This is a genomic window from Nocardioides sp. Z50_6 (genome assembly GCF_058215755.1).
This window is the reverse complement of sequence record NZ_JBZAJB010000007.1, coordinates 57,672-114,329: the sequence shown is the minus strand read 5'-3', so window position 1 is coordinate 114,329 and position 56,658 is coordinate 57,672. Positions and strand designations below refer to the sequence as shown.

51 protein-coding genes (2 of these 51 running past the window's edge) are annotated in these 56,658 nt (G+C 72.8%); 35 read left to right on the top strand and 16 right to left on the bottom strand.

Annotation, left to right across the window (positions count from 1 at the left end; genetic code table 11):
• The 3 genes from AC4BGE_RS16165 to AC4BGE_RS16155 all read left to right on the top strand — a co-directional run.
• A protein-coding gene (locus AC4BGE_RS16165) for a PhzF family phenazine biosynthesis protein (protein WP_490575928.1) crosses the window boundary here: on the top strand, window positions 1-52 show its 3' end. The gene continues 788 nt to the left of window position 1, outside the view; 52 of the gene's 840 nt are visible here — the last part of the coding sequence; the start codon falls outside the window, past its left edge; its stop codon occupies window positions 50-52.
• A 10-nt stretch (window positions 53-62) separates the two neighbouring features.
• On the top strand, window positions 63-875 hold the full coding sequence (locus AC4BGE_RS16160; protein WP_490571610.1) for a thymidylate synthase: 813 nt from the start codon (window positions 63-65) through the stop codon (window positions 873-875).
• Between the two features lie 314 nt (window positions 876-1,189).
• A complete protein-coding gene (locus tag AC4BGE_RS16155) occupies window positions 1,190-1,765 on the top strand; it encodes an esterase/lipase family protein (protein ID WP_490575927.1) in 576 nt (191 codons plus the stop codon).
• Window positions 1,766-1,814: 49 nt separating this feature from the next.
• Here the strand turns inward: AC4BGE_RS16155 and AC4BGE_RS16150 are convergent, their stop codons facing one another.
• On the bottom strand, window positions 1,815-2,522 hold the full coding sequence (locus AC4BGE_RS16150) for an aspartate/glutamate racemase family protein (RefSeq protein ID WP_490575926.1): 708 nt from the start codon (window positions 2,520-2,522) through the stop codon (window positions 1,815-1,817).
• A gap of 76 nt (window positions 2,523-2,598) precedes the next feature.
• Here AC4BGE_RS16150 and AC4BGE_RS16145 point away from each other — a divergent pair, with 76 nt between their 5' ends.
• The 7 genes from AC4BGE_RS16145 to AC4BGE_RS16115 all read left to right on the top strand — a co-directional run bounded on the left by AC4BGE_RS16145 (window position 2,599) and on the right by AC4BGE_RS16115 (window position 9,943).
• Window positions 2,599-3,474 carry a LysR family transcriptional regulator gene (locus AC4BGE_RS16145; protein ID WP_490571607.1) on the top strand — a complete coding sequence of 292 codons (876 nt, stop codon included), beginning with the start codon at window positions 2,599-2,601 and terminating at the stop codon, window positions 3,472-3,474.
• A 10-nt stretch (window positions 3,475-3,484) separates the two neighbouring features.
• Window positions 3,485-4,027, top strand: a complete 543-nt coding sequence (locus tag AC4BGE_RS16140) for a dihydrofolate reductase (RefSeq protein ID WP_490575925.1) — start codon at window positions 3,485-3,487, stop codon at window positions 4,025-4,027.
• Window positions 4,024-4,434: an NUDIX hydrolase gene (locus tag AC4BGE_RS16135; RefSeq protein WP_490575924.1), complete on the top strand. Its 411-nt coding sequence runs from the start codon at window positions 4,024-4,026 to the stop codon at window positions 4,432-4,434. The genes AC4BGE_RS16140 and AC4BGE_RS16135 overlap by 4 nt, the downstream gene beginning before the upstream one ends.
• 12 nt (window positions 4,435-4,446) lie before the next feature.
• Window positions 4,447-5,373, top strand: a complete 927-nt coding sequence (locus tag AC4BGE_RS16130) for an LLM class F420-dependent oxidoreductase (protein WP_490571604.1) — start codon at window positions 4,447-4,449, stop codon at window positions 5,371-5,373.
• 54 nt (window positions 5,374-5,427) lie between these two features.
• Complete coding sequence (gene dapA, locus AC4BGE_RS16125; RefSeq protein ID WP_490575923.1) at window positions 5,428-6,324, top strand: 4-hydroxy-tetrahydrodipicolinate synthase; 897 nt, start codon at window positions 5,428-5,430, stop codon at window positions 6,322-6,324.
• Between the two features lie 10 nt (window positions 6,325-6,334).
• The gene (locus tag AC4BGE_RS16120) at window positions 6,335-8,026 is read left to right on the top strand and encodes a ribonuclease J (RefSeq protein ID WP_490575922.1); all 1,692 of its coding nucleotides are present in this window, start codon (window positions 6,335-6,337) and stop codon (window positions 8,024-8,026) included.
• Between the two features lie 63 nt (window positions 8,027-8,089).
• Window positions 8,090-9,943, top strand: a complete 1,854-nt coding sequence (locus AC4BGE_RS16115) for an ATP-binding protein (RefSeq protein WP_490575921.1) — start codon at window positions 8,090-8,092, stop codon at window positions 9,941-9,943.
• Here the strand turns inward: AC4BGE_RS16115 and cydD are convergent.
• From cydD to AC4BGE_RS16100, 3 genes are read right to left on the bottom strand one after another with little or no spacing between them, the layout of a single operon-like run.
• On the bottom strand, window positions 9,873-13,307 hold the full coding sequence (cydD, locus tag AC4BGE_RS16110; protein ID WP_490575920.1) for a thiol reductant ABC exporter subunit CydD: 3,435 nt from the start codon (window positions 13,305-13,307) through the stop codon (window positions 9,873-9,875). The genes AC4BGE_RS16115 and cydD overlap by 71 nt on opposite strands.
• 2 nt (window positions 13,308-13,309) lie before the next feature.
• Window positions 13,310-14,323: a cytochrome d ubiquinol oxidase subunit II gene (cydB, locus tag AC4BGE_RS16105; protein WP_490571599.1), complete on the bottom strand. Its 1,014-nt coding sequence runs from the start codon at window positions 14,321-14,323 to the stop codon at window positions 13,310-13,312.
• 14 nt (window positions 14,324-14,337) lie between these two features.
• Window positions 14,338-15,780, bottom strand: a complete 1,443-nt coding sequence (locus AC4BGE_RS16100) for a cytochrome ubiquinol oxidase subunit I (protein ID WP_490571598.1) — start codon at window positions 15,778-15,780, stop codon at window positions 14,338-14,340.
• A 142-nt stretch (window positions 15,781-15,922) separates the two neighbouring features.
• Between AC4BGE_RS16100 and AC4BGE_RS16095 the strand changes: the two genes are divergently transcribed.
• Together AC4BGE_RS16095 and AC4BGE_RS16090 are read left to right on the top strand one after the other, a co-directional pair.
• The gene (locus AC4BGE_RS16095) at window positions 15,923-16,324 is read left to right on the top strand and encodes a BlaI/MecI/CopY family transcriptional regulator (protein ID WP_490575919.1); all 402 of its coding nucleotides are present in this window, start codon (window positions 15,923-15,925) and stop codon (window positions 16,322-16,324) included.
• 5 nt (window positions 16,325-16,329) lie between these two features.
• A complete protein-coding gene (locus AC4BGE_RS16090; RefSeq protein ID WP_490571596.1) occupies window positions 16,330-17,202 on the top strand; it encodes a M56 family metallopeptidase in 873 nt (290 codons plus the stop codon).
• Between the two features lie 129 nt (window positions 17,203-17,331).
• On the opposite strand, the gene AC4BGE_RS16085 is transcribed toward AC4BGE_RS16090, so the two are convergent.
• A complete protein-coding gene (locus tag AC4BGE_RS16085; RefSeq protein WP_490575918.1) occupies window positions 17,332-20,835 on the bottom strand; it encodes a M4 family metallopeptidase in 3,504 nt (1,167 codons plus the stop codon).
• Between the two features lie 203 nt (window positions 20,836-21,038).
• Between AC4BGE_RS16085 and AC4BGE_RS16080 the strand changes: the two genes are divergently transcribed.
• From AC4BGE_RS16080 to AC4BGE_RS16050, 7 genes are all read left to right on the top strand, one after another.
• Complete coding sequence (locus AC4BGE_RS16080; RefSeq protein WP_490575917.1) at window positions 21,039-23,615, top strand: DNA translocase FtsK; 2,577 nt, start codon at window positions 21,039-21,041, stop codon at window positions 23,613-23,615.
• Window positions 23,612-25,435, top strand: coding sequence for a helix-turn-helix domain-containing protein (locus tag AC4BGE_RS16075; RefSeq protein WP_490575916.1), 1,824 nt, complete (start codon window positions 23,612-23,614; stop codon window positions 25,433-25,435). The genes AC4BGE_RS16080 and AC4BGE_RS16075 overlap by 4 nt, the downstream gene beginning before the upstream one ends.
• A 117-nt stretch (window positions 25,436-25,552) precedes the next feature.
• Complete coding sequence (gene rimO, locus AC4BGE_RS16070) at window positions 25,553-26,989, top strand: 30S ribosomal protein S12 methylthiotransferase RimO (RefSeq protein ID WP_490571636.1); 1,437 nt, start codon at window positions 25,553-25,555, stop codon at window positions 26,987-26,989.
• Window positions 26,986-27,624: a CDP-diacylglycerol--glycerol-3-phosphate 3-phosphatidyltransferase gene (gene pgsA, locus AC4BGE_RS16065; RefSeq protein WP_490571592.1), complete on the top strand. Its 639-nt coding sequence runs from the start codon at window positions 26,986-26,988 to the stop codon at window positions 27,622-27,624. Before rimO ends, pgsA begins: the two co-directional genes overlap by 4 nt.
• Before the next feature lie 151 nt (window positions 27,625-27,775).
• Window positions 27,776-29,974, top strand: coding sequence for a bifunctional metallophosphatase/5'-nucleotidase (locus AC4BGE_RS16060; protein WP_490575915.1), 2,199 nt, complete (start codon window positions 27,776-27,778; stop codon window positions 29,972-29,974).
• A 103-nt stretch (window positions 29,975-30,077) separates the two neighbouring features.
• Entirely contained in the window at window positions 30,078-30,557 is a 480-nt protein-coding gene (locus tag AC4BGE_RS16055) for a CinA family protein (RefSeq protein WP_490571590.1), read from the top strand.
• Between the two features lie 64 nt (window positions 30,558-30,621).
• Window positions 30,622-30,930 carry a helix-turn-helix domain-containing protein gene (locus AC4BGE_RS16050; protein WP_490571589.1) on the top strand — a complete coding sequence of 103 codons (309 nt, stop codon included), beginning with the start codon at window positions 30,622-30,624 and terminating at the stop codon, window positions 30,928-30,930.
• A 66-nt stretch (window positions 30,931-30,996) separates the two neighbouring features.
• Here the strand turns inward: AC4BGE_RS16050 and AC4BGE_RS16045 are convergent, their stop codons facing one another.
• Both AC4BGE_RS16045 and AC4BGE_RS16040 read right to left on the bottom strand, forming a co-directional pair.
• Window positions 30,997-31,782, bottom strand: coding sequence for a DNA-formamidopyrimidine glycosylase family protein (locus AC4BGE_RS16045; protein WP_490571588.1), 786 nt, complete (start codon window positions 31,780-31,782; stop codon window positions 30,997-30,999).
• Window positions 31,775-36,313 carry an ATP-dependent helicase gene (locus AC4BGE_RS16040; RefSeq protein ID WP_490575914.1) on the bottom strand — a complete coding sequence of 1,513 codons (4,539 nt, stop codon included), beginning with the start codon at window positions 36,311-36,313 and terminating at the stop codon, window positions 31,775-31,777. The genes AC4BGE_RS16045 and AC4BGE_RS16040 overlap by 8 nt, the downstream gene beginning before the upstream one ends.
• A 132-nt stretch (window positions 36,314-36,445) precedes the next feature.
• Here AC4BGE_RS16040 and AC4BGE_RS16035 point away from each other — a divergent pair, with 132 nt between their 5' ends.
• From AC4BGE_RS16035 to AC4BGE_RS16025, 3 genes are read left to right on the top strand one after another with little or no spacing between them, the layout of a single operon-like run.
• On the top strand, window positions 36,446-37,372 hold the full coding sequence (locus AC4BGE_RS16035; protein WP_490575913.1) for an ABC transporter ATP-binding protein: 927 nt from the start codon (window positions 36,446-36,448) through the stop codon (window positions 37,370-37,372).
• Complete coding sequence (locus AC4BGE_RS16030; protein ID WP_490571585.1) at window positions 37,372-38,169, top strand: ABC transporter permease; 798 nt, start codon at window positions 37,372-37,374, stop codon at window positions 38,167-38,169. The genes AC4BGE_RS16035 and AC4BGE_RS16030 overlap by 1 nt, the downstream gene beginning before the upstream one ends.
• Window position 38,170: 1 nt before the next feature.
• Window positions 38,171-38,986 carry an ABC transporter permease gene (locus AC4BGE_RS16025; protein ID WP_490575912.1) on the top strand — a complete coding sequence of 272 codons (816 nt, stop codon included), beginning with the start codon at window positions 38,171-38,173 and terminating at the stop codon, window positions 38,984-38,986.
• Between the two features lie 10 nt (window positions 38,987-38,996).
• On the opposite strand, the gene AC4BGE_RS16020 is transcribed toward AC4BGE_RS16025, so the two are convergent.
• Complete coding sequence (locus AC4BGE_RS16020) at window positions 38,997-39,506, bottom strand: GNAT family N-acetyltransferase (protein WP_490575911.1); 510 nt, start codon at window positions 39,504-39,506, stop codon at window positions 38,997-38,999.
• Window positions 39,507-39,545: 39 nt separating this feature from the next.
• Here AC4BGE_RS16020 and AC4BGE_RS16015 point away from each other — a divergent pair, with 39 nt between their 5' ends.
• From AC4BGE_RS16015 to AC4BGE_RS15980, 8 genes are all read left to right on the top strand, one after another.
• Complete coding sequence (locus AC4BGE_RS16015; RefSeq protein WP_490571582.1) at window positions 39,546-39,947, top strand: DinB family protein; 402 nt, start codon at window positions 39,546-39,548, stop codon at window positions 39,945-39,947.
• Window positions 39,944-40,135, top strand: a complete 192-nt coding sequence (locus tag AC4BGE_RS16010; protein WP_490571581.1) for a DUF3046 domain-containing protein — start codon at window positions 39,944-39,946, stop codon at window positions 40,133-40,135. The genes AC4BGE_RS16015 and AC4BGE_RS16010 overlap by 4 nt, the downstream gene beginning before the upstream one ends.
• Window positions 40,136-40,155: 20 nt before the next feature.
• On the top strand, window positions 40,156-41,430 hold the full coding sequence (locus AC4BGE_RS16005; RefSeq protein WP_490575910.1) for an MFS transporter: 1,275 nt from the start codon (window positions 40,156-40,158) through the stop codon (window positions 41,428-41,430).
• 154 nt (window positions 41,431-41,584) lie between these two features.
• A complete protein-coding gene (gene recA, locus AC4BGE_RS16000) occupies window positions 41,585-42,637 on the top strand; it encodes a recombinase RecA (protein ID WP_490571579.1) in 1,053 nt (350 codons plus the stop codon).
• A gap of 1 nt (window position 42,638) precedes the next feature.
• Window positions 42,639-43,217 carry a regulatory protein RecX gene (locus AC4BGE_RS15995; RefSeq protein WP_490571578.1) on the top strand — a complete coding sequence of 193 codons (579 nt, stop codon included), beginning with the start codon at window positions 42,639-42,641 and terminating at the stop codon, window positions 43,215-43,217.
• Window positions 43,218-43,226: 9 nt separating this feature from the next.
• On the top strand, window positions 43,227-44,090 hold the full coding sequence (locus tag AC4BGE_RS15990; protein ID WP_490575909.1) for a PPK2 family polyphosphate kinase: 864 nt from the start codon (window positions 43,227-43,229) through the stop codon (window positions 44,088-44,090).
• Window positions 44,087-44,845, top strand: coding sequence for a HipA family kinase (locus AC4BGE_RS15985; RefSeq protein WP_490575908.1), 759 nt, complete (start codon window positions 44,087-44,089; stop codon window positions 44,843-44,845). Before AC4BGE_RS15990 ends, AC4BGE_RS15985 begins: the two co-directional genes overlap by 4 nt.
• Window positions 44,845-45,225 carry a DUF3037 domain-containing protein gene (locus AC4BGE_RS15980; protein ID WP_490575907.1) on the top strand — a complete coding sequence of 127 codons (381 nt, stop codon included), beginning with the start codon at window positions 44,845-44,847 and terminating at the stop codon, window positions 45,223-45,225. Before AC4BGE_RS15985 ends, AC4BGE_RS15980 begins: the two co-directional genes overlap by 1 nt.
• Window positions 45,226-45,272: 47 nt before the next feature.
• On the opposite strand, the gene AC4BGE_RS15975 is transcribed toward AC4BGE_RS15980, so the two are convergent.
• The 4 genes from AC4BGE_RS15975 to AC4BGE_RS15960 all read right to left on the bottom strand — a co-directional run bounded on the left by AC4BGE_RS15975 (window position 45,273) and on the right by AC4BGE_RS15960 (window position 48,702).
• A complete protein-coding gene (locus AC4BGE_RS15975) occupies window positions 45,273-46,016 on the bottom strand; it encodes a sirohydrochlorin chelatase (protein ID WP_490571574.1) in 744 nt (247 codons plus the stop codon).
• 82 nt (window positions 46,017-46,098) lie between these two features.
• Entirely contained in the window at window positions 46,099-46,842 is a 744-nt protein-coding gene (locus tag AC4BGE_RS15970) for a phosphoadenylyl-sulfate reductase (protein ID WP_490571573.1), read from the bottom strand.
• The gene (locus AC4BGE_RS15965; RefSeq protein WP_490571572.1) at window positions 46,839-46,994 is read right to left on the bottom strand and encodes a hypothetical protein; all 156 of its coding nucleotides are present in this window, start codon (window positions 46,992-46,994) and stop codon (window positions 46,839-46,841) included. The genes AC4BGE_RS15970 and AC4BGE_RS15965 overlap by 4 nt, the downstream gene beginning before the upstream one ends.
• 1 nt (window position 46,995) lies before the next feature.
• On the bottom strand, window positions 46,996-48,702 hold the full coding sequence (locus AC4BGE_RS15960) for a nitrite/sulfite reductase (protein ID WP_490575906.1): 1,707 nt from the start codon (window positions 48,700-48,702) through the stop codon (window positions 46,996-46,998).
• A 358-nt stretch (window positions 48,703-49,060) separates the two neighbouring features.
• Here AC4BGE_RS15960 and AC4BGE_RS15955 point away from each other — a divergent pair, with 358 nt between their 5' ends.
• Window positions 49,061-50,506: a glycine hydroxymethyltransferase gene (locus tag AC4BGE_RS15955; RefSeq protein WP_490575905.1), complete on the top strand. Its 1,446-nt coding sequence runs from the start codon at window positions 49,061-49,063 to the stop codon at window positions 50,504-50,506.
• Window positions 50,507-50,508: 2 nt separating this feature from the next.
• Here the strand turns inward: AC4BGE_RS15955 and AC4BGE_RS15950 are convergent, their stop codons facing one another.
• Window positions 50,509-50,871 (bottom strand): hypothetical protein, encoded by a 363-nt coding sequence (locus AC4BGE_RS15950; RefSeq protein ID WP_490575904.1) that lies wholly within the window; start codon window positions 50,869-50,871, stop codon window positions 50,509-50,511.
• 133 nt (window positions 50,872-51,004) lie between these two features.
• Here AC4BGE_RS15950 and AC4BGE_RS15945 point away from each other — a divergent pair, with 133 nt between their 5' ends.
• Genes AC4BGE_RS15945 through AC4BGE_RS15935 form a run of 3 tightly spaced genes read left to right on the top strand, consistent with a single transcriptional unit; the run spans window position 51,005 to window position 53,623 of the window.
• A complete protein-coding gene (locus AC4BGE_RS15945; protein WP_490575903.1) occupies window positions 51,005-51,961 on the top strand; it encodes a YihY/virulence factor BrkB family protein in 957 nt (318 codons plus the stop codon).
• Window positions 51,962-51,965: 4 nt separating this feature from the next.
• On the top strand, window positions 51,966-53,072 hold the full coding sequence (locus tag AC4BGE_RS15940; RefSeq protein ID WP_490571567.1) for a potassium channel family protein: 1,107 nt from the start codon (window positions 51,966-51,968) through the stop codon (window positions 53,070-53,072).
• Window positions 53,069-53,623, top strand: a complete 555-nt coding sequence (locus AC4BGE_RS15935; protein WP_490575902.1) for a bifunctional adenosylcobinamide kinase/adenosylcobinamide-phosphate guanylyltransferase — start codon at window positions 53,069-53,071, stop codon at window positions 53,621-53,623. Before AC4BGE_RS15940 ends, AC4BGE_RS15935 begins: the two co-directional genes overlap by 4 nt.
• Before the next feature lie 63 nt (window positions 53,624-53,686).
• Here AC4BGE_RS15935 and AC4BGE_RS15930 read toward each other — a convergent pair whose 3' ends face one another.
• The 3 genes from AC4BGE_RS15930 to AC4BGE_RS15920 are packed head-to-tail and all read right to left on the bottom strand — an operon-like array spanning window position 53,687 to window position 56,089.
• Window positions 53,687-54,442 (bottom strand): adenosylcobinamide-GDP ribazoletransferase, encoded by a 756-nt coding sequence (locus AC4BGE_RS15930; protein ID WP_490575901.1) that lies wholly within the window; start codon window positions 54,440-54,442, stop codon window positions 53,687-53,689.
• The gene (gene cobT / locus AC4BGE_RS15925; RefSeq protein ID WP_490575900.1) at window positions 54,435-55,469 is read right to left on the bottom strand and encodes a nicotinate-nucleotide--dimethylbenzimidazole phosphoribosyltransferase; all 1,035 of its coding nucleotides are present in this window, start codon (window positions 55,467-55,469) and stop codon (window positions 54,435-54,437) included. The genes AC4BGE_RS15930 and cobT overlap by 8 nt, the downstream gene beginning before the upstream one ends.
• A gap of 35 nt (window positions 55,470-55,504) precedes the next feature.
• Window positions 55,505-56,089 (bottom strand): type 1 glutamine amidotransferase domain-containing protein, encoded by a 585-nt coding sequence (locus AC4BGE_RS15920; RefSeq protein WP_490571563.1) that lies wholly within the window; start codon window positions 56,087-56,089, stop codon window positions 55,505-55,507.
• 313 nt (window positions 56,090-56,402) lie between these two features.
• Between AC4BGE_RS15920 and AC4BGE_RS15915 the strand changes: the two genes are divergently transcribed.
• Window positions 56,403-56,658, top strand: partial view of a DoxX family protein gene (locus AC4BGE_RS15915; protein WP_490571562.1) — the start only. 338 nt of this gene lie beyond the right edge of the window; only the first 256 of its 594 coding nucleotides appear in the window; its start codon is at window positions 56,403-56,405; its stop codon lies beyond the right edge, outside the window.

The following is a 56,658-nucleotide window of genomic DNA, read 5'->3' as shown; positions in this document are numbered from 1 at the left end:
TGGGGAGACGGCCACGGTCATCGAGGGCCGCGTGGCGCTCGGGCCGCGCTAGTCTGACGCGCATGCGGGCCTACCTCGATCTCCTCCAGCGGATCCTCGACGAGGGGGTCGAGAAGGGCGACCGGACCGGGACCGGCACCCTGAGCGTCTTCGGCCACCAGATGCGCTTCGACCTCGCCGAGGGCTTCCCGCTGGTGACCACCAAGAAGGTGCACACGCGCAGCGTCTTCGGCGAGCTGCTCTGGTTCCTGCGCGGCGACACCAACGTGAAGTGGCTCCAGGACCGCGCCATCACCATCTGGGACGAGTGGGCCGACGAGAACGGCGACCTCGGCCCGGTCTACGGCTACCAGTGGCGCTCCTGGCCCACGCCCGACGGCCGCCACGTCGACCAGCTCGCCCAGGTGGTCGAGCAGATCCGGCGGGACCCGGACAGCCGGCGGCACGTGGTCAGCGCCTGGAACGTCGCCGACATCCCCGAGATGGCGCTGGCCCCGTGCCACACCATGTTCCAGTTCTACGTCGCCCCCGCCGCCGACGGCGGCCCCGGCCTGCTCTCGTGCCAGCTCTACCAGCGCAGCGGCGACGTCTTCCTCGGCGTCCCGTTCAACATCGCCTCCTACGCGCTGCTGACCCACATGGTCGCCCAGGTGACCGGCCTGCGGGTGGGGCACTTCGTGCACACGCTCGGCGACGCGCACCTCTACCTCAACCACCTCGACCAGGCGCGGCTGCAGCTGACCCGCGAGCCCCGTCCGCTGCCGAGCCTGTGGCTCGACCCCGAGGTGAGGGAGCTGGACGCGTTCGACCTCGAGCACGTCCGGGTCGAGGGCTACGACCCGCACCCGGCGATCAAGGCGCCGATCGCGGTCTGATCGGGTGTGTCCGTGTCGGCGACTGCCATGACGAGCTGACGGGTTCGGAGAAGTCGGGCATCGCGCGCGGCTGCCCAGGAACGTAGGTTCGTGCCATGTTGCGACGGCTCCAGCACTCGGGTGACATCTTCATGGCCACTGCCGGAGTGCGCTCCCGTGCCCGACGGTGCGCGGACGCCGAGTCACTGGCTCGGCCGGCCGGGCCACCCTCGACGTGGACGACCCTGGGTGAGCTCGGGTCCGCCCTCGGCGCCGTCCGCCTGGTGGGAGCGTTGCCGCGCCTCTCGCAGGCTGCGCGGGGCGATGGTCATCTCGTGGTGGACATCCCGGGGTGGCGGGCTCCGGAGCTGTCCGGAGCGCCGTTGCGGCGCTACCTGAACCGGCTGGGGTACGACGCTCGCGGCTGGGGCTTCGGAACCAACACCGGCGACCCGCGCCGCGACGTCACACGCTTGGTACGGCGAGTTCAAGACCTGACGCAGGAGAAGGGCTCACCGGCCTCGCTGGTCGGGTGGAGCCTCGGCGGCGTGATCGCCCGCGAGGTGGCACGCCGCCATCCCGAGGCTGTGCGCAGGGTGATCACGTTCGGTACGCCGGTGACCGGCGGAGCGGCGCACACCTCGATCGGTCGCGCCTACGGCCACCGCGCCGACGCGGGTGCCGAGAGGGTTGCTCGACGAATCCACGCAGAGAGACCGATCCAGGTGCCGCTGACGGTGATGTTCTCCAAGCGTGACGGGATCGTGGCTTGGCAGGCCTGTCTCGACGACTCGTCGCCGTACGTGGAGCACATCGAGGTCTCCTCGACCCACCTCGGCATGGGGGTCGACCCGGACGTCTGGGCGATCATCGCCGATCGTCTCGGGACTGCTGCGCCCGGGCCCCGCTGAGCCGAAGGGGACCTCAACGAGGACACACACCGGTGAGTCCCCGGCCGGCTCAGCGGGTGACGGCGGCGCCGAGCGCGACGTCGGCGGCGTACGCCGCGTGCGCGGCCATCGAGTCGATCAGCGGGACCGGGCTGTCCTCCGGGCCGACCAGGAGCTGGATCTCGGTGCAGGCCAGCACGATCGCCTCTGCCCCCTGCTCGGCCAGCTCGGCGAAGACGTCGGCGTAGGCGGCGCGGGACTCCTCGCGCACCACGCCCAGGGTCAGCTCGGAGAAGATCACCTCGTCGATCCGGGCCCGGGCCTCGGCGGGCGGCACCACGCAGCTCAGCCCGTGCCGGGCGAGCCGGTCGGCGTAGAAGCTCTCCTCCATCACCCAGCGGGTGCCGACCACGCCCAGGGTGCCGAGACCGTCCCGGGTGGCGACCCGGGCGACGGCGTCCCCGATGTGCAGCAGCGGCACGTCCACCGCCGCCTCGACCGCGGGCGCGACCTTGTGCATCAGGTTGGTGGCGATCAGCACGGCCTCCGCGCCCGCGCCCTCGAGCCGGCGCGCCGCGTCTGCGAGCAGCCGGCCGGCGCCCTCCCAGTCCCCGGCCACCTGCATCGCCCGGACCGTGCCGAAGTCGACCGAGGCCAGCAGCAGGTCGGCGCTGTGGTGCCCGCCGAGCTGGCGGGCGACCGCCTCGTTGAGGTGGGTGTAGTAGTCCACGGTCGAGTGCCAGCTCATGCCGCCGAGGATGCCGAGAGGGATCGTCATACGGCCATCGTGCGCCGGGTCGGGGCCATCGGGAACACCCGTTCTTCTTCGGGCACCCATAAGCCATGCTTGGGGGGTGGATCCGCGTCGTGTGCTCATCTTCCGCACGGTCGCCCGGGCGGGGTCGATCAGTGCCGGCGCCCGGGAGCTCGGCTGGACCCAGCCCGCGGTGAGCCAGCACCTGCGCACGCTCGAGCGCGAGGTCGGGGGAGCGCTGCTGGTGCGCGGCTCCGCGGGGGTCGACCTGACCGAGGCGGGCCGCCGGCTGCTGGCCCACGCGGACGCGGTCGCGGCGCACCTCCAAGCCGCCGGCGCCGAGCTCGAGGACCTGGCCCAGCTGCGCACCGGCTCGGCCAGGCTGGCCTCGTTCCCCTCGGGGTCGGCGGTGATCGTGCCGCGTGCCCTGGCCGCGCTGGCCGCCCGCGCCCCGGAGGTCGAGGTCGGGCTGGTGGAGGCCGAGCCGCCGGAGGCCACCGAGCTGGTGCGCAGCGGCGCCGTGGACCTCGCCCTGGTGTTCGGCTACCAGGAGGACCCGACCGAGGAGGCGCTGGTCGCGGTGCCGCTCACCGAGGACCCGATCCGCCTGGTGCTGCCCGCCGGGCACGACCCGGCGCCCGAGGGCCTGCGCGACCTGGCCGACCGGGCCTGGGTCGCCGGCTGCGAGCGCTGCCGCGGGCACCTGGTCGCCTGCGCCGCTCGAGCAGGCTTCGAGCCGCGGATCCGGCACGTGAGCGACGACTACGTGGTGGTCCAGTCGCTGGTGGCGCGGAGCCTGGCGGTGGCCGTGCTCCCGGAGACCGCGCTCGAGGCCTTCCGGCACCCGCGGGTCCGGGTGCTCGACCTGCCCGAGCTGGGCTCGCGCAGCATCCACGTGGTGCACCGCAGCGGCATCGAGCGGGTGCCCGCCGTCGCGGCGCTGCTGGCCGCCCTGCTGACCGAGGGCGCCGGGTAGGGTCGCGGCCGTGGCTGAGCAGCGGGTCGAGCAGCGGGTCGAGCAGCGGGTCGAGCCGAGTGGGCGCGTGGTGGTGGTGGCCGCGTACGGCCGCAACCGGGTGATCGGGGACCGCGGCCGCATCCCCTGGCACCTCCCCGACGACTTCCGGCACTTCAAGGCCGAGACCCTTGGGCACACCCTGGTGATGGGCCGGGCGACCTGGGACTCCATCGGCCGGCCGCTGCCCGGACGGACCACCGTGGTGCTCACCCGCGACCCCGCCTGGACTCCGGGCGAGCTGCCGGAGGAGCAGCGCGACGCGGTGCACGTGGCGCACAGCGTCGAGCAGGCCCTCGAGGTCGCCCGCGGCCTGCCCGGCGACACGGTGGTCGCCGGCGGCGGCGAGCTCTACGCGCAGACCATCCCGCTGGCCACGCACCTGGTGCTCACCGAGGTGCACGACGAGCCGGCGGGCGACGCGTTCTTCCCCGAGATCGACCTCTCCGCCTGGCGGGAGGTCCGCCGGGTGTCCCGCGACGACCTCGACTGGGTGTGGTGGGAGCGGCGATGAGCACGATCGTCGTCTCGGCGGTCGCGTTCGTGCGCGACGGCGCCGTGCTGACGGTGCGCAAGGCAGGCACGTCCCGGTTCATGCTGGTCGGCGGCAAGCCGGAGCCCGGCGAGAGCGCGGAGCAGTGTGCCGTCCGCGAGACCGCGGAGGAGGTGGGCCTGGCGATCAGCGACCTGCGACTGCTGGGCGAGTTCGTCTCGGAGGCGGCCAACGAGCCGGGGCACACCCTGCACTCCTCCGTCTTCCGCGCCGCCCTGCCCGGGGAGCCGGTGGTCGGCGGCGAGATCGCCGAGCTGCGCTGGACCCGCCTCGACGGCGACTACGACGACCTCGCCCCGATGCTCGAGCAGCACGTCATCCCCGCGCTCCGGGCCGGAGGCGACAGCGAGGGCCCCTCCGCCGTCTGAGATGGTGGTGGCATGGAGCTTCGCATCTTCACCGAGCCCCAGCAGGGGGCGACCTACGACGACCTGCTCGCGGTGGCGCTCGAGGCCGAGCGCCTCGGCTACGGAGCGTTCTTCCGCTCCGACCACTACCTCGGCATGGGCACCGAGGGGCTGCCCGGTCCCACCGACGCGTGGACGACCCTGGCCGGCCTGGCCCGCGACACCAGCACCATCCGGCTCGGCACCCTGATGACCTCGGCCACCTTCCGCCACCCGGGCGTGCTGGCGATCCAGGTCGCCGGTGTCGACCAGATGAGCGGCGGTCGGGTCGAGCTCGGCCTGGGGGCCGGCTGGTTCGAGGCCGAGCACACCGCCTACGGCATCCCCTTCCCCGACACCCGCGAGCGGTTCGACCGCTACGAGGAGCAGCTGGCGATCGTCACCGGGCTCTGGCGCACCCCGGAGGGGGAGAGGTTCACCCACGAGGGTGCCCACTACACGCTGACCGACAGCCCGGCGCTGCCCAAGCCGACGCAGCAGCCCGGCCCGCCGATCCTGATCGGCGGCCTCGGCAAGCGGCGTACCCCCGCCCTGGCCGCCCGCTACGCCGACGAGTTCAACCTCCCCTTCGTGGGCCTGGAGCAGACCCAGGAGCAGTTCGCCCGGGTCCGCGCGGCCTGCGAGGCGATCGAGCGCGATCCCGCCACCCTGACGTGGTCCAACGCGCTGGTGCTCTGCGTCGGCGCCGACGAGGCCGAGGTGGAGCGGCGCGCCGCGGCCATCGGCCGCGAGCCCGCGGAGCTGCGGGAGAACGGCCTGGCCGGCACGCCCGAGGAGGTGGTGGCCAAGATCGGGCAGTACGCGGAGCTCGGCGCGCAGCGTCTCTACCTGCAGGTGCTCGACCTCGCCGACCTCGACCACCTCGGGCTGGTGGCCGAGCAGGTGGCCCCGCACGTCTGAGCCCGGCGGGATCCTTCGCACGGCCGTCGGCGGCGGGGCAGTAGCCTTTCCGTCATGACGACCGCCCCCGCCGCACCCTTCGGCCGCATGCTCACCGCGATGGCGACCGCGTTCCAGGCCGACGGCCAGGTCGACCTGGAGGCGACCGCCCGGATCGCCACCCACCTGGTGGAGAACGGCAGCGACGGAGTGGTCGTCTCCGGCACCACGGGCGAGTCGCCGACCACCACGGTCGAGGAGGACGCCGACATCCTGCGGGCGGTCAAGGACGCGGTCGGCGACCGCGCCACCGTGATCGCCGGGGTCGGCACCAACGCCACCGCCCACTCGGTCGAGCTGACCCGCAACGCGGCCAAGATCGGCGTCGACGGCGTCCTGGTCGTCACCCCTTACTACAACAAGCCGTCGCCGGCGGGGGTGCTCCACCACTTCCGCACCGTCGCCGAGGCCAGCGACCTTCCGGTGATGCTCTACGACGTGCCGGGGCGGGTCGGCATCGGCATCGCGACCGAGGTCCTGGCCGAGGCGATCAGCTGGCCCACCGTGGTGGCGATCAAGGACGCGATGGGCGACCTGGTGCGCGCCAGCCAGCTCGTGCAGATGGGCTACGCGGTCTACTCCGGCGACGACGTGGCGACCCTGGGCTTCCTGGCCCACGGGGCCTGCGGGCTCGTCTCGGTGGTCGGGCACGCCGCCGGCCGCGAGCTGGCGGAGATGATCGACACCTTCCTGGCCGGCGACCACGCCGCTGCCCTGGAGACCTTCAACCGGCTCATCCCGGCGTTCCAGGCGGTCATGGGCGTGCCCAACTACGGGGCCACCACGGCCAAGGCCGCGCTGCAGCTGCTGGGGGTGCTGGACAACCGTCACGTGCGCGGCCCGCTGGTGCCGCTCGACGACGCCGAGTACGCCGCCCTGCGCGACGGGCTCGTCGCCGCCGGCCTGATCTGAGGGGAGCTTCATGTCCCACCCCCATCCTGAGCTCACCGCTCCGGCCCCCCTCGCCGAGGGCGGGCTCCGGGTCATCCCCCTGGGGGGCCTGGGCGAGGTCGGGCGCAACATGACGGTCTTCGAGTACGCCGACCGCCTGCTGATCGTCGACTGCGGGGTGCTCTTCCCCGAGGAGCACCACCCGGGCGTCGACCTGATCCTGCCCGACTTCGAGCCCATCCGGGACCGGCTCGACCGGGTGGAGGCCCTGGTCCTCACCCACGGCCACGAGGACCACATCGGCGCCACGCCCTACCTGCTGCGCGAGCGCGGTGACATCCCGCTCGTCGGCTCCGAGCTGACGCTGGCGCTGCTGGGCTCCAAGCTGCGCGAGCACCGGCTCAAGGAGACCGTGCACCACCAGGTCCGCGAGGGCGACCGCATCTCCTTCGGCCCCTTCGACCTCGAGTTCGTCGCGGTCAACCACTCCATCCCCGACGCGCTCGCCGTGGCCATCCGCACGGGCGCCGGCATGGTCCTGCACACCGGTGACTTCAAGATGGACCAGCTCCCGCTCGACGGCCGGATCACCGACCTGCGGGCCTTCTCCCGGCTGGGGGAGGAGGGGGTCGACCTCTTCCTCACCGACTCCACCAACGCGGAGGTGCCCGGGTTCACCACCCAGGAGCGCGAGATCGGCCCCGTCCTGGACCGGGTCTTCCACCAGAGCAGCAAGCGGATCATCGTGGCCTGCTTCGCCTCGCACGTGCACCGCGTCCAGCAGGCGCTCGACGCGGCGGTCGCGCACGACCGCAAGGTCGCCTACGTGGGGCGGTCGATGGTGCGCAACATGCAGATCGCCAAGGACCTGGGCTACCTCACCGTCCCGCCGGGGGTGCTGGTCGACGCCAAGGAGCTCGCGGAGCTGCCACCGGAGCGGCAGGTGCTCATCTCCACCGGCTCCCAGGGCGAGCCGCTCTCGGCGCTGAGCCGGATCGCCCAGCGCAACCACAGCTTCGTGCACATCGAGGAGGGCGACACGGTGGTCCTGGCCAGCTCGCTCATCCCCGGCAACGAGAACGCCGTCTTCCGGGTGATCAACGGACTGGCCCGCTGGGGCGCGCACGTGGTGCACAAGGGCAACGCGCTCGTCCACGTCTCCGGTCACGCCAGCGCCGGGGAGCTCCTCTACTGCTACAACATCGTCAAGCCTCGCAACGTGATGCCGGTGCACGGCGAGATCCGCCACATGCACGCCAACGCGGCCCTGGCCCGGGCCACGGGCGTCCCCCCCGAGCACGTGGTCGTGGTCGAGGACGGGGTCGTGGTGGACCTGGTCGACGGCGAGGTCGCCGTCGCGGGCAAGGTCGAGTGCGGCTACGTCTTCGTCGACGGGACCTCGGTCGGCGACGTCACCGAGACCTCGCTCAAGGACCGGCGCATCCTCGGCGAGGAGGGGTTCATCTCGGTCATCGTGGTCGTCGACTCCGTCACCGGGAAGGTCTCCGGCGGGCCGGAGATCCAGGCCCGCGGGTTCGCCGAGGACGAGGCCACCTTCGACGAGGTCAAGCCGGCGATCGTCGACGCGCTCGACCGGGCGGTGGCCGACGGGGTCACCGACTCCTACCAGCTCCAGCAGACCGTGCGCCGCGTTGTGGGTCGCTGGGTGAGCAAGACCCACCGCCGGCGCCCGATGATCATCCCGGTGGTCCTGGAAGCCTGAGCCGCACCGGGTGCGTCGATGCGCCCTCCGGGGGCGCTCGTCCCCCTAGACTCCCGGCGGGACGTGCGAGGGACGCTGCCCAGGAGGTGCTTCGACGTGCTCGACGGTGGCAGCCGCACCCAGGGCATGGCGCGCCTCTACGACCTGATGCGTCGCGTCCACTCCTCCGCCGACACCGCGCAGGTGCTCGACGAGATCGCCCGGGGAGTGACCGAGGGCCTGGGGTTCGGCATCGCGGCCATCTCCCGCCTGGACGGCGACGAGCTGGTCACCACCACCTTCGCCGGGCCCGAGGAGCAGCGGCCCTTCATCATCGGCCGACGCCGTCCGGTCCGGCTGATCCTCGAGGAGTTCGTGGTCGGGGACGAGTGGGGGATCCTGCGCTACGTGCCTCGGGGCCGCGTCTCCCAGGAGGCCCTGGAGGGGATGTGGATCCCGGACTACGAGCCGGTGGACGCCCCCGACGCCTGGCACCCCGAGGACGCCCTCTACGCGCCCTTCTACGCCGCGACCGGCGAGATGCTCGGCATCATGGCGGTCGACCTGCCCCCCGGTGGCCGGATCCCCGACCGGGAGCAGCGCGAGCTGCTGGAGATGTTCGTGATCCAGGCCGGTATCGCCCTCGCCAACGCCCAGCACCGCGGGCGGATGGCGGAGCGGGTGGCGGTGGGGGAGATGCTCAAGCAGGTGGCCCTGGCCGGCAACCTCGGCGACCTGGACATGGTGATCCAGCAGGCGGCCAGGGCGATCACGCACGGCCTCGGCGTGGCCCAGACGTTCCTGCGCTGCTTCCCCGAGAGCCCCGGCGGGGTGGGGGAGCACGCGGCCGGGCACCCGCTCCCGAACCCGCGCTCCGCGGCCGTCCACGGGCTGCGCGGCGACATGGCCAAGCTGCTGGAGTCCGGCGACGAGGTGACGGTCGACGTGCACGTCGACGACGGGGCGAGCGAGTCGCTGCCGAACAGCTTCGCGGTGCTCCAGGACAGGCTGAGCCTGGTCCGGGCCACCCGGGCGGTCGTCACCCCGATGCACGTGGGCGCCGACCTGCTCGGCTACGTGGTGGTGATGCAGGGCTCCGACCAGCCGCGCCTCACCACCGTCCAGCGCGACGCGCTGGCGGAGGTCGGGCGCGCCCTGGGGCAGCTGGTGCTCAACGCGAGGCTGCGCAGCACCGAGCAGATGCTGGTCGCCGAGCTCCAGGAGCTCGACCGCTACAAGGGTGAGCTGATCGCCACGATCTCCCACGAGCTCAAGACCCCGCTGACCTCGATCATCGGCCACACCGAGCTCCTCGAGGACGGCGGCGCCCCCGCCCGGTCCCTGTCGGCCATCACCCGCAACGCCCAGCGCCTGCAAGGGCTCATCGACAACCTGCTCAGCTACTCCCGGGTGCAGGAGCAGCGCGAGGCCGCCCGTCGCGTCGTCGACCTGACCGAGGTGGTCGAGGCGGTCGTCGAGCCGCTCGGGCTGCAGATCGAGCGTGGCGGCCTCTCCTGGGAGCTGTACCGGCCCGAGCACCCCGTCACCGTGCTGGGAGACCCGGAGGAGCTGAGGCGGGTGCTGGAGAACCTCTGCACCAACGCCGTGAAGTACTCCCGACCCGGGGGACGGGTCAGCGTCCGGGTCGACCGCGACGGCCGGTTCGCCCGGGTGGCGGTCACCGACCGTGGGCTGGGGATCTCCCGGCAGGACCAGGCGCACCTCTTCTCGCCCTTCCACCGCTCCTCCAACCCCGAGGCGCTGTCGGTGCCCGGCACCGGGCTGGGGCTGGCGATCTCACGCCGCATCGCGGAGCTCCACAACGGCAGGATCGAGGTCGTCTCCGCGCTCGGCGAGGGGAGCACCTTCACCCTGCGACTGCCGCTGCACCCTCCCGCGGACGCACGCTCCGGTGCCGTGCCTGTCCCCCCAGGCTGACGACCTCGTCCATCGACTCCAGCCCGATCCGGCCGTGGGTGATCCACAGCACCGAGCGCCCGGTGCGGTCCAGCAGCGACTCGGTGACCGCGCGGGCGGTCGCGGAGTCCAGGTGGGCGGTGGGCTCGTCCAGGACCAGCACCGGCTGGTCGGCCAGCACCGCCCGGGCCAGGGCCAGCCTGGCGCGCTCGCCGCCGGAGACGTGGGCGTGCCCCTCGCCGAGCATGGTGGCCAGGCCGTGCGGCAGGGAGTCGACCCAGTCGCCCAGGCGGGCCTCCGCCAGCGCCCGTCGCACCGCCTCGTCGTCCGCGTCGGGGCGGGCGAGCCGCACGTTCTCGGCCAGGGTGGTGGTGAAGACGTAGGGGTCGTCGTCGACGAGCCCCACGCGGGCGCGCAGCTGCCCCGGGTCGAGCCGTCGTGCGGCGACGCCGTCCCAGCGCACCTCGCCCCGGTGCGGGTCGAGGAAGCGCATCAGCAGGGCGGCGACGGTGGACTTGCCCGACCCGCTGGGGCCGACCAGGCCCACGCGGGCGCCGGCGGGCAGGTCGAGGGAGAGGTCCGAGAGGACCGGGTGGTCGCCCCAGCCGGCGCTGACCTCGTGCAGGGAGCCGGCCGGGTGGGCGCTCAGCACGTCCTTCAGCGGGTCCGGGTCGACCAGCACGGCGGGGGGCTGTGCGGTCAGGTGGTCGAGGCGCTCGGCCGCGGCGCGGGTGCGCACCGCGACGGCCCCCGCGTCCGCCAGCGGGAGGAAGACGTCCTGGAGGGCCAGCGGCAGCATCACCAGCAGGGCGGTCATCGCGGCGGAGAGCTCGCCGGCGGACAGCGGACCGGTCAGGCTCCACGCCATCACCAGCACCCCGGCGCCGCAGGCGACGCCGGCCAGGGTGCGGGCCCCGGCGGTGGTCCGCACCGAGCTCACGGCCGCCGCACCGACCTCGTCGCCGGCCGCGTCGAGGTCGTCGAGTGCGCGGCCGGTCGCCTGCCACAGCTCCAGCTGGCGCAGGCTGTGGAGCACCGACTCCACCCGGGCCGAGAGGTCCGCGCGGGCCCGGACGAAGGCGGGCTCGGCCCGCCGCACCCCGACCAGCGCGACCAGGTGGCCCGCCGCGGCCAGCAGGCACGTCCCGGCGACGACCAGACCGGCCACCGGGTGGGCGAGCGCGGCCAGGAGCGTGGCGCCCACGCCCACCGCCAGGGCGGTCAGCCGGGGCTGACGGACCCGGAGCTGCTCGTCGACCAGGGCGTCCACGTCGTCGACGACCTGGGTGAGCAGGTCGCCGCGGCGGGTGCCGAGGCGTCCCGGCACCAGGGGCAGGAGCGCGTCGTAGACCTGGGCGCGGCGCTCGGCCAGCAGCCGCAGCGCGGCGTCGTGGCTGACCAGACGCTCGGCGTAGCGCAGCACGGGGCGGGCGATGCCGAAGGTCCGGACCGCCACGATGGCCATCATCAGCATCAGGACCGGCGGGTGCTCCGCGGCCCGGGTGATCAGCCAGGCGGCGGTGGCCGTCAGGGCCACTCCGGAGGCCACGGAGAGCGCGCCCAGCGCGGTCCCGGTGCGCAGCCCGAACCGGCCGGGCGCGTCGGGGGCCGTGGCCGTCTCGGGGAGCCGGCCCGCGGGACCGGCGGGGAGGGGCAGGGGGCCGGCACCGCTCGGGGCGGAGTCCGGGCCCGGCTCGACGTCGTGCTGCCGGCTGCCCTCGAGGGGGAGGGTCTCGGGCGGGGTCAGCTCGACGACCTGGTCGGCGACCTCCAGGACGGCCGGCCGGTGGGCCACCACCACCACCAGGGCGTCGCGGGCGAGCTGGCGGAGGGTGCGCAGCAGGACCGCCTCGGTGAGGTCGTCGAGGTGGGCGCTGGGCTCGTCGAGCAGCACCACCTTGCGGTCGGCCAGCACCACCCGGGCCAGGCCCAGGCGGGCACGCTGGCCGGCCGAGAGCCCGGCGCCGTCGTCGCCCAAGCGGGTCTGGAGACCGAGGGGGAGGGCACGCACCGTGTCCTCGAGGTCGAGCGCGGCCAGGGCCCGCCACAGCGACGCCTCGTCGGCCCCGGGACGGCCCACGCGCAGGTTCTCGGCGATGCTGGCCGCGGTCAGCCACGGCCGCTGGGGCGCGGTGGCGACGGTGGCGCGCCACGCGGCGAGGCGGTCCCGCCGCAGCGGAGCCCCCTGCACCAGCACCGCACCGGTGGAGGTCTCGAGCTCGCCGGCCAGCAGTGCCAGCAGGGTGGACTTGCCGGCCCCGGACGGGCCGGCGATCGCGACCAGCCCGGTGTCGGGGAAGTGGACGGTGTGCGGGGCGAGCGCCGGGTGGGCGCGCCCGGGATAGGTGAGGCTCACGCCGGAGGCGGCGAGCGAGACCGGGCCGGTCAGGGGGGCCGCGTCACTCTCGTCCTCGGTGGGCGCCTGGTCGAGCAGCCGGGTGGCCGCCTCGAAGGTGGCGGTGCCCTCGGCGGCGGAGTGGAACTCCGCCCCGACCCGACGCCACGGCCAGTAGGCCTCGGGGGCGAGGAGCAGGACGATCAGGGCGGTCTGGAAGTCGATCCCGGAGGCGGCCAGGCGCAGGCCCACGCAGACCGCGACCAGGGCGACCGAGAGCGTGGCGATCAGCTCGAGCGCCGCGGAGGAGACGAAGGCGATCCGCAGCGTGTCCATGGTGGCGCGGCGGTAGCGGCCGGTGATGGCCCTGATCGACTCGGCCTGCGCGTCCGCCCGGCGGTGGGCCACCAGGGTGGGGAGACCACGGACGACGTCGAGGAAGTGGCCCGACAGGGTGGCGAGCTGGCGCCACTGCCGGTCGGCGCGGTCCTGGGTGTTGAGCCCGATCAGGATGGCGAAGGCCGGCACCAGCGGCAGGGTGGCCAGCACGATGAGCCCGGAGATCCAGTCGAGCCAGAAGATGGCGGCCACGGTGGCGGCCGGCAGCACCGCGGCCAGGACCAGCGAGGGGAGGTAGCGGGTGAGGTAGGGCTCCACCGCGCTCATCCCGCGGGTGGCCAGGGTGGCCAGCTCGCCGGTGCGGTGGCGCGAGAGGGTGATCGGCTCCATCCGGGCCGCCGCCTCGAGCAGCCGGCGGCGCAGCGTGGTGGAGACCGCCGCCGCGGCCCGGGCGCCGCTGACGTCGACGACGTAGGAGCACAGTGCCCGGCCCAGGACGACCAGCGCCACGGCCAGGGCGGGGTCCCGGAGCCCGGCCGCCCACCCGGCGCCGCCGGGGTCGTCGACGAGCCGCACGATGAGGTACCCGACGGCGAACGCCTGGGCGACCGCGAGCAGGCCGCCGAGCACCCCCGCCACCAGGCCCGACGCCAGGTGGCGCCGGGCCGGCAGCAGGTGTGGCAGCAGGGCCGGGTCGAGCGGCTTGGCCACGGTCAGCGACCCACGGAGGCGGCCTCGGGGATGCTGGCGGTGCTGATCCGCTTGCGGAACACCCAGTAGGTCCAGGCCTGGTAGCCCAGGACGATCGGGGTGAAGATGACGGCCACCCAGGTCATCACCGTCAGCGTGTAGCTCGTCGCGGCCGCGTTGGTGGTGGTGAGCGAGAAGGCCGCGTCGGTGGTGGAGGGCATGACGTCGGGGAAGAGCGCCAGGAAGAGCCCGGCCACCGCCAGGGCGATGGTGACGAAGGTGCCGATGAAGGCCCATCCCTCGCGGGCGGCCCGGTTCATCACCAGCGCGCCGATCAGGGCGAGCGCGGCCAGGGCGAAGGCCACCGCCGAGAACGCGTCGCCGGTGCGCAGCTGGATCCAGAGCATGAAGACGACCGCCAGGCCCGCGGCGAGCAGGCCGAGACGCTCGGCCAGGTCCCGGGCACGGTGCCGGATCTCGCCGTCGGTCTTGAGGGCGATGAAGAGGGCGCCGTGGGTGGCGAAGAGGGCGGCGGTGACCGCCCCGCCGAGCAGGCCCAGCGGGTTGAGCAGGGTGAAGAGCGTGCCGGTGAACTCCTTCTCGGCGTCGATCGGCACCCCCGCCACGATGTTGGCGAACGCCACGCCCCAGAGCACGGCCGGCAGCCAGGAGCCGACGATGGCGGCGAGGTCCCAGCGTGCGCGCCACCGGTCGTCGTCCCGCTTGCCGCGGTACTCGAAGGCCAGGTTGCGGATGATCAGGGCGACCAGGATGAGGAGCAGCGGGAGGTAGAACCCGCTGAAGAGCGTCGCGTACCACTCGGGGAAGGCGGCGAACGTGGCGCCGCCGGCCACCAGGACCCAGACCTCGTTGCCGTCCCACACGGGCCCGATGCTGTTGTACATGACGCGGCGCTCGCGCTCGTCGCGCGCCAGGACCGGCAGGAGCATGCCGACCCCGAAGTCGAAGCCCTCGAGGGTGAAGTAGCCGATCCACAGGATCGCGATGAGGGCGAACCAGACGGTGGTGAGTTCCATGCTGTGTCTCTCCCTCAGTAGGCGAATGCCATGGGACGGTCGTCGTCGGAGCCCCCGATGGGCACCTCCGGGGGCTCGGAGAAGGGGTCCGCGCCGCGCTTGGTGTACTTCACGAGCAGCCCGAGCTCGACGACGGCGAGCAGGGCGTAGAGCAGGGTCAGGACGATCAGCGAGGTCGCCGCCTCGAAGACGCTGACGCCGGGGGAGACGCCGGACTCAGTGGTCATCAGGCCGAAGACGACCCACGGCTGGCGGCCCATCTCGGTGAAGATCCAGCCGAACGAGTTGGCCGCGACGGCACCGATCGGCAGGGCGAGCCCGAGCAGCCCGAGCCACCGGCCCGTGGGGGTGCGGCCCCGGCGGGTCGCCCACAGCAGGACCGCCGCGCCCGCGGCCACCGCGAAGCCCAGACCCATCATGAACCGGAAGGACCAGTAGGTCACCGGGATCACCGGCACGTAGTCACCCGCGTGGTAGTACGCCGCGCCCGGGTCCTGGCCGAACTCCTCGGCGTACTGCTCGCGCAGCTGGTTGATCCCCTGGACCTCGCCGTCGAAGGTGCCGGTGCCCAGGAACGAGAGCAGCCCGGGGACCTCGATGATGTGCTTGGGGTCCGAGCCGTCGAGCCTGCCGAGGGTGAGCACCGAGAAGGGGGCCTTGCTGGTGGTGTCGTAGAGGGCCTCGGCCGCCGCCATCTTCATGGGCTGGACCTCGGTCATGATCTTGCCCTGGATGTCGCCGGAGACGGTGACGCCCAGACCGGCCACCAGGGCGGTGACCGCGCCGATCCGGATCGCCTTGCGGTAGAGCGGCTGGTCGTCGCGGTGACGCCTGCTGACGTAGAGGTAGGCGCCGACGCCGGCCATGAACGCACCTGCGGTCATGTAGGCGGCCAGCACCACGTGCGGGAAGGTGACGAGCTGGACCTTGTTGAACATCACGGCCCAGAAGTCGACGAGCTCGGCTCGTCCGTTCTCGGCGTTGTAGGTGTAGCCCACCGGGTTCTGCATCCAGCTGTTGGCGGCCAGGATGAAGTAGGCCGAGGCGAGGGTGCCCAGGTGGACCAGCCACATGCACGCGGCGTGCAGGGCGCGCGGCAGCTTGTCCCAGCCGAAGATCCACAGGCCCAGGAAGGTCGACTCCAGGAAGAAGGCGAGGAGGCCCTCGATGGCCAGGGGCGCCCCGAAGACGTCGCCGACGAACCGCGAGTAGTCCGACCAGTTCATCCCGAACTGGAACTCCTGCACGATCCCGGTCACCACGCCGAGGGCGAAGTTGATCAGGAAGAGCTTCCCGAAGAACTTCGTCAGCCGCAGGTACTCCTCCTTGCGGGTCCGCACCCAGGCGGTCTCCAAGCCGGCGATCAGCGCCGTGAGGCCGATCGTGAGCGGTACGAAGAGGAAGTGATACACGGTGATGATGCCGAACTGCCACCGTGCGATCTCGAGGACGTCCACCTTGCCTCCAGGCTGTGGGAGCTGGTGCCGTCGTGGATTGCGACGGCGAACGAATGCTACGACACGTAGTACTGCATGCGTAGTACGTCTCGTGTAGTACGTAAACAGTAGTACTACTTGTGTGCGTAGGTATGCTGGGGGGGTGCGGAAGACAAAGAGAGCCTCGACAGGGGGCAAGACCGGACTCGGCGACCTCGAGCGGGCCGTCATGGACGTCCTGTGGGACCTCGATGCCGGGGAGGACACCACGGTGCGCGAGGTGCACGCCCGGATCTCCGAGGGCCGCGACGTCGCCTACACCACCGTGATGACGGTGATGGACCGGCTGGCGCGCAAGGAGCTGGTGGTGCAGCAGAAGGACGGGCGCGCCTACCGCTACCGGGCCCGCGCGACCCGCGCGGAGATGACCGCCGACCTGATGCGCGACACCCTGGCCGACCTCGGCAGCAGTGAGCGGGCTCCCGCGCTGGTGGCATTCGTGGAGGATGCTTCCGCCGAAGACCTGGCCGCGTTGCGGAAGGCATTGGACGCCCTGGGAGACTGACCTCCATGGAGTTCACGCCCCTGGTGCTGGGGCTGCTTTCGGTCGCCCTGGCGGGGCCCGTCCCTGCCCTGATGGCCCGGTCCTCCCGACTGCACCTGACCCCCTTCGCAGCCATGGTGCTCTGGCAGGCCGTCGCCCTCGCCTCCGTGCTGGCCGCCCTGGGCGCCGGCCTCTCGCTGGCCACCGGGCAGACCCTGCGGGACGAGCCCGGGCCCGTCCGTCTCGGTGTCGCCGTCGTGGCGTTGAGCGTGACCCTGGTGGTGACCGCGCGACTGCTCCTCTCCGGTCACCGGGTCGGCACCACGCTGCGGTCGTTGCGCCGCGACCACCGTGAGCAGGTCGACCTGGTCGCGGGCCGCCACGAGGACCTGCACGTGCTCGAGCACGACGTCCCGGTCGCCTACTGCCTGCCGGGGGTGGCACGCTCCCGCGTGGTCATCTCGGCCGCCGCCATGAAGAGCCTGGAGACGGCCCAGCTGGCCACCGTCCTCGCTCACGAGCGGGCGCACCTGGCCGCTCGCCACGACCTCGTCCTCGAGGCGTTCACCGTCCTGCACCGGGCGTTCCCCCGCTGGGTCTCCAGCGACGCGGCGCTGCGTGAGGTGCAGCTGCTCGTCGAGCTGCTCGCCGACCGGGCGGCCCTCAAGGTGGGCCGCCCCCACGACCTGGGCGCCGCTCTGCTGTCGATGGCCCACGGCCGGGTCCCCGCCGGCTCCATGGGCGCGGCGGGCTCGGACCTGGTCGAGCGGGTCCGGGTGCTCGCGGACCCCAGGCGCCGCCCGGTGCAGGGCGCCTCCCTGGTCCTCGCCTCCTGGGCGGTCCTGGTGCTGCCGACCGCGCTCGTCGTGGCTCCGTGGCTGCTGGGCCTGCACGGCTGAGGAGGCCAGGGGTCAGGTTCCCAGGGCTGAGGCCCGGGGGTCAGCTCCCCTCGGGTGAAGGTCCCGACGCAGGACGGGCCCCGTCGGAGACCTGCTCCGACGGGGCCCGCCCTGGTGTCGCTGTTCCGGTCAGCGCCTGACCCGGAAGGTCAGCCTGTCCCGACTGCCATCGACCTCGTCGGAGCCGACGTACCTGGCCACCAGGCGGTGCTTGCCCGGTCGCAGGCGGGTGGAGACCTTGAGGACGAGCCTGCCCTTCCTCAGCTTGGCGGTGCCCACCTTCTTGCCGTCGATCTTGACGACGACCCGTCCGGTGGCCGTGCCGGTCTCGGCCTTGACCCGGACGACGACCCGGAACCCCTGGCGGGCCCGCGGGGCCTTCGGGCGGACCTTGGCCGTGGTCTCGGAGTCGCTCCGGCCCTGCTCCGGCGGGACGCCCGGGCCCGGGGTCGGGCCCGGGGTCGGGGCCGGGGGCGTGGTCGGCCCGGGCGAGGGAGTCGGCACCGGCTCGCCGGGCGCGACGACGGTGACGACGACGTCCGCCGAGCCCTTGGCCTGGGCCGCGTCGCCCGAGTAGGTCACCCGCATCGTGCGGGTGCCCACCGGCAGGTCGGCCGGCAGAGCGATCGTGGCAGCACCGCGGTCCAGCTCGGCCTCGCCGACGGTCCGGCCGCCCTCGTCGGTCAGCACGACGTCACCGGTGGGGGCGGAGCCGACGCTGCCGTTGCGCTCCACCGTGACGGCCACCGCGGAGGGCTGGCCGAAGACGGTGGGCTGGTGGGTCGCGACGACCGAGACCGGCAGCTTGCAGTCGAGGATCTCGATGTCGTCGACGTACCAGCCGTCGATGCCACCGCACCCGTCACGACCGATGTCGAACCGGAGCTGGACCGTGTCGCCCGGCTCCACACCGGCGGCTGCGAGGTCGACCTGGGACTGTGCCCAGGAGCCCTTCACCTCGCCACCGTCCGTGCCGGAGAAGCCCTCCTCGCCGGCCAGCGGGTTGGTGTTGCCCTGCCCGACGGTGCTGAGCGTGCCGGGTGCGTTGAAGACGTAGGCGTCGGCCGGGATGACCTCGAAGGGCCCCCCGTCGATGCTGATCTTCACGTTGCCGCCGTCGTAGCCGGCCTCGGTCGCCACGTTGTGGTCGAACGCGAGTCGCGGGGTCCGAAGCCGCCCGGGCATCTCGACGATCGGGGAGACGATCGAGTTGCGGCTGGAGAAGTCGTTGCCGCCCGCTCCCTCGCCCGAGCAGTCGCCGAGGTCCGGCGTCGGGCCGTAGGCCACCTTGGAGGTGTTGCCGTCCACGCTCGCGCGCGACACCCACGGCCTGCCGTAGCTGCCGTAGTAGCCGTCGGCCTCCCAGGCGGCGAGCTCCTCGCCGGTGCCCCAGCCCTGGAGCCCGTCCTCGAAGTCCTCGCTCCACAGCGCCTCGGTCACGAAGCCCTCCCCGCACAGGGACGGGGCGTTCGGGTCGAGGAGCGGCTGGAAGTCGCAGCGCACCGGGTCGGTGCGCATCTCCACCGCCGCCACCGCTGCCTGGATCGAGGCGCAGTCGGCCGTCGTGAGGGGGGCGGTCGCCAACGCTCCGGCCCCCGGCTCGGTGGTCAGCCGGTTGATCGGCCTCCCGACGAGGTCCGCGCAGGACCTCTCGAGCGCGTCGGCCATGTCGACGAAGTTCGACGCCGGGGTGAGGTACGCCGACTGGGCGCGCCACCACACGTTGGCTGCCTTGTCGAGGCCGATGCCGTCGATGGTCCGGCCGTTGTAGTCCCCGCCGTCGACGACCAGCGCGTAGGCGTGGTTGGGCACGCCCGAGTTGCTGTGGACGCCGCCGGCGTCGGTGAACGCCGGGTCGCACTTGTACTCAGCGTCCGTGACCTTGCCCGGGTCGCCGTAGCAGGTGGGCGACCACATGTCGCGGATCGCGCCGCCGAAGGCGGTCGACTTCTCACCCATGAGCCACCGGGTGCTGATGGCGCGCTCGGTGGTGTCCTCCGCCGCGATGGTGACGGTGGCGGTGCCGGCCTGCTTGAAGCGGACGCCGTCGGCCTGGGTGACCATGACGCCGGGGATCCCCGCCTCGCCGGAGGCGACCGTCGGGAAGTCGACGTTGTTGTTGCCGATCACCAGCCCGGTCGCACCGGCGGCCTCCGCGAGGGTCACCTTCTCCTGGAAGGTGCAGGTCCCGCGGTCGACGTAGGCGAACTTGCCGGCGACCGCGGCCGCGTTGGTGTAGGCCGAGCAGCCGTCGGTGGGGGAGGGGCCAGCGGGGTCAGCGGCGTCCCGGGCCACCACCACGTCGGTGGTCAGCGGGGTGGTGGAGAAGCCGTCGCCGAACGCCGCCTCGACGGCGTTGCACTCACCGGCGACCGAGGCGGGCGCGGTGATCGCCATCTCGATGCCGGCAGGGGCGGTCGTCTCGCAGCCGTCGGCACGACGGGTGGTGAAGTCCTCGTCCTCGTCCTCGCGCCCGTTGATGATGTCCAGCGTCTCGCCCCAGACGTCGGAGTAGGACTCGTTGAGCGCGCCCGACTGGTACTGGTAGATCAGCCCGGAGGTGTACTCGGTGTAGGCGTGGCCCCACTCGTGCGAGACCACGTCGTCGGAGGTGACGCCGTTGCAGTAGTTGGTGGTGGTGCCGTTCCAGTTGGCGTTGGGGCACCGGATCCGGGGGTCGTTGTTGACGGTCTTCATCGTCGCCCCGGCCCCGTCGTAGGAGTCGCGGCCGAAGGCGTTGGCGAAGAGCCAGTAGGACTCGCCGGCGGAGGTCACCAGGTTCTGCTGGTCGACGTTGAGGCCGCCGGGGAACTCGTCGCCCTCCTCCCAGACGGGAGCGGTGCCGGGGTTGAGCTCGTAGAGCTCGCGGTCCAGCGCGTCGTGGACCATCGACCAGCGGTTGAGGATCTTGAGGTGGTCGGCGTCGAGGAAGACGACGTCGCGGATGCTGGAGCCGTTGGAGACCTCCACCTGGTAGGCCAGGACGCTCTCGCCCGGCTCGCCCTTGGTGAGGCCCTTGCGGTAGACGAAGAGCCGGGGGTCGGACGCGCGCACGCCACTGGTGTCAGCCCGGCCCTTGCCCTCGGACTTGGCGGGGGGATCGGAGCGCACCCACTCCTCGGCGATCCGTGCGGCGTCGGCCGGCGAGGCGCCGGGCTCCACGTCGAGGTCGAGGTCCGGTGCCGCGTGGCCGCTGACGGCGGTCAGGTCGCCCTCGGCGTCGAGGTTGACCTTGAGGGCCGCGCCGAAGACCTCGACCCCGCGGTAGCTCTGGGTGTAGGTCACGGTGGTGCCGTGGGCGCCGGAGGTGACACTCTGCTGCGCCAGCTCGGCCGGGCGAGCGCCGAAGGCGGCGCCGTACTTGTCGAGGTAGGACTCGGCCTTGGCGACGGCGCTGCGGCGCGAGTCGGCGTCGACCGAGGGGAGGAGGTCGCCACCGCCCTTCACGGTCAGGAACGCGATCTTCCCGGTGGCGTCGGAGCGGGTGGCGGCGACGGTGCCCTGGGCTTCCTGCTTGATCTTGGCGACCAGGCCCTCAGGCCCCGTCGGTGCTGCTTGGGCCGGCAGGAGGGGAGCGGTCACGAGACCGGCCCCCACCACCGCCAGCGCAAGCCCCTGCTTGAGGAGCTTCACGTGCGACTTCCCTTCGAAGAAGTGATTCAGCCCACCCGAGAGACGGTGGTGCGGTCACCCTAAGGACGGGCTTGGCACAGGTAAAGAGCGGTTTGCAAACTTTGTGTAACGAGTTGCGCGGGTCTCCCGGGGTCACGAGCCGGCTGCGACACGCACCCTGTGGTTCGTGTGACTGGTGTGGCGGTTGGACTACTGTCCTGAGCATGGCGACCCGTACGTCTTCCCCGCCGGGGTCGCGGAGCTCGAGCGTGTCCAAGAAGCCCTCGAGCCCCCGATCACGGAGTACTGGCTCCACCCGAGCCGGCAAGAGCTCCAAGCGACCCCAGAAGTCGGCTGCCCGTCGCCCCGCCCCCCGGGCCGTCCGCAACGGACCCGGGCCGGTGGCCCGTGGGTTCGGCGCTCTCGGCCGCGGCGTCGCGAGCGCCTGGCTGGGTGTGGCCCACGCCGTCGGCAGCACCGCCCGCAGCATCGGCCACGGAGCCCGCGACCTCGACCCGGCCCACCGTCGCGACGGGGTGGGCATGGCCCTGCTGGGCCTCTCGCTCGTCGTGGCCGGGGCCGTGTGGTGGCAGCCGCCCGGTGGCGCGATGGACCTCGTCCGGTCGGTCACCGCCGGCACCGTGGGCAAGGTCGCCTGGGCCGTCCCGCTCTGGCTGGCCTACCTGGGCTGGCGCACCCTGCGCGACCCCGAGCACAACGGCCCCGCCGGCCGCCAGGTGATCGGCTGGTCGGCCTTCGTGCTCGGCGTCCTGGGCCTCGTGCACATCGCCAACGGCAACCCGCAGCCCAGCGTCGGCGACGCCGGGGACCTCCAGCAGGCCGGCGGCGCCGTGGGCTTCGTCGTCTCCAGCCTCCTCCTCGACCTGCTGCGCACCCCCTGGGTGGTGGTGCCGCTGCTGAGCCTGCTCGCGCTCTTCGGCGTGCTGGTGATCACCGCGACACCCCTCTACCAGGTCCCGGCCCGCCTCGCGGCGCTGCGCGACCACGCCTTGGGGCGCGCCCCGGCGGCCGAGGGTGCCGACGACGCCGAGCAGACCCGCCCGGTCCGCCAGCGGCGGCGCAGCGTGCCCATCGACGAGGAGATGGGCGACCCCGCCTACGACTCCCCGGTCCTGGAGGAGCGCGAGGTCCGCCGTCGCCGCCGTCGCGCCGACCCCGTCGACGTCGCCCTCGAGGAGGGCGCCGACGAGGGGCTCGGCATCCTGGACCCCTCGGCCGAGGCTCCCGGCTCCGACCAGGCCGCCGCCGAGGTCCAGCCGCCCCCGCACACCCCGCTGCCGCCGCGGGTCGAGCAGCTGGCGCTCTCCGGCGACATCACCTACACGCTGCCCGCCAGCGACATGCTCAAGCCCGGGTCGGTGCACAAGGCCCGGTCCAAGGCCAGCGACGCCGTCGTGGACCGCCTCCAGCAGGTGCTGGAGGAGTTCGGCATCGACGCCCACGTCACCGGCTACACCCGCGGCCCCACCGTCACCCGCTACATCGTCGAGCTCGGCTCCGCGGTCAAGGTGGAGAAGGTCACCGCCCTCTCCAAGAACATCGCCTACGCCGTGGCCTCCGCCGACGTGCGCATCCTCAGCCCGATCCCCGGCAAGTCCGCGATCGGCATCGAGATCCCCAACAGCGACAAGGAGATCGTGTCGCTGGGAGACGTGCTCCGCTCGGAGACCGCGCGCTCCAACCACCACCCGATGGTCACCGGGCTCGGCAAGGACGTCGAGGGCGGGTTCGTGATCGCCAACCTGGCCAAGATGCCGCACCTGCTGGTGGCCGGCGCCACGGGCTCGGGGAAGTCGTCGTTCATCAACTCGATGATCACCTCGATCCTGATGCGCTCCACGCCCGACGAGGTCCGGATGATCATGGTCGACCCCAAGCGGGTCGAGCTCAACGCCTACGAGGGCATCCCGCACCTGATCACGCCCATCATCACCAGCCCGAAGAAGGCCGCGGAGGCCCTGCAGTGGGTGGTGCGCGAGATGGACATGCGCTACGACGACCTGGCCAACTTCGGGTTCCGCCACGTCGACGACTTCAACAAGGCGGTCCGCGCCGGCAAGGTGGAGGTCCCGGCGGGCAGCGAGCGCCAGCTCTCGCCCTACCCCTACCTGCTGGTGATCGTCGACGAGCTCGCCGACCTGATGATGGTCGCCCCGCGCGACGTCGAGGACGCGATCGTCCGCATCACCCAGCTCGCCCGGGCCGCGGGCATCCACCTCGTGCTGGCCACCCAGCGGCCCTCCGTCGACGTGGTCACCGGCCTGATCAAGGCCAACGTGCCCTCGCGGCTGGCCTTCGCCACCTCCAGCCTCGGCGACAGCCGGGTCATCCTCGACCAGCCCGGGGCCGAGAAGCTGGTGGGGCAGGGTGACGGTCTCTTCCTGCCGATGGGCTCCTCCAAGCCGGTGCGCGTCCAGGGCTCCTGGGTCACCGAGGCCGAGGTGCACCAGGTGGTGGCCGCCTGCAAGAACCAGCTGGAGCCGACCTACATCGAGGAGGTGACCGCTCCGGCGGCCGCCAAGCGTGACCTCGACGACGACATCGGCGACGACATGGACCTGGTCATCCAGGCCATCGAGCTCGTGGTCTCCACCCAGTTCGGCTCCACCTCCATGCTGCAGCGCAAGCTGCGCGTCGGGTTCGCCAAGGCCGGACGCCTGATGGACATCCTGGAGAGCCGGGGCGTGGTGGGCCCCAGCGAGGGCTCCAAGGCCCGTGACGTGCTGGTCAAGCCGGACGAGATCGATTCCGTGATCGCGACACTGGAGGGGGAGCGATGAGCGCTGCCGAGGAGCGGGTTGGCCACGACACCGAGTCGCACGAGGGGACCGACGGCCCTTCGCTGAGCCTGGCGGCCGGCCTGGTCGAGGTCCGCCGCAACGCGGGTCTCGCCGCGGCGGTCGGCGGTCTCTCCTCCGCCGTCGCCATCGCCTACCTGTGGCGCGCCACCAGCACCGGCGCGGTCCTGGACTGGGCCCTGGTCGCGGTGATGGGCCTGCTCGCCGTCGCCTGGCTCGCCTCCTTCCTCGACGCGCGCACGCCGCTCCTGGTGGCCGACGCCCAGGGCGTGCGGGTGCGGCTGGGCCGGACCTGGCGGGGCCTGACCTGGTCGGCCGTCGACCGGGTGGAGCACACGCCCCGTCGCGGTCTGCTGCGCGACGGCCGGCTCACCGTGGTGCCGCGCAACAGCGAGCTGCTGATGGCCGACCTGGACCGCGCCGGCGCGCGCCAGGCCCGCCTCGCCACCCGCCTCTACGGCGGGCCGCTGGCCCTGCCCCTGGGGCTGACCACCCGGCTCTCCAGCGAGGACGGCGACCCCACCGAGGCGCTCGGCCGGCTGGCCGACCGGGGCGCGGAGGTCGTCGTGGTGCCCTCCGGGTCGGCCGCGGAGCGGGAGCCCGAAGGCGACGCCCCCGCGCGGCGCCGCCTGCGTGACCCGCGGCCGCTGATCGCCGGCGCCCTGACCAGGGTCTCCGCGCCGCTGACCCGCAAGACCCGGCGCGACGAGGTCGACGAGGTCGACGAGGTCGACGAGGTCGACGAGGTCGACGACGTGGACGAGCTGGACGACCGCGCCTCCATGGGGGCGGCGCGGGGCCAGGCAGAGGACGAGGGCCGGGACGAGGGCCGGGACGAGGGGCGGGACGACGTCGAGCCGCGCGGCACCGCGGTCGTGGTGAGCCCGGCACCCGAGCCCGCCCGCGAGACGCCGCTGCCCGCCCGCGCCGACGTGCTGCACGAGCAGGACGACGACCGGACCCAGGTGCTGCCGACGGCCGTTGAGCTCGTCGAGGACACCCAGGCCTGGGGGGACAGGGTCCGTCCCATCGCCCGTGCGGGCCACCCCGTGGCCCCGGTGGTCTTCGACGACCTCATGGTGGAGCCGGCCTCGGACCCCGTGATCGGCCCCGAGCTGCGGGCGGCGCGGACCAGGCTGCGCCTCTCGGTCGACCAGTTGGCGGAGCGCACCCGGATCCGTCCGCACGTGATCGAGGCCATCGAGGTGGACGACTTCGTCCCGTGCGGCGGCGACTTCTACGCCCGCGGGCACCTGCGCACCCTGGCCCGGGTCCTCGGGATCGACGTGGCGCCGCTCCTGGAGACCTACGAGGACCGCTACGCGCACGCGCCCATCGATCCGCGGCGGGTCTTCGAGGCCGAGCTGGCCACGGGCGCCCACGGTCCCATCCGTGGCACCCGCGGCGGAGCGAACTGGTCGATCCTGGTGGCCGCGGTGATGGCGATGGTGCTGGTCTGGTCGGTCGCGCGCCTGGTGATGGACACCCCGTCCGACCTGGGCGGCACGCCCGTCCTCAACGGCTCCGGCGGCCCGCACGCGGGCAGCGCGGTGGCGGCCGACCCGGTGCCGGTCGTGGTCTCCGCCCCGGCCGGGGGTGCCAAGGTCGTGGTGCGCGACGGCTCGGGCGCCGTGGTCTTCAAGGGCAACCTCGCCATCGGCGAGAGCCGCACGGTCGACGCCTCCCCGCCGGTGCGGGTACAGACCAGCGACGGCGCCGTGACGGTCGGCATCAACGGGGTCGAGCGCGGTCCCGTGGGCGAGGCCGGGACGGCCTCGCAGGGCACCTACGCCGCCGACTGACGTGGCGTGGGTCACCCGTCCGGCGCGGCACCGCGCCGGGAATCAGCGTGGCGTGGCCTGTGGCGTCATAATCGACTACCTATGACGACGTACAAGCCTGACCCCACGACGGCTCCCCTGAGCGTGGCGGTGGTGACCCTCGGGTGCTCCCGCAACGAGGTCGACTCCGAGGAGTTGGCCGGCCGTCTGGAAGCCGATGGATTCCAGCTCGTCTCCGACCCCGAGGACGCCGACACGGTGGTGGTCAACACCTGCGGGTTCGTCGAGGCAGCCAAGAAGGACTCGGTCGACACGCTGCTGGAGGCGGCCGACCTGAAGACCCACGGCCGGACCCAGGCGGTGGTGGCGGTCGGCTGCATGGCCGAGCGATACGGCAAGGACCTGGCCGAGTCGCTGCCAGAGGCCGACGCGGTGCTGGGATTCGACGACTACCCCGACATCGCCGCCCGGCTGCGCTCCATCGTGGCGGGGGACAGGCACGTCTCCCACGTGCCCTCGGACCGGCGCCGGCTGCTGCCGATCTCACCGGTGGAGCGGGCCGCCGCCGTCGACGTGACGGTGCCGGGCCACGCTGTCGCCGTGCCCGACCTCGAGCCCGGCCAGGCGCCGCCCACGGGCCCCCGGGTGCTGCGACGCCGGCTCGACGGGGGACCGATGGCCCCCCTCAAGCTGGCGAGCGGCTGCGACCGGCGCTGCGCCTTCTGCGCCATCCCGGCCTTCCGCGGCTCCTTCGTGAGCAGGCGGCCCTCCGACGTCGTCGCCGAGGCGCGCTGGCTGGCCGAGCAGGGGGTGCGCGAGCTCTTCCTGGTCAGCGAGAACTCCACGTCCTACGGCAAGGACCTCGGTGACCTCCGGCTGCTGGAGACGCTGCTGCCGGAGCTGACCGGCATCGACGGCATCGACTGGGTGCGTGTCTCCTACCTCCAGCCGGCCGAGACGCGTCCCGGCCTGATCGAGGCGATCGCGCGGACGCCCGGGGTGGTTCCCTACTTCGACCTCTCCTTCCAGCACGCCAGCGCTCCGTTGCTGCGACGGATGCGCCGCTTCGGCGACCCGGACAGCTTCCTGGACCTGCTGGCCCGGGTCCGGGAGGAAGCGCCGTTGGCCGGCGTCCGGTCGAATGTGATCGTGGGGTTCCCGGGGGAGACCGAGCACGACCTCCAGGTCCTGTGCGACTTCCTCGAGGCGGCGCGTCTCGACGTCACCGGTGTCTTCGGCTACTCCGACGAGGACGGCACCGAGGCCGAGTCCTACGACGGCAAGATCGACCCCGACGAGGTCGCCGAGCGGGTCGCGCACGTCACCGGGCTGGTGGAGGAGCTCACCGCCCAGCGTGCCGAGGAGCGCATCGGCGAGCAGGTCGAGGTGCTGGTGGAGTCCCTGCAGGACGGCACCGTGGAGGGACGCGCGCGTCACCAGGGTCCCGAGGTCGACGGGACGACCACCCTGACCCAGGCCCCGGCCGGCGTGCGCGTCGGCGACCTGGTGCGGGCCGAGGTCGTCGACTCCGTCGGGGTGGACCTCTTCGCCCGGGTGCTGGCGGGGCAGCCGTGAACGCGCCCGCGAAGACCAGCAACGTCAACCTGCCCAACGCGCTGACCACCCTGCGCATCCTGATCGTCCCCTTCTTCGGGTGGGCGCTGCTCCACGACGGCGGCGACTCGGCGACCTGGCGCTGGATCGCCTTCGCCCTCTTCGCGGTGGCGATGATCACCGACAAGGTCGACGGCGACCTGGCGCGCAAGTACGACATCGTCACCGACTTCGGCAAGATCGCCGACCCGATCGCCGACAAGGCGATCACCGGCATGGCGCTGATCGGCCTCTCGGTGGTGGGCGACGTGTGGTGGTGGGTCACCATCGTCGTCCTGGTGCGCGAGTGGAGCGTCACGCTGCTGCGGCTCTCGATCCTCTCCGACGTGGTGATGGCCGCATCGTGGAGCGGCAAGGTCAAGACGACCCTGCAGGCCCTGGCCCTCGGGGTGCTGCTGTGGCCGCTGCCGCACGGCGAGGCCCACGGCGGAGCCTTCGACGGCTGGGGGATGCCCGGGGAGGTGCTCTTCTACACCGGCCAGGTGCTGCTCGCGGGAGCCGTGGCGATGACGCTGTGGTCGGGCTACGAGTTCGTCCGCGACGTGCGCGCCACCCGCACGAAGAGGGCCGCCGAGGCCACGCACAACGAACGCTGATCGGCGTCACACCAGCCACTCTGGTTATGGTGGCAGGGATCACTTGTCCACCAAACAAGGGAACAGCACTGTGTCAGCCATCAGAAGCTCAGGCCGGCGCCTCACGGCGGCGGCATCCATCGCGGGGCTCGTAGCAGCGCCGCTCACGCTCATGGCGATCACCACGGCGCCGGCCTCGGCGGCCGACGACGTGGTCGTCAACCTCATCGGGGTCAACGACTTCCACGGCCGCATCAACTCCAACACCGTCAAGTGGGCGACCACGGTGGAGGGCCTGCGCAACGCCTCCACGACCGACACCGACCTCCTCGTCGGCGCCGGCGACCTGATGGGTGCCTCGGAGTTCACCTCCGCGGTCTCCGACGAGCAGCCGACCATCGACGTGCTCAACGCGATCGGCCTCAACGCCTCGGCCGTCGGCAACCACGAGTTCGACCGTGGCTGGCCCGACCTGCGCGACCGGGTGATCAACTCCACCAACGCCCAGTGGAAGTACCTGGGCGCCAACGTCTACCAGAAGGGCACCCAGAACCCCGTCCTTCCTGAGTACGCGGAGTTCACCGCCGGCGACCTCAAGGTCGCGGTCGTCGGCGCGGTCACCGAGGAGACCCCCTCCCTGGTGGCCCCGGGCCGGGTGGCCGACCTCGACTTCGGTGACCCCGTGGCCGCCGTCGACCGGGTCGCCAAGCAGCTCAGCGATGGAGTGGCCGAGAACGGGGAGGCCGACGTCATCGTCGCCTCGTTCCACTCCGGTGCCGCACACGGCGCCAACTCCGACTACGCCAAGGAGGCCGCCAGCGCCGGCGAGTTCGCGCGGATGGCCTCGCTGCCCGACAGCGTGGACGCGATCTTCAACGGGCACACCCACCAGGTCTACGCCTGGGACGCCCCGAAGCCCGGTGGGGGCACCCGTCCCATCGTGCAGACCGGTGAGTACGGCGCCAACGTCGGTCAGGTCCAGCTGACGCTGGACGCCGCGACCGGCGAGGTCAAGGCCTACACCGCCAAGAACCACGCCCGGGTCGCCGACGCCGACCTGACGAACCCCGTCGTCGCCAAGGTGGACGAGGTGGTCAAGGCCGCCCAGGCCAAGGCCGCCGAGGTGGGCAACCAGCCCGTCGGCCAGATCACCGCCGACGTGACACGCGCCTACGACGGGGTCGACGCCTCCGGCAAGGCGATCGAGAACCGCGGTGCCGAGTCGACGCTCGGCGGCCTGGTCGCCAACGCGCTGCGCGACGGCGTGCCCGCCGAGATCGCCGACCCGGACATCGGCATCGTCAACGCCGGCGGCCTCCGGGCCGACCTGCTCTTCGCGGGCAACCCGGCGAGCAACCCGCTCAACACCGACGGTGTCATCACCTACGGCGAGGCCAACGACGTGCTCCCGTTCGTCAACAACGTCTGGACCGTGGAGCTCACCGGCGCCCAGCTGCGGCGGGTGCTGGAGCAGCAGTGGCAGCCGGCCGGGTCCGGTCGTCCCGTCCTCAACCTCGGCCTCTCCGACAACGTCGAGGTGACCTACGACGCGTCGCAGGCCGCCGGGTCCCGGATCACCTCGGTGCGGATCGACGACCAGTGGCTGGACAACAAGAAGGTCTACAAGGTCTCGACCTTCTCCTTCCTCGCGGGTGGCGGCGACAACTTCACCGCCTTCAAGGACGGGCAGGCCAAGGACACCGGCCTGGTCGACCGCGACGTGTGGATCCAGTACCTGCGCGACCACCCGGTGAGTCCTGACTTCGCCCGCCAGCAGGTGGAGGTGACCAACGTCAAGAACCGCCAGATCACCATGGGTGAGCGGGTTCGCGCCCGGGTGTCGGGCCTCGACCTGACGTCGGCCGGCTCGCCGAAGAACACCGCCGTCGAGGTGGTGCGGGTCAGCAAGGACGGCAAGCGCAAGGTCGTGAAGTGGGTGCCGGTCACCAACGGGAGCGCGAAGGTGAACTTCGAAGCCCCCGCGGGTGCCTCCATCGAGCTGGTGGCCAAGCCGTCGGGCACCACGATCACCCGTCAGCTCCGCAAGACCCGGCCCCAGATCAAGCAGATGCGGGTCTTCCCCAAGGTGGTCAAGGCCAACAAGACCCGTCCGCGGGTCAAGGTCGTGGTCAAGGCCAACAACGACGGCAAGGTCACCGGCCGCGTCAAGGTCGTCATCCAGGGCAAGGGCTTCAAGCGCAAGGTCTTCGGCGAGCTGAAGAAGGTGCAGGGCAAGCCGCGCAGCAAGGTCAACGTGCGGCTGCCCAAGCTGCCGCGCACCGGCGCCTACACGGTGCGTGCGAAGTACCTCGGCAACAACAAGTACAACGCCCAGAAGAAGAGCTACAACCTCCGGGTTCAGCGGCGCTGACCCGTGCCGGACGTCTCGCCCGGAGACGTCCGGCCCGGACGGAGGGCGAGGGGCTCGGGTGCACGCACCCGGGCCCCTCGTGCCGTCCTCCTACGATCGGCCCATGACGACTCACGCCGAGACGGGCCCGGCCCCACTCCTGCGGCTGCTCGCGGCCCGCGGCCAGACGCTCGCCGTCGCGGAGTCGCTCACCGGTGGCCGGCTGGCCGCGTCGCTCACCTCCGTGCCCGGCGCCTCCGCGGTCTTCCTGGGCGGTGTCGTCTCCTACGCGACGGCGGTCAAGGTCGCGGTGCTGGGCGTCAGCGAGGAGCTGGTCGTCCGGCACGGGGTGGTCTCCGCCGCCTGTGCGGAGCAGATGGCGCAGGGTGTCCGCCGCCTGACCGGCAGCACCTGGGCGCTCGCCACCACCGGCGTCGCCGGCCCCGACCCGCAGGAGGGGAAGCCGGTGGGCACCGTCTTCGTGGGGCTGGCGGGCCCGAACGGCGCGGCAGCCCGCCCGTTGGGACTGACCGGCTCACGGACCGAGATCCAGGACGAGACCTGCCGCCGGGCGCTGGCGCTCCTCGCCGATGCCGTGGGGTGACGGGGGCCGGTTGCGGGCTTCCGGTAGCGTGGCCCCACGGGTCGAACGAGGAAGGGACGCGCGCATGGTGCTGTTTCGTCGGTCTCTCGGCGAAGTCCTCCGCCACAAGCGGATGGAGCTGGGCATGACCCTGCGCGAGGTCTCGGCCGAGGCGCGGGTCAGCCTGGGCTACATCTCCGAGATCGAGCGCGGCCAGAAGGAGGCGTCCTCGGAGCTCCTGGCCTCGTTGTGCGCCGCCCTCGACGTGCCGCTCTCCTCGGTCCTGCGCGAGGCGAGCGTCGCCGTCGCCCACGAGGAGTCGATGGCCGCACCCACCTCGCTCGAGACGGCCCGGACGGCCGGCCCTGGCGACGTGGTCGCCTCCGCTGCCTGAGTGCACGAGCCCCTGAGCGCCTGAGCGCACGCCGCACGGATGCTGCCGGGCGGGCTCCGTCCCGGCTCAGCGGTCGGGCTGGCAGCTCGGGCACCAGTAGGTGGCCCGCTCCCGCCCGGGCGGGCCGGTCTGCTCGACGCTGACCGGCGTCGCGCACCGCAGGCACTCCTGCTGGCGGTAGACCCAGGTCCGCCGGCCCCGTCTCAGGTCGCCGGTGGTGGTCTGCTCGGCCCGCTGCTTGTTCTGCTCCAGGATGAGCTTGGCGCGGCGCACCAGCCGCTCCAGGTCGGGGACCTCGCCGACCGGGGTGGTGGGCCTCACCCCGCTGGTGAAGCAGAGCTCGGCGGCGTACATGTTGCCGATGCCCGCGAGCCGGGTCTGGTCGAGCAGAGCGTGCACCAGCGGCCGGGTCGGGTCCTGGGTGAGCCGGCGAAGCGCCTCCTGCTCGTCCCAGTCGGAGCCGAGCAGGTCGGGGCCGAGGTGTCCCACGGCCAGGTGCTCGTCCTCGCGGTGGAGGAGCTCGACGAGGCCGAGGGAGAAGCCCACCGCGAGCCGGTCGGCGGTCTCCAGCACCACGCGGGCGGTGTGCACCGGCCGGCGCCACCGCTGGCCGGGAGCGTAGGCCTGCCAGGCCCCCTCCATCTTCAGGTGGGTGTGCAACGTCCAGGGACGGTCGGCGTCGATACGGGTGAGCAGGTGCTTGCCCCGGCTGGTGGTGTTGCGGACCAGCCCGCCGGCCAGGTCCTGGGTGGCCAGCTGGGGGACGCGGAAGTCGCTCCGGCTCAGCCGGCGACCCGCCAGGGTGCGGTCCAGCAGGCGGGCGGCGCGCCACACGGTGTCGCCTTCAGGCACGGATCCTCAACCCCTTCGGCGTGGCGACGAAGCCCGCCTCCCTCAGCGCCGCGCGCAGCGGCGTCTCCCCGGACCCCAGCAGCTGGGACCCGTCAGCCCGTTCCACGGTCAGCCGACCCAGGGCGCCGCGGCGCACCGACTCCGCGAGCGCCCGCGCGGCGGGCCCGAGCCGCTCGGGCTCCTCGGACCAGGTCAGCAGGGTGCGGCCCCCGCGCTCGACGTAGAGCGTGAGGCGGCCCTCCACCAGCACCACCAGGGCGCCCGCCTTGCGGCCCGGGCGGTGTCCTGTTCCCGCGGAGCTGGTCTCGGGCCAGGGGAGGGCGGCGCCGAAGGGGTTCGCCGGGTCGGTCGCGGCCAGGGTGACCGCGACGGGAGCCTCGGCCGGTCGGTCGGTCTCGCTGAAGGTCCTCAGGCGGTCCACCGCGCCGACGGTGCCGAACTGGGCCGCGCCCAGGCCCTCCACGAAGTAGCCCCGGCGGCAGCGCCCGGCGTCCTCGAAGGCGGCCAGCACCTTGTAGACGCCCGCGAAGCCGCCGGGGATCCGCTCGCCGGCCACCGCGCCCCGGGTGACGACCCCGTGGCGCTCCAGGAGGTGCTCGGCGACCGCGTGGGCGCGCCTGGTCGGGTCGGCGTCGCGCCGCGGCAGCAGGGACCAGCGTCCGGCTGTCTCGGGGGGACCGCCGCGGGTCGGCATCCGGCCCGTGCGGGGCGGCCGACGGGGGGTGCGGTGGGAGGCGGTGCCCGAACCGACGAGGGCGCGCAGCGGCAGCACGGTGTCGTTGGTGACGTGCCCCGACCAGACCAGCTGCCACAGGGCCGCGGAGAGCGTGGTGTCGGAGGTGGAGCCCACCTGGTCCGAGAGCTGACGGAAGAACCACGCGCCGCCGGGCGCCAACGCCTCGAGCACCCGGTGCTGGAGCTCGTCGAGCTCCTCCTCGAGCGGGTCCGGCAGGGTCAGGGCGGCCTGGTCGGCCAGGTGGAGGCTCACCCAGCCGTCGCTGCCGGGCAGCGGGGCGTGGCCGCACCACAGCACCTCGCCCGAGGCGGTCAGCTCGTCCAGGAAGGCGGGCTGGTAGTCGCGCACCCGCGCGGCCAGCACCAGCGGCTCCAGGGCGCTGGCGGGCACGGCGCAGCCGGCGAGCTGGTCCAGGGCGGCGACCACGCCGTCGACCCCGCGCAGGCCGCCGCGGGCGGCGGTCACCTTCTGCCAGGCGGGCAGGAAGCGCGCCAGGGTGTCGGGGGTGACCGGTTCGACCTCCTGGCGCAGCTTGGCCAGCGAGCGCCGGCGCAGTCGCCGCAGCACCTGCGCGTCGCACCACTCCAGGCCGCTGCCGCTGGGCCGGAACTCGCCGTCCAGCACCCGGCCCCGTGCGGCCAGCCGCTGGAGCGCCTGTCGGGCCACCGCCTCCCCGAGGCTGAAGCGGGCGGCGACCGCCTCGGTGGTGAAGGGGCCGTGGGTCCGGGCGTACCTGGCCACCAGGTCGCCGATCGGGTCCTCCTGGACCTCGGTGAAGGCGACGGGGGTGCCGGGCGGCACCGGCACGCCCAGGCCGTCGCGCAGCCGGGCCACCTCCTCCACCGTGCACCAGACCGGCTCTCCGCCCATCCGGACCTCGACGACCCGGCGGGCGGCGGCGAGCTCGGCAAGCCACCCGGCCACGGGCGAGCCAGGGCGGCTGCGTGCCTCCACCTCCTCCCGGCTGAGCGGACCCAGCAGGCGCAGCATGTCGGCGACCCCCTCGGCGTCGCGGGCACGGCGGTCTTCGGTGAGCCACTGCAGCTCGGCCTCGACCTCGGCCAGCACGTCGGGGTCCAGCAGCTCGCGGAGCTCAGCGCGTCCCAGCAGCTCGGCCAGGAGCGACTGGTCCAGTGACAGCGCCGCCGCGCGGCGCTCGGCGATCGGGGAGTCGCCCTCGTAGAGGAACTGGGCGACGTAGCCGAAGAGCAGCGTGCGGGCGAAGGGGGAGGGCTGGGTCGTGGAGACGTCGACCACCGCGACCTCGCGGCGCTGCACCGCCCGCAGCAGCGCCAGCAGCGACGGCAGGTCGTAGGCGTCCTGGAGGCACTCGCGTACCGCCTCGAGGACGATGGGGAAGGAGGGGTACTTCACCGCGACCTCGAGCAGCTGCGCGCTGCGCTGACGCTGCTGCCACAGCGGGCTGCGGCGTCCGGGGTCGCGGCGCGGCAGGAGCAGCGCGCGGGCCGCGCACTCGCGGAACCGGCTGGCGAAGAGGGCGGAGCTGCCGACCTCGTCGGTGACCAGCTGGTCGATCTCGTCCGGCTCGAAGACCACCAGGTCGGCGCCGGGCGGCTCCTGGTCGCTGTCGGGCACCCGGATCACGATGCCGTCGTCGGAGGCCATCGCCTGGCCGTCGACGCCGTACTGCTCGCGCAGCCGGGCGTTGATGGCCAGGGCCCAGGGGGCGTGCACCGGCATCCCGTAGGGCGAGTGCAGCACCAGCCGCCAGTCGCCCAGCTCGTCGCGGAAACGCTCCACCACCAGCTGCCGGTCGTGGGGGACGAGGTTGGTCGCCTCGCGCTGCTCGGCGAGGTAGTGCACCAGGTTGGTGGCCGCGTAGGCGTCGAGACCGTGGCTCTGGGCCTCCGTCACCGCCTCGGCCATCGGCAGCGCGGCGAGCTCGCGGCAGAACTCGCCGATCGCCGCCCCCAGCTCGGCCGGCCGGCCCAGCCCGTCGCCCTTCCAGAAGGGGAGCCGGCCGGGCACCCCCGGCGCCGGGGTCACCAGGACCCGGTCGTGGGTGATGTCCTCGATCCGCCAGCTGCTGGCGCCGAGCGCGAAGACGTCGCCGACCCGGGACTCGTAGACCATCTCCTCGTCGAGCTCCCCGACCCTGCGGCCGGTCCCCTCGCCGACCAGGTAGACCCCGAAGAGGCCGCGGTCGGGGATGGTGCCGCCGCTGGTGACGGCCAGGCGCTGCGCTCCGGGACGGGCGGTGAGCCGCCCGGTGACCCTGTCCCAGACCACGCGCGGCCGCAGCTCGGCGAACTCCTCGCTGGGGTAGCGCCCGCTGAGCAGGTCGAGGGTGGCCTCGAAGGCGCTGCGCGGCAGGGAGGCGAACGGCGCCGAGCGGCGCACCAGGGTGTAGAGCTCCTCGACCTCCCACTCGTCGACCGCGGTGGCGGCCACCACCTGCTGGGCCAGCACGTCCAGCGGGTTGGCGGGGACGCGCAGGCTCTCGATCTGGCCGGACCGCATGCGCTGCACCGCGACGGCGGTCTGCGCGAGGTCGCCCCGGTGCTTGGGGAAGAGCACCCCGCGGCTGGTCTCGCCCACCTGGTGACCGGCGCGCCCCACCCGTTGCAGCGCGCTGGCCACGCTGGGCGGCGACTCGATCTGGATCACCAGGTCGACGGCCCCCATGTCGATGCCCAGCTCCAGGCTGCTGGTGGCCACCACGCACGGCAGTCGCCCCTGCTTGAGGTCGTCCTCGATGAGGGCACGCTGCTCCTTGGAGACCGACCCGTGGTGGGCGCGGGCCAGCACCGGCGGTGCCCCGCCCGTGCTGCCGGCCTGCGCCATCACCTCGGCGGGCGGCCCGGACGGCGCCGCGGGCACCGCCGCCCCCGCGGCGACGCCCACCGGCTCGGGGGCCAGGCCCGCGCGCTCCGCAGCGATCTCGTTGAGCCGGGCGGTGAGACGCTCGGCGAGCCGCCGGGAGTTGGCGAAGACGATCGTCGAGCGGTGCTGCTCGACCAGGTCGACGACCCGCTCCTCCACGTGGGGCCACAGCGACTGGCTGCGCCGGGGGTCGCCGGACTCCTCGTCGTACTCCTCGGGCGCCGTCATGTCCTCGACGGGGACGACGACGCGCAGGTCCCAGGTCTTCTGGCTGGGCGGCGCGACGATGTCCACCGGCGCGCCCCCGCCGAGGAACCGGGCCACCTCCTCGAGCGGGCGGACGGTGGCGCTCAGGCCGATCCGCTGCGCGGGGGTCGCCAGCAGGGCGTCGAGGCGCTCCAGGCTGAGCGCCAGGTGGGCGCCCCGCTTGCTGCCGGCGACCGCGTGGACCTCGTCGAGGATGACCGTCTCCACCCCGCGCAGCGCCTCGCGGGCCTGGCTGGTGAGCATCAGGAACAACGACTCGGGGGTGGTGATCAGGATGTCGGGAGGAGACGTGCTCAGCCGCCGTCGCTCGGTGGCCGGGGTGTCCCCGGAGCGCACCCCCACCCGCAGCTCCGGGAGCTCGGTGCCCAGGCGCGCCGCGGTGTGCCGGATCCCGGTCAGGGGCGCCCGCAGGTTGCGCTCCACGTCGACGGCCAGCGCCTTGAGCGGCGAGATGTAGAGGACCCGGCACCGCCGGGCGGCCTCGGGCGGCTCCTCGGTGAGCAGCCGGTCGATCCCGGCCAGGAAGGCGCTCAGGGTCTTGCCGGAGCCGGTGGGGGCGACGACGAGGGCGTGCCGGCCGCGCCGGATCGCCTCCCACGCGCCCTCCTGCGCCGCGGTCGGCTCGGCGAAGGCGGCACGGAACCACTCCCTGGTGGGTGCGCTGAACGCGTCGAGGACCGGCACCCAGTCATCTTGACACCCGCCTCCCCACGCCGAGGCTCACGCCGAGGCCCACGCCGAGGCCCACGCCGAGGCGACGCAGCCGTGAGGCACCGGAGTGTCGCGGGTGTCGGCGGTGGTTTGTAGTCTCGCCCGGTGACCGAGTCGATGATCTCCGCCCGAGGCCTGCGCAAGTCGTTCGGCGACTTCGAGGCGGTGCGTGGCATCGACGTCGAGGTCCGGCGCGGAGAGGCGTTCGGCTTCCTCGGCCCCAACGGCGCCGGCAAGTCCAGCACCATGCGGATGATCGCGGCGGTGAGCCCGATCAGCGGCGGCGAGCTGCGCATCCTCGGCCTGGACCCCGCCACCGACGGCCCGGCCATCCGCGGCCGCCTCGGCGTGTGCCCCCAGGAGGACACCCTCGACAACGAGCTCAACGTCTTCGACAACCTCTACATCTACGGTCGCTACTTCGGGATCCCGCGGGCCGAGGTGCGGGAGCGCGCCGAGCAGCTGCTGGAGTTCGTGCAGCTGACGGAGAAGCGCAAGGCCCGGGTCGAGGACCTCTCCGGCGGGATGAAGCGCCGGCTGACCATCGCACGGAGCCTTGTCAGCTCGCCCGAGCTGCTGCTCCTCGACGAGCCGACCACCGGCCTCGACCCGCAGGCCCGTCACGTCCTGTGGGACCAGCTCTTCCGGCTCAAGCACGCCGGCGTCACCCTCGTGCTGACCACCCACTACATGGACGAGGCCGAGCAGCTCTGCGACCGGCTCGTGGTCATGGACAAGGGACTGGTGGTCGCGGAGGGCAGCCCGCGCGAGCTGATCGCGGCCCACTCCACCCGTGAGGTGGCGGAGCTCAGGTTCGGCATCGGCGAGAACGAGCGCGCGGCCGAGGTGGTGGCCGACCTCGGCAGCCGGATCGAGGTGCTGCCCGACCGGCTCCTGGTCTACTCCGACGACGGCGAGGAGGTGATCGCCAAGGTGCACGAGCGCGGCCTCGAGCCGCTGGCGGTCCTGGTGCGCCGGTCCACCCTCGAGGACGTCTTCCTCGCGCTCACCGGCCGTTCCCTGGCGGACTGATGACTCCCTCACGTCTCAGCGCGCGCGAAGGCCTCAGCCGTCAGCTCGACTACTGGTGGACCGTCTACAAGCGGACCTGGCGCGGCGGCTTCATCTCCAGCTTCGTGGCGCCCCTCTTCTACGTGGTCGCCATGGGGGTGCTGCTGGGGGGCTTCATCGAGGCCGACCCCGACCGGCTCGAGGGCGCCCCCTCCTACCTGGCCTTCGTGGTGCCCGGCCTGGTCGCGGCGCACGCCATGCAGGTCGCGGTGGGGGAGACCACCTACCCGGTGATGGGCGGGATCAAGTGGCACAAGACCTACTGGGCGCAGCTGGCCACGCCCCTGTCGGTGCGCGACATCGTCAACGCCCACCTCGCCTTCGTCGTGGTCAGGGTCGCCTCGGCCTGCGCCGTCTTCATGCTGGTGCTGGCCCCCTTCGGTGTCTTCGAGTCGTGGTGGGGGCCGGTCCTGGCCTGGTGCGGCCAGGTGCTGGTCGGCACGGCGTTCGCCTGCCTGGTGATGGCCTTCAGCGTGCGGCTCCGCGACGAGCAGGGGTTCGGCCTCGTCTACCGCCTGGGCGTGGTCCCGCTGACCCTCTTCTCGGGCGCCTTCTTCCCGATCGCCAACCTGGGGCCGGTGCTGGAGTGGGTGGCCCGGCTGACCCCGCTGTGGCACGGGGTGAGCCTGTCGCGGATGTTCTCCCTCGACGTGGTCGACTGGCCCCTCGCCGTCGTCCACGTGCTGGTGCTGAGCGTCCTCAGCGTGCTGGGCTGGCGGTGGGCCGTGACCGGGCTCGAGAAGCGGCTGGAGGTCTGAGATGGTGACGACCGACCCGAACGCCCGGGGCGCCGACGAGCGCGCGTGGGGGCCGGCCCAGGCCGCCGGCGTGGTGGTGCTGCGCAACTACATCACCTACCGCTCGGCCTGGAAGCTCTTCCTGACCGGTTTCCTCGAGCCCGTCTTCTACCTCTTCTCGATCGGGATCGGGGTCGGCGCCCTGGTCAGCGGGTTCGAGCTCGGTGGCGAGGAGATCTCGTACGCCGCCTTCGTGGCCCCCGGCATGCTCGCCGCCTCGGCCTTCAACGGCGCCCTGATGGATTCCACCTACAACGTGTTCTTCAAGCTCAAGTACGACCGCCTCTACGACCAGATGCTGGCGACTCCGCTCACTCCGGGCGACGTGGCCAGGGGCGAGATCGCCTGGGGGCTGATCCGCGGCTCCACCTACTCGGCCGCGTTCCTGCTGGTGATGGCCGCGATGGGCCTGGTCGAGTCGTGGTGGGCGGTGCTGGCGCTGCCCGCGGCGATCCTCATCGCCTTCGCCTTCTCGGCGGTCTGCATGGCGCTGACCACCTACATGAAGTCGTTCCAGGACTTCGACAAGATCACCCTGGCCCAGCTGCCGCTCTTCCTCTTCTCCGCGACCTTCTTCCCGATCAGCACCTACGGCGACGGGGCGCTGCGCTGGCTGATCGAGGTCACCCCTCTCTACCGCGGGGTGGTGCTCTGCCGGGAGCTGACCACCGGGCACCTGTCGGCGGCCTCGGCGGTGAGCGTGGTCTACCTGCTGGCCATGGGCCTGCTCGGGCTCGTCGTCGTGCGGCGCCGGCTCGCGGCGCTGCTGCTGACCTGACGGGTCGTCGTCAGGGCAGCGTGACCAGCATCTTCTGATACCACGCGATGTCGATCCACTGGTCGAACTTGAAGCCGATCTCCTTCATCTCCCCGACCTTCTCGAACCCCGCGGCCACGTGGAGCGCCTCGCTCGCCGGGTTGGGCAGGGCGACCAGCGCCACGGCGGAGTGCACCCCGGAGACGGCCATGGTCTCGAGCAGGGCCGGGTAGAGGAGCCGGCCGACCCCACGCCCCCGGACGCCGGCGTCGAGGTAGATCGAGGTCTCGCGGGTCCGGGCGTAGGCGGGACGTGGGCGGAAGGACCACGAGTAGGCGTACCCGACCGCCCGGTCCGACTCGTCGACGGCGACCAGGAGGTGGTCGCCCGGGTGCTGGCCGTCGAGACGGGCCCGCCAGTAGTCGAGGTCAGGGGGCTCCAGGTCGAAGGTCGCCGTGGAGTGCTCCACCGCGTCGCTGTAGATGTCGGAGATCACCGCCAGGTCGCTCTCGGTGGCGGACCGGGTGGAGAAGGAAGGCATGGGCCCCATTCTTTCAGGTGGGGCTGGTTCAATGTGCGGGTGCCCGACCCGTGCGACCTCGTCCCCGACACCAAGGACTGGACCTGGGTGCCCGGACGCTGGTCGGCGCTGGAGTACGCGTGCCACGTGCGCGACGTCCACCGGGTCTTCGCCGAGCGCCTGGAGGCGATGCTGGCCCACGACGGCGCGCGCTTCGCCGACTGGGACCAGGACGCGGCTGCGGTGTCCGGGCGCTACGCCGAGCAGGAGCCGCGCACGGTCGAGCTCGAGCTGATCGAGGCCGCCGGCACGGTCGGGGGCCTCTACGCCACCGTGACGCCGGCGCTGGAGGGGCGGACCGGGATCCGCAGCAACGGCAGCCGCTTCACGGTGCTCACCCTCGCTCGCTACCACCTCCACGACGTGCTCCATCACCTCCACGACCTCGGCAGGCCGCTGTGAGGCACACCGAGTTCTGGGCTCGGCTGGAGGAGGTCAAGGGCGCTCAGGCCAGGTCCTGGGCCGAGCTCTTCGTCATGCCCGAGCTGGGCTCGCGCACCGTCCAGGAGGCCTTCGAGGCCAAGATGGCGCCCAAGCAGGTCTGGGCGGCCGTCTGGCAGCACCTGGAGCTCCCGGACTCGCTGCGGTGACGGGTCCGTCGACGGCACCGGTGACGTCGCCCCCCGCCGTGGCCAAGGTGCAGCGACGCACGGTCCTCGCCCTCGTCGTCGTCCAGGCGGTCGGGGCGCTCGGCATGACGATCGGCATCGCCACCGCGTCGCTGCTGGCCCGCGACCTCTCCGGCTCCGAGGCACTGGCCGGGCTGGCCCAGACCTTCCAGGTGCTGGGATCGGCGGCCGCAGCCTGGTTGCTGGCCGGACTCATGTCGCGGGCCGGTCGTCGCCGCGGCCTGGTCACCGGCTACCTCGTCGCGGCGTGCGGGGGCGGGCTCGCGGTCCTGGCGGGCGTGTGGGGGAGCCTGCTGGTCCTGCTCGGCGGCATGGTCCTGCTCGGTGCCGCCACGGCGGCCAACAACGCCGCGCGGTACGCCGCCACCGATCTCGCCCCGGCGGCGAGCCGGGCCCGCGCGCTCTCCGTGGTGGTGTGGGCCACCACCATCGGGGCGGTGGTCGGACCCAACCTCACCGGCCCAGCCTCCTCGCTCGCCTCGACGCTGGAGATCCCTCGGCTCACCGGGCCGTTCGTGCTCGGCGCGGTGGGGATGGCGGCGGCCGCGCTCGCCTCCTTGCTCCTCCTGCGACCCGACCCGTTGCTGCTGGCCCGGCGGCTGGCCGGCGAGGAGGCGAACGCGAGCGGCGCCGTCCGCGAGGGAGCCCGCCCGGTGGCCCCGACCTCCTGGGGACGGGTGGTGGCGACGGTGCGGGAGCGTCCGGTGCTGGGCGTGGCCGTCGTGGGGCTCGCCGGCGCCCACGCCACGATGGTGGCGGTGATGGTGATGACACCGCTGCACATGGAGCACGGCGAGGCGGGGCTCGAGGTCATCGGGTTCGTCATCTCCGTGCACGTCCTGGGGATGTTCGCCTTCTCCCCGCTGGTGGGGGTGGCGGCCGACCGGTGCGGGCGGGCCCAGGTGATGGGAGCCGGGGGAGTGGTCCTGCTCGCGTCGCTGCTGCTGTGCGCGCTGGCGCCGGAGGGCACCTCGTGGCAGATCTTCGCCGGCCTCTTCCTGCTGGGGCTGGGCTGGTCGTGCGTCACGATCGCCGCCTCCACCCTGGTGGCCGACCACGCGCCGCTGCAGGTCCGGGCCGACGTGCAGGGGGCGGCCGACATGACCATGAGCCTGACCGCGGCGGGCTTCAGTGCGCTCGCCGGCCTGGTGGTCGGGGCCTGGGGCTACCCGGTGCTGGCGGCCTGCTGCGCCGGGCTGGCGCTGGTCGTGGTGGGCGCGGCGCTGCGGGTGCCGCGACACGCCCGGCCCGGGTGAGGTGATCGAACACCTGTTCGGGCTACGCTGTCTCCACAGGTACGACGCGGAGCGGAGTCGTCCACAGCGAAGACCGGGCTGATCAGGTCCTGTCGGTGGTCCGCTCTAGCGTCGAAGACGTACCTGGCAACCGACAAGACGAATGGGGCATGACATGGCTGGTGGAGACCGTGAGAAGGCGCTGGACGCTGCTCTCGCCAATATCGAGAAGTCGTTCGGCAAGGGCTCGGTCATGCGACTGGGCGACGAGACCCGTGCCCCGCTGGAGGTGATCCCGACCGGCGCCATCGCCCTCGACGTGGCCCTCGGCCTCGGTGGGCTGCCCCGGGGCAGGGTCGTGGAGATCTACGGACCGGAGTCCTCCGGAAAGACCACCGTCGCCCTGCACGCCGTGGCCAACGCCCAGGCCGGCGGTGGCATCGTGGCGTTCATCGACGCCGAGCACGCGCTCGACCCGGACTACGCCAAGGCCCTCGGCGTCGACACCGACGCGCTCCTGGTCTCCCAGCCCGACTCCGGCGAGCAGGCCCTCGAGATCGCCGACATGCTGGTGCGCTCGGGCGCCCTGGACCTCATCGTCATCGACTCCGTCGCGGCCCTGGTGCCCCGGGCCGAGATCGAGGGTGAGATGGGGGACAGTCACGTCGGTCTCCAGGCGCGACTGATGAGCCAGGCCCTGCGCAAGATGACCGGTGCCCTCAACAACTCGGGCACCACCGCGATCTTCATCAACCAGCTCCGCGAGAAGATCGGCGTCATGTTCGGGTCCCCGGAGACCACGACCGGTGGTCGGGCCCTGAAGTTCTACTCCTCGGTCCGTCTCGACGTGCGTCGTATCGAGACGCTCAAGGACGGCCAGGAGATGGTCGGCAACCGGACCCGGGTCAAGGTCGTCAAGAACAAGGTCGCGCCGCCGTTCAAGCAGGCCGAGTTCGACATCATGTACGGCAAGGGCATCAGCCGCGAGGGCGGTCTGATCGACGTGGGCGTCGAGGCAGGACTCGTCCGCAAGGCCGGCGCCTGGTACACCTACGAGGGCGACCAGCTCGGCCAGGGCAAGGAGAACGCCCGCTCGTTCCTGCGCGACAATCCCGACCTGGCCAACGAGCTCGAGAAGCGGATCCTGGAGAAGCTGGGCGTGGGCCCGCAGGTCGACACGCCGGCCGACGACCTCTCCGACGAGCCCATCGGGGTCAGTGACTTCTGACGTGGCCGGCTCCACCGGCCCGTCGTGGCGCGGCGACGTCCACCACGGGGTCGCGGCCTGGACCGGGGACCTTCCTGAGGACCCGGTCCAGGCCGGACCCCCGGCCGACCACGAGGCGGTCGCGCGGAAGATCCTGCTCGACCAGCTGACCGGCCGGGCGCGCAGCCGCAAGGAGCTCGCCGACAAGCTCGCCGCCAAGAACGTGCCGGACGACATCGCCACGAGGCTGCTCGACCGGTTCGAGGAAGTCGGCCTGATCGACGACGAGGCCTTCGCCCGGGCCTGGATCGCCAGCCGCCAGCCGGGTAAGGGTCTGGCCGGTCGGGCCCTGGCCCAGGAGCTGCGCCGCAAGGGGATCGAGGACGAGGTGGTCCGCGAGGCGATCGCCGAGATCGACCCCGACGACGAGGAGCAGGCCGCGCGGGCGCTGGTCCGCAAGAAGCTGCGCAGCATGGCGCGCCTCGACCGCGACACCGCCACCCGGCGGCTCGTGGGGCTCCTGGCCCGCAAGGGCTACGGCAGCGGCCTGGCGTTCGCCGTCGTCCGCGACGAGCTCGGGGCCGCGGGGGAGACCGACTAGTCTTCCTCCATGCCCGACCTCGCCGGCCACTCCGTGGACACCGCGCCGCTGCGGGCGGTGCCGGGACGGATCGCCCTCGACGAGGCCTCGGCGGGTGCCACGCCGGGCTTTCACGGCGGCAAGAGCGCCGGGGGCGCCGCGCTGGCCGGGCTGGCCGACGAGCTCGCCGACCTCCAGGAGCGCCTCTGGGCCAATCGGACGACGGGCTCCCAGCGCCGGGTCCTGCTCGTCCTTCAGGGGATGGACACCAGCGGGAAGGGCGGGGTCATCCGGCGCGCGCTCGGCCTGGTCGACCCCCAGGGGCTCCAGATCACCAGCTTCAAGCGGCCCACCGACGAGGAGCTCGCGCACGACTTCCTCTGGCGGATCCGCCGGGCGGTGCCCACCCCGGGGCACATCGGCGTCTTCGACCGCAGCCACTACGAGGACGTCCTGGTGGTGAAGGTGCACGGCTGGGCGCCGCCGGAGGAGATCGAGCGTCGCTACCAGGCGATCAACGACTTCGAGTCCGAGCTGGTGGCGAGCGGGGTGACGCTGGTCAAGTGCATGCTCCACGTCTCCCGGGCCCAGCAGCGCGAACGTCTCCAGGCCCGGCTGGACAACCCGGCCAAGCACTGGAAGTACGAGCCGGGCGACCTCGACGAGCGCGTGCTGTGGGACTCCTACCGGGAGGCCTACCAGACCGCCCTCACCCGGACGAGCACCGAGCACGCCCCCTGGTACGTCGTCGCCTCCGACCTCAAGTGGTACCGCAACCTCGCGGTGGCGCAGCTCCTGCTCGAGGCGCTGCGCGGCCTGGAGCTGGAGTGGCCGCCCGCCGCCTTCGACGTCGAGGCGGAGAAGGCGCGGCTCGCGGCGATGGGGGACAGGTGATCCCCCGGGTCCAGGTCACCCGGTACGTCACCCCCCTGCGGGAGGGCGGCAGTCTGCCGGGGCTGGTCGAGGCCGAGGACCTCGGCATCTACGTGTGCAAGTTCCTCGGTGCCGGCCAGGGCGTCCGGGTCCTCGTCGCCGAGGTGCTGGTCAGCGAGCTCGCCGGGCGCCTCGGGCTGCGGACCCCGCGGCTGGTGGGCCTCGACCTGGGCGCGGAGATCGCGCGCTACGAGGCCGACGAGGAGGTCCAGGACCTGCTCGTGGCCAGTGTCGGGCTCAACCTCGGGGTGGACTTCCTGCCGGGTGCCTTCGGGTATGACGGCGAGCAGTCCATCGACCCCGGGACCGCCGCCCGGATCCTGTGGCTCGACGCCTTCACCGCCAACGTCGACCGGAGCTGGCGCAACCCCAACCTGCTGGTGTGGCACGGCGACGTCTGGGTGATCGACCACGGCGCCTCGCTCTACTTCCACCACGCCTGGAGCGGTGGGGTCACCGACCCCCAGCGCTTCGCCCGCCAGCCGTGGGACGTCAGCGACCACGTGCTCGAGGCCTTCGCTCCCAAGGTCGCGGCCGCCGACGAGCAGGCGCGTGCCGTGCTCTCGCGCGAGGTCTTCGCCGAGGTGGTCGAGCTGGTGCCCGACGAGTGGCTGAGGTCGGTGCCGGGGGCCGCCCCCGCCGAGCTGCGGGCGGCGTACGTCGACTTCCTCACCGCCCGGCTCGAGAGCCGTGCCTGGCTGCCCGGGGAGGCGTGATGACCCGGTACCCCTACGAGTACGTGGTGCTCAGGTGCGTCCCGCGACCGGAGCGGGAGGAGTTCCTCAACGTGGGCGTGGTGCTGCACTGCCAGGGCGCGGAGTTCCTCGAGGTGGCCTGGCGGGCCAGCCCGGAGCGGCTCCGGGCGCTCGACCCGGGACTCGACGTCGACCAGGTCTGCGCGGCTCTGGCCTTCGTCGAGGGCGTCTGTGCCGGTGACCCCCGCGGCGGCGCGGCCGGCACCAAGCCGCGGGGGACGCGCTTCGGCTTCCTGAAGGCGCCGAAGTCGACGGTCCTGCAGCCCGGCCCGGTGCACGGCGGGATCACCGGTGACCCGGCCGGCCAGCTCGAGCACCTGCTGGCCAGCCTGGTCGGGTGACCCGGGCGCGGACGCGGGTCACCCGACCGGACCGGCAGCGGCGTCGCTCAGACGGGGACGAGCTCCACGGCGCCGACGGCGTACCGGGCCAGGATCGTGCGCGCGACCTCGGGGTGGGCCCCCAACGGCGCCGAGACGGCGACGGCCCCGGCCTCCAGGGCGAGCTCCGCGGCCCGGTCCGGCAGGAAGCCGGGCGCGAGGAAGAGCGAGGCGACCGCGATGTGCCGCTTGCCCTGGTTGCGGAAGGCGCGGACCGCCTCGCCGGTCGCCGGCGGCGCCGCCGAGGCGAACGCGGCGGTGACCGGGAGCTTGTGGCGGCTGCCCCAGACCCGGGCCAGCCGGGCGACGGACTGGTTGGCCAGGGCGTCGGAGGACCCGGCGGCGGCCAGCACGAGGGCGTCGAGCTCGCGCACCCGCGCGTCCTTGAGCGCCTCGCGCATCCGCAGGTCGAGGACCTCCAGGAAGGCCGGCTCGAGGCCGAGCACCGCGGTGGCGCAGACCTTGACCCCCGGGTGGCTCGCCATCGCCTCGGCGACGGCCTGGGGCACGTCGACCTTGGCGTGGTAGGCCTCGGTGAGCAGCAGCGGCACCACCACGATCTCGTCGTGGCCGGCCTTGACGAGCCGGTCGACGGTCGTCTGGAAGGACGGCCGGGACAGCTCGAGGAACGCCTGCTCGATCCGGAGGTCCGGACGCATGCGGCGTGCCTCGTCGACGAGGGCCTTGATCGTCGCCGCGGACCTGGGGTCCCGGCTTCCGTGGGCGAGTGCAACCAATGCAGGAGCAGCCATCAGCATGGCCTCCCATCTCGGGTGAGGTGTGCATCGACGACGTTGTCGATCTTGTTGAGGGTGGTGACGAGGGATGAGGTCTTCATGAGTGGATCCCGCACTCGGTCTTGCCGGTGCCGGCCCAGCGGCCGCTGCGGGGGTCGTCGCCGGGGGCGACCCGACGGGTGCAGGGCCAGCAGCCGATGCTGGGGTAGCCGTCGTAGACCAGCGGGTTGACCAGCACGCCGTTCTCGGCGATGTAGCGGTCGACCTGCTCGTCGGACCAGCGGGCCAGGGGGGAGACCTTGACCTTGCCCTTGCGGGCGTCCCACCCGACGACCGGGGCGATGACCCGGTTGTGGGTCTCGGCGCGACGCAGCCCGGTGGCCCAGGCGTCGTAGCCGGACAGGGCGTCGGCGAGCGGCCTGACCTTGCGCAGGGCGCAGCACAGGTCGGGATCGGTGCGGAAGAGCTCGGGCCCGTGCTCGGCGTCCTGCTCGGCGACGCTGCTGACCGGGGTGATGGTCAGCAGGTTGACCGGCAGGGTCGCCTCGACGGCGTCACGGGTGCCGATCGTCTCGGCGAAGTGGTAGCCGGTGTCGAGGAAGACGACGTCGACGCCTGGGGCCACCTTGCTGGCCAGGTGGGCCAGCACCGCGTCGCCCATCGAGCTGGTGAGGCAGAACCGGTCGCCGAAGGTGGCGACGGCCCACTCGATGATGTGCTCGGCCGGGGCGAGCTCCAGCTCGGCCCCCACGTGGGAGACCAGCTCCCGGAGCTCCTCGGGGGAGCGGTCGGCGGTGTGGGTGCCGCGGAACTCGCGGGCCGCCTGGGTGGAGAGACTCATCGGGCACCACCTCCGGGCCGGATCATGCCCAGCATCTTGACGCTGAAGGCGCGCAGGCAGGCGCGGCACTCCCAGGCCCCGTGGCCTTCTTGGGGGAAGAGGTCCTGCTCCCCGCAGTAGGGGCAGTGGTAGGGCACCGCGCGCTCGCTCATCTCAGACCCCCTCCAGGGCGCGCTCGCCGCGCAGGTGGGCCTCGTCGGCGCGGGCGACCCAGGCGGCGAAGTGCTCGTCGGGGGCACGCTCGGCCAGGAAGGCGGAGACGACGCGGGTGATGTAGTCGTCGAGCTCGGCGCTGGTGACCTTGTGGGCGCGCAGCTTGCGACCGAAGTTGGCGCCCAGCCCCAGCGCGCCGCCCAGGTGGACCTGGAAGCCCTCGACCTGGTTGCCGTCGGCGTCGAGGACCAGCTGGCCCTTGAGGCCGATGTCGGCGACCTGGGTGCGCGCGCAGGCGTTGGGGCAGCCGTTGACGTTGACGGTGATCGGCACGTCGAGGCCGGGGAAGCGCCGCTCGAGCTCGGTGACCAGTGCGCGGGCGCGGTCCTTGGTGTCGACGATCGCCAGCTTGCAGAACTCGATGCCCGTGCACGCCATCGTGTTGCGGCGCCAGTTGGACGGGGTCGCGTCGAGGCCGATGCGGCGCAGGTCGGCGACGAACGCGTCGGTGTCGGCGCCGTCGACGCCGAGCACCACGAGCTTCTGGTAGGCGGTCAGGCGGACGCCGCGGGCGCCGTACTTGTCGACGAGGTCGGCCAGGTCGAGCAGCACCTGCCCGTTGACGCGACCCACCACCGGCGCGGCACCGACGTAGAACCGGCCGTCCTTCTGCTCGTGCACGCCGATGTGGTCGCCCTGGGTCAGCGGGGAGACGGGAGAGGCGTGGTCCAGGAGGGTGCGGCCGAGGTACTCCTGCTCCAGCACCTCGCGGAACCGCTCCACGCCCCAGTCGGCCACCAGGAACTTCAGCCGCGCCTTGGAGCGCAACCGCCGGTAGCCGTAGTCGCGGAAGATGCCGCAGACGGCCTCCCACACGTCGGGGACCTCGGCCAGCGGCACCCAGACGCCGAGCTTCTGGGCGAGCATCGGGTTGGTGGAGAGACCGCCACCGACCCAGACGTCGAAGCCGGGACCGTGCTCGGGGTGGACCGAGCCGACGAAGGAGATGTCGTTGACCTCGGGCGCCACGTCGTGGCTGGGGTGACCGGTCAGCGCGGTCTTGAACTTGCGGGGGAGGTTGGAGAACTCCGGGTTGTTCAGCGCCCGGCGCTTGATCTCCTCCAGCGCCCAGGTGCCGTCGATGATCTCGTCCCGGGCGATCCCGGCGACAGGCGAGCCGAGGAACGGCCGGGGCGAGTCGCCGCAGGCCTCGAGGGTGGTCAGGCCGGCGCCTTCGAGCCGCTCCCAGATCGCCGGCACGCTCTCGACCTCGATCCAGTGGTACTGGATGTTGTTGCGGTCGGTGATGTCGGCGGTGCCGCGGGCGAACTCCTGCGAGACGCTGCCCAGGGCGCGGAGCGCCTCGGCGTCCAGGACGGCGCCGTCGGTGCGGACCCGCATCATGAAGAAGCGATCGTCGAGCTCCTCCTCCTCGAGCTGGGCGGTCTTGCCGCCGTCGAAGCCGGGGGCCCGCTGGGTGTAGAGCCCCATCCACCGGAAGCGGCCGCGGAGGTCGGCGGGGTCGATGGAGTCAAACCCGCGCTTGGAGTAGATGTTGAGGATGCGAGCCCGGACGTTGAGCGGGTTGTCGTCCTTCTTGGCCTGCTCGTTCTTGTTGAGCGGCTCGGAGTAGCCGAGGGCCCACTGGCCCTCGCCGCGCTTGGGACGCGGGCGGGCGGTGCGAGCGGGAGCAGGGGTGGCAGTCATCGTGATGGTCCTTGTTCGCTGAGGGCCGCGCGCATCGTCGCCGCGCGGAGGGGTGGTGGGCGTCAGCGGGGCCAACAGATCATGCTGCGGGTGCGCCCGTAGTCCACGTGGCGACGGACCACGAGGAACTTGTGGGTGGCGCGGCTGATCATGTCAAGGAGTCTCATTGGCCGGACAGGGACTCCACAAGGCTTATGTCCGACATGTGGACGCCTGTCTCAAATTATGGAATACGGATGGCGGGTCGGAGCCTGCCGCCGCGAGGGGTGAGGTGCAGGTCACACCCGGAGCGCGAGCTCGTGCGCCCCACGGGGGCGTCACCGCCGAACCGCGGCCCGGGGCTCACTAGGCTGGGGTCATGACCGACTCCCTCTCCGAGCTGACCAGCACCGCCTACAACTCCGCGCTCGAGGTCATCGCCTCGGTGGAGCCGCGGATCGCCGCCGCCACCCGGCAGGAGCTGGCCGACCAGCGAGGTTCACTCAAGCTCATCGCCTCCGAGAACTACGCCTCGCCCGCCGTGCTCCTCACCATGGGCACCTGGCTCAGCGACAAGTACGCCGAGGGCACCGTCGGGCACCGGTTCTACGCCGGCTGCCAGAACGTCGACACCGTGGAGTCGCTGGCCGCCGAGCACGCGCGCGAGCTCTTCGGCGCCCCCTACGCCTACGTGCAGCCGCACTCCGGCATCGACGCCAACCTGGTGGCCTTCTGGTCGATCCTGGCGAACCGCGTCGAGACCCCCGCCCTGGCCCGCCTGGGCGCCAAGAACGTCAACGAGCTCACCGAGGCCGACTGGGAGTCGCTGCGCCACGACCTCGGCAACCAGCGGCTGCTCGGGATGAGCCTGGACGCCGGCGGCCACCTCACGCACGGCTTCCGGCCCAACATCAGCGGCAAGATGTTCCACCAGCAGCAGTACGGGACCGACCCGGAGACCGGGCTGCTCGACTACGACGTGGTGGCCGCCAAGGCCCGCGAGTTCAAGCCGCTGATCCTGGTCGCCGGCTACAGCGCCTACCCGCGCCGGGTCAACTTCGCCAAGATGCGTGAGATCGCCGACGAGGTGGGCGCCGTGCTGATGGTCGACATGGCGCACTTCGCCGGCCTGGTCGCCGGCAAGGTCTTCACCGGCGAGGAGAACCCGGTGCCCTACGCCCACGTCACGACCACCACGACGCACAAGTCGCTGCGCGGCCCGCGCGGTGGCATGGTGCTGGCCCAGGAGGAGTTCGCCGCCGACGTCGACCGCGGCTGCCCGATGGTGCTGGGCGGCCCGCTCTCCCACGTGATGGCCGCCAAGGCGGTCGCCCTCGCGGAGGCGCGGACCACCGAGTTCCAGGACTACGCCCAGCGGGTCGCCGACAACGCCAAGTCGCTGGCCGAGGGCTTCGCGACGCGCGGGGCCAAGCTGGTCACCGGCGGCACCGACAACCACCTGGTGCTGCTCGACGTCACCTCCTTCGGGCTGACCGGACGCCAGGCGGAGTCGGCGCTGCTCGACGCCGGTGTGGTCACCAACCGCAACTCGGTGCCCGCGGACCCGAACGGCGCCTGGTACACCTCCGGCGTGCGGCTGGGCACCCCCGCCCTGACCACCCGCGGATTCGGCCACGCCGAGTTCGACCGGGTCGCGGAGCTCATCGTCGAGGTGCTGGCCAACACCGAGGCCGGCCTGACCAAGGCCGGCGGCGCGTCCAAGGCCTCCTACACCCTGGCCGACGGGGTCGCTGGCCGCGTGCGTGACGCCAGCGCGGAGCTGTTGGACAAGCACCCGCTCTACCCGGGTCTCGACCTGGCCTGAGGTCAGTCGGGGGTGCCGGCTCCGGCCTCCACCGCGCGACGCGCGCTGGGGGCGTAGCCGGGACGGGCCGCGGTCGGCGCCCCCGCCCGGGCTGCGGGCTCGTGCTCTGCCCGGGCGTGGGTGTGGGCCGGCTCCGAGTCCGGGTCCTCGCTCTCGCGGAGGTAGAGCACCACCGTGATCGAGTTGGTCCGCACCAGGTACTGGCCGTCCGCGGGGTTGTCCAGGATGACGCCGTGGCCGTCGGAGGCGACCGGGGTGCCCTCGAGCCAGACGCCTTCCACCAGCACGCGCACCGGGGTGCCCTGGTCCTGGGCCCGGTTGAGCAACGTGCCGACGGTGAAGATGGTGCTGCCCTGCGTGGCCATGGGTGCCTGTCTGGTTCGGCGGCTGATGTCCCGACAGGGTAGGACCGGCAGGGGGCCCGGTAGGGGTGTTTTCAACCAAGACGCAGCCACGTCGGTCCGGTGATGGACGGCGTCCGGTCGATACCGTGTGGCCATGCCGCCCACTCGACCGTCCAGGGGGGCGGGGACCGCCGTCCGGTGGACCGGCCTCCGCGACGTGGTGTGGCGGCTGGTGGTGACCACCTTCGGCGCGTGCATGCGCTACCGGGTCACCGGACTGGCCGCCGAGGCGGCGTTCTTCGCGATCCTCTCCGTGCCACCGCTGGTCTTCGCGCTGACCGGTGCGATCGGCTTCGTCTCCGACCAGTACCCGGCCGCGCAGGTGGAGGACGTACGGCGCGCCATCATCGAGCTCGCCTCGCAGGCGCTCACCGAGCGGGCGGTCGACGGGGTCATCGCGCCCACCATCGACCAGGTGCTGCGCCCCGGGCGCTTCGACGTGGTCTCGGTGGGCTTCGTGCTCGCCCTGTGGTCCGGCTCCCGCGCGCTCAACGTCTTCGTGGACACCATCACGATCATGCACGGGCTGGGAGGCGAGCGCGGGATCGTGCGGACCCGCGCCCTGTCGTTCGGTCTCTACCTGCTCGCGCTCCTCACCGGATCCGTCACGATCCCGCTGATCGTGCTGGGCCCCGGTCAGCTGAGGGAGTGGCTCCCGGGTGACCTGCAGTTCCTCATGGGCTTCTACTGGCCGACCGTGATCGTGGTCTGCATCTGCTTCCTGGCCACGCTCTACCACGTGTCGGTGCCGGTGCGGACGAACTGGAGCTTCAACCTGCCGGGTGCGACGTTCTCGCTGGTGAGCTGGATCGTCGGCTCCTGGGTGCTGCGCTGGATCCTGACCGTGACCGCCGCCGACTCCAAGTCGATCTTCGGTCCGCTCGCCGCGCCGATCGCGGTCCTGCTGTGGCTCTACGTGCTCGCCATCGCCGTCCTCATCGGCGCCGCGGTCAACGCCGCCTTCGACACGGTCTTCCCGCAGAGCGCCACGACGCGGGCACGCCACGAGCTCGTGCAGCGCCTCCGGGTGCGCATGGGCGTGAAAGACTGACTCGGTGAGCCAACCGTCGGCGCAGCCGGGTCCCGCAGCGAGTCGGGTCGCGCTGCCCGACCCGGAGCGCTCCCCGTGGTGGGAGCTCGGCCGCCGGATCCTGGCCGCCCTGGCCGTCCTGTTCGGTACCGTCCTCCTGGTCTACCTGGACCGCGACGGCTACCGGGACTCCCACGACGGCAAGGTCGGCCTGCTCGACGCGATCTACTACACCACGGTGACGCTGAGCACGACCGGGTACGGCGACATCAGCCCCGTGACCGACCAGGCGAGGCTGATCAACGCCCTGGTCGTCACCCCGGCACGCATCGCCTTCCTGGTGCTGCTGATCGGCACCACCCTGGAGGTCCTCGCCTCCCAGGGCCGCGAGATGTTCCGGGTCGCCCGGTGGAGGAAGAGCATGGGAGATCACGTCGTCGTCATCGGCTACGGCACCAAGGGCCGAAGCGCGGTGCACACCCTGCTGAGCAACGGCCTCGACAAGGGGTCGGTGGTGGTCGTGGACCCGAGCCCGCTGGCGCTGGCCGACGCCCACGAGGACGGGCTGGCCGTGGTGACCGGCGACGCCACCCGTCGCCAGGTGCTGCGCCAGGCCGACGTGCACGAGGCACGCCAGGTGATCATCACCACCGACCTGGACGCCTCCAACGTGCTGGCCACCCTGACGGTGCGCCAGCTCAACCCGGACGCCTTCATCGTGGTCGCGGTGCGGGAGCAGGAGAACGTGCCGCTGATGCGCCAGTCGGGCGCCGACTCGGTCATCACCTCCTCCGAGGCCGTGGGACGGCTCCTCGGCCTCTCCTCGCTGTCCCCGCTGCTGGGCTCGGTGATGGAGGACCTGCTCACCTACGGCGAGGGCCTAGAGGTGGCCGAGCGCGACCTGCTGGTCAACGAGGTCGGCCAGCAGCCCCAGCGCCTGCCCGACCAGGTCATCGCGGTGGTCCGCGACGAGAAGGTCTACCGCTACTTCGACCCCGTGGTCACCCAGCTGGCCCGCGGGGACAGGCTCGTGGTGGTCCGGCCGGCCAAGGAGCTGCCGTGGGCGCCGCGGCCCGGCACCCACGGGGAGGAGTCCGCCGACTCCGCCGCTTCCTCCGCCGAGCGGGCGTGAGCGAGCCGCAGCCGTCCTGGCGCACCGTGCTGGTCACCGGAGGGGTCCGCTCGGGCAAGTCCAGTCACGCGGAGCGTCTGGCGGCCCCCCACGAGCCGGTCGTCTACGTCGCCCCCGGCCCGGTGCCGGACGCCGAGGACGCGGACTGGCGCGCCAGGATCGAGGCCCATCGCGAACGCCGCCCCGGCACCTGGCGCACCGTGGAGGGGCACGACGTGCCGGCCGCGCTCGCGGCCGCCGGATCGGCGACCGTCCTCCTCGACTGCCTGGGCACCTGGCTCACCGCCGTCGTCGACTCCGCGGCGGCCTGGGACGAGCCGGACGAGGTCCTGCGTGCGCTGGTGACCGGGGCCCTCGAGCCGGTCCTCACCGCGATCCGGGACCACCCGGGCCGGGTGGTGGTGGTGACCAACGAGGTCGGGCTCGGGGTGGTGCCGGAGCACCGCTCGGGGCGGGTCTTCCGCGACCTGCTGGGCACGGCCAACCAGCGAGTGGCGGAGGTCTGCGACCAGGTGCACCTGGTGGTCGCGGGACGGGTGCTGGTGCTCTGAGCCGGTGCCGGTGCCGGTGCCGGTGCCGGTGCTGCTGACGGCCGGCGGGCTCGCAGGGACCGGCTAGACCAGCGCGACCAGCAGCGCCGCGAACGCGAGCTCGACCGCGGCGCCGTAGACGTCCCCGGTGACGCCGCCGAGCCGTCGGGTGGCCCGGCGGACCAGCACCAGCACCACCGTCGCCGCGATCGCCAGGGCCAGGGGAGCCCGCCACCAGTCCACGCCGGACCAGGCGACGACGGCGGTGGTGGCCGCCAGCAGCCCACCCCACACGACGAGGGCCCCGGCCACCGGGACCACGCCGGCCAGGGGGTTCCCGAGACCGTCGGAGCGGGCGGCCGGGACGCCGCGCAGGCAGGTCAGGGCCAGCGCGCCGCGCGAGACGCAGACCAGGACCGCGGCGACCAGGGCGCCGCGCGGGTGGACCAGGAGCGTGGAGAGGGCCGCGACCTGGACGCCCGCGACCAGCACCGTGGCCAGGACTCCGGCAGGACCCGACGTGCCGGACCTCATCACCGCCAGCGCCCGTTCGCGCTCGTAGGAGGCGGTGAGGCCGTCGACGGTGTCGGAGAGCCCGTCCCAGTGCAGGATCCGGGTGCCGAGGGCGAGCGAGGCCACGACGAGCAGTGCCACCACGGTGCTGGGGGTCCCGGCCAGGTGCCCGAGCGACGCCACGAGGAGGGCGAGGCCCGCGAGCGGCAGCACTGCGACGGGGGCGAGGAGCACCGCGGTGCGGGCGCTCGCCCGGTCCACCGTCCGTGGCGGCGGGACGGGCAGGACGGTCAGGGTGCCGACCGCGAGGAGCCAGCCGTCACGCATCGGGGGCGAGGTCGGCGAGCAGCGCCACGTCGCGCAGCAGCGCCACCGCGCTGCGCAGCACGGGCACCGCCGTCACCGCGCCGCTGCCCTCGCCCAGGCGCATGCCCAGGTCGAGCAGGGGGTCGAGTCCCATCTTGGCCAGCGCGAGCTGCTGGGCGGGCTCGGTCGACCGGTGGCCGGCCTGGAACCAGGTGGCCGCGCCCGGCGCCATCGCCTCCGCGACCAGGGCACACGCCACGGACATGAGGCCGTCGAGCAGGACCGGGATCCCGAGCTCGGCGGCGGTGACGAGGTAGCCCGTGGTGGCCGCCAGGTCGGCGCTGCCCAGGGCGGTGAGGATCTCCACCGGGTCCTGGACGCGGCCGCCGGCCCGCTCCAGGGCTTGGGCGATCACCCGCTCCTTGTGGGCCAGGGCGTCGTCGTCGAGCCCCGTGCCGCGCCCGGTGACCTCGGAGGCCGGGACGCCGAGGACGGCGGCGACCATGGCCGCGGCGGGGGTGGTGTTGCCGATCCCCATGTCTCCGCTGAGCAGGAGCTGCGCGCCGGCGCCCACCTCCTCCATGGCGACCGAGCGGCCGAGGGCGAGCGCGCGCTGGGTCTCGTAGGAGGAGAGTGCGTCCTCGAGGTGGAGGGCTCCGCTGCCGCGCCGGATCTTGCGCGCGGTGACCTCGGCGGGCACGCCCTCGAGGTCGTCGTCGACCGCCACGTCCAGCACCCGGATGTCGACCCCGTGGGCGCGGCCCAGGGCGTTCACCCCCGCCTTGCCGGCGAGGAAGGTGCGGACCATGGCCGCGGTGATCTCGGGGCCGAACGCGGAGACGCCGTGGTGGGCGACGCCGTGGTCGCCGGCGAAGATCACCAGGCGGACCCGCTCCAGCGGCGGCGGCGGCACCGAGCCCTGGGTGGCGGAGAACCAGCAGGCCAGGTCCCCGAGGCGCCCCAGCGCCCCGGGGGGCGTGGCCAGGGCGGCCAGGCGGTCGGCGGCCTGCTGGCGGACGGACGGATCGGGCGGGGGGAGGGGAAGCACGGGCCAAGCGTAGGTCCTCGTGCCTTCCCTCTTCCTCAGGCGGTGGGTGCCGCGGAGTCCACCCCGTGCTGGAGGGCCTCCAGCAGGGCGCTGATGAAGGCGGGGATGTCGTCGGGGTTCCGGCTGGTGATCAGGTTGCCGTCGACCACGTTCTTCTCATCCACCCACTGGCCGCCCGCGTTGCGGATGTCGGTCTGCAGGCTGGGCCACGAGGTGAGGGTGCGGCCCTTGAGGACGTCCGCCTCCACCAGCGTCCAGGGGGCGTGGCAGATGGCGGCGACGGGCTTGCCGGAGGCCACGAACGCCTTGATGAAGGCGACCGCCTGCTCGTCCATCCGCAGCGCGTCGGGGTTGGCCACCCCGCCGGGCAGCACCAGGGCGTCGTAGGCGTCCACGTCGGCGTCGCCGACGACCTCGTCCACGGGACGGGTCTCGGCCTTGTCGAGGTGGTCGAAGGTCTGCACCTCGCCACTCTCGGTGGAGATCAGCACGGCCGTGTGGCCGGCGTCCTTGACCGCGTCCCAGGGCTCGACCAGCTCGACCCGCTCGATGCCCTCGGTCGCCGTCAGGAAGGCGACGCGCTTGTGGTTCTTGCCGTTCTCGTCCAGGAGCTCGGACACGAGTGTTCCTTTCCTCGGGAGGTGCGTGCGGCCCCGGACGGTGACCGGGGCCTCGGGTTCCGTACCCGGAGGTCCGGGGCCCATGCCCTCACCTCGCGCCCGACCCCCGTCCGACCCCCGTCCGACCAGGCGTCCGTCCCGGGACCGGGGCCCAGGCCAGGCTGTCCTGCGTGACGCGACAGACACCAGGACACGGCCCCGAACTGCTGACGTGGAGCCTGCGCAGGAGCAGGGTGGGGAGTGAAAGAAAGTGCTCCGGTGGAGGACACAGGGTCCTTCGACACGCCGGCCGCACACCGCCCGGAGGCACGTCATGAACGTCAGCCACAGCATTCGAGAGGCCCACACCCACCACGCCTTCAGCGAGATCGTCGCCCACATGATCGGCCACGACGACGCGGACCAGGCCCACGCCCGCCGCCACCCGGTCGGCGTCGCGGTCACCGCAGGACTCCTCCGGCTCTCCCTGGGCTGGGTCTTCCTCTGGGCCTTCCTGGACAAGTTGATCGGTCTCGGCTTCGCCACCCCCGCCGAGCGGGCCTGGCTCGAAGGCGGCAGCCCGACGACCG

Coding starts and splice junctions, on each gene's coding strand:
- cydB (WP_490571599.1), bottom strand. CDS start 14,323: ATGGAACTCACCACCGTCTGGTTCGCCCTCATCGCGATCCTGTGGATC.
- AC4BGE_RS16055 (WP_490571590.1), top strand. CDS start 30,078: ATGACGACTCACGCCGAGACGGGCCCGGCCCCACTCCTGCGGCTGCTC.
- AC4BGE_RS15970 (WP_490571573.1), bottom strand. CDS start 46,842: ATGAGTCTCTCCACCCAGGCGGCCCGCGAGTTCCGCGGCACCCACACC.
- recA (WP_490571579.1), top strand. CDS start 41,585: ATGGCTGGTGGAGACCGTGAGAAGGCGCTGGACGCTGCTCTCGCCAAT.
- AC4BGE_RS16135 (WP_490575924.1), top strand. CDS start 4,024: ATGAGCACGATCGTCGTCTCGGCGGTCGCGTTCGTGCGCGACGGCGCC.
- AC4BGE_RS16090 (WP_490571596.1), top strand. CDS start 16,330: ATGGAGTTCACGCCCCTGGTGCTGGGGCTGCTTTCGGTCGCCCTGGCG.
- AC4BGE_RS15975 (WP_490571574.1), bottom strand. CDS start 46,016: ATGGCTGCTCCTGCATTGGTTGCACTCGCCCACGGAAGCCGGGACCCC.
- AC4BGE_RS16150 (WP_490575926.1), bottom strand. CDS start 2,522: ATGACGATCCCTCTCGGCATCCTCGGCGGCATGAGCTGGCACTCGACC.
- AC4BGE_RS16160 (WP_490571610.1), top strand. CDS start 63: ATGCGGGCCTACCTCGATCTCCTCCAGCGGATCCTCGACGAGGGGGTC.
- AC4BGE_RS15930 (WP_490575901.1), bottom strand. CDS start 54,442: ATGCGTGACGGCTGGCTCCTCGCGGTCGGCACCCTGACCGTCCTGCCC.
- AC4BGE_RS16060 (WP_490575915.1), top strand. CDS start 27,776: ATGGCGATCACCACGGCGCCGGCCTCGGCGGCCGACGACGTGGTCGTC.
- AC4BGE_RS15945 (WP_490575903.1), top strand. CDS start 51,005: ATGCCGCCCACTCGACCGTCCAGGGGGGCGGGGACCGCCGTCCGGTGG.
- AC4BGE_RS15990 (WP_490575909.1), top strand. CDS start 43,227: ATGCCCGACCTCGCCGGCCACTCCGTGGACACCGCGCCGCTGCGGGCG.
- AC4BGE_RS15980 (WP_490575907.1), top strand. CDS start 44,845: ATGACCCGGTACCCCTACGAGTACGTGGTGCTCAGGTGCGTCCCGCGA.
- AC4BGE_RS15965 (WP_490571572.1), bottom strand. CDS start 46,994: ATGAGCGAGCGCGCGGTGCCCTACCACTGCCCCTACTGCGGGGAGCAG.
- AC4BGE_RS16050 (WP_490571589.1), top strand. CDS start 30,622: ATGGTGCTGTTTCGTCGGTCTCTCGGCGAAGTCCTCCGCCACAAGCGG.
- AC4BGE_RS16075 (WP_490575916.1), top strand. CDS start 23,612: ATGAGCGCTGCCGAGGAGCGGGTTGGCCACGACACCGAGTCGCACGAG.
- AC4BGE_RS16130 (WP_490571604.1), top strand. CDS start 4,447: ATGGAGCTTCGCATCTTCACCGAGCCCCAGCAGGGGGCGACCTACGAC.
- AC4BGE_RS16030 (WP_490571585.1), top strand. CDS start 37,372: ATGACTCCCTCACGTCTCAGCGCGCGCGAAGGCCTCAGCCGTCAGCTC.
- AC4BGE_RS15955 (WP_490575905.1), top strand. CDS start 49,061: ATGACCGACTCCCTCTCCGAGCTGACCAGCACCGCCTACAACTCCGCG.
- AC4BGE_RS16120 (WP_490575922.1), top strand. CDS start 6,335: ATGTCCCACCCCCATCCTGAGCTCACCGCTCCGGCCCCCCTCGCCGAG.
- AC4BGE_RS15960 (WP_490575906.1), bottom strand. CDS start 48,702: ATGACTGCCACCCCTGCTCCCGCTCGCACCGCCCGCCCGCGTCCCAAG.
- AC4BGE_RS15950 (WP_490575904.1), bottom strand. CDS start 50,871: ATGGCCACGCAGGGCAGCACCATCTTCACCGTCGGCACGTTGCTCAAC.
- AC4BGE_RS16080 (WP_490575917.1), top strand. CDS start 21,039: ATGGCGACCCGTACGTCTTCCCCGCCGGGGTCGCGGAGCTCGAGCGTG.
- AC4BGE_RS16020 (WP_490575911.1), bottom strand. CDS start 39,506: ATGCCTTCCTTCTCCACCCGGTCCGCCACCGAGAGCGACCTGGCGGTG.
- dapA (WP_490575923.1), top strand. CDS start 5,428: ATGACGACCGCCCCCGCCGCACCCTTCGGCCGCATGCTCACCGCGATG.
- AC4BGE_RS16025 (WP_490575912.1), top strand. CDS start 38,171: ATGGTGACGACCGACCCGAACGCCCGGGGCGCCGACGAGCGCGCGTGG.